The sequence below is a fragment of the Streptomyces sp. NPDC047130 genome, assembly GCF_040643475.1.
Classification (GTDB): Bacteria; Actinomycetota; Actinomycetes; order Streptomycetales; family Streptomycetaceae; genus Streptomyces.
Genome location: NZ_JBEYUK010000021.1, coordinates 57,672 through 110,993, shown reverse-complemented (window position 1 = coordinate 110,993; position 53,322 = coordinate 57,672). Strand labels below are relative to the sequence as shown.

The 53,322-nt window shown below is 73.8% G+C and carries 54 protein-coding genes and 1 tRNA gene (1 of these 55 cut by a window edge); 28 read left to right on the top strand and 27 right to left on the bottom strand.

The window, feature by feature from the left end; genetic code table 11:
* Nucleotides 1-368 precede the first annotated feature (368 nt).
* From ABZ836_RS23225 to ABZ836_RS23215, 3 genes are all read left to right on the top strand, one after another.
* The gene (locus ABZ836_RS23225) at nucleotides 369-1,175 is read left to right on the top strand and encodes an MIP/aquaporin family protein (RefSeq protein WP_356138654.1); all 807 of its coding nucleotides are present in this window, start codon (nucleotides 369-371) and stop codon (nucleotides 1,173-1,175) included.
* Nucleotides 1,176-1,246: 71 nt separating this feature from the next.
* The gene (gene glpK, locus ABZ836_RS23220) at nucleotides 1,247-2,797 is read left to right on the top strand and encodes a glycerol kinase GlpK (protein ID WP_361144988.1); all 1,551 of its coding nucleotides are present in this window, start codon (nucleotides 1,247-1,249) and stop codon (nucleotides 2,795-2,797) included.
* 155 nt (nucleotides 2,798-2,952) lie between these two features.
* Complete coding sequence (locus ABZ836_RS23215; RefSeq protein WP_356138658.1) at nucleotides 2,953-3,858, top strand: PAC2 family protein; 906 nt, start codon at nucleotides 2,953-2,955, stop codon at nucleotides 3,856-3,858.
* A gap of 24 nt (nucleotides 3,859-3,882) precedes the next feature.
* On the opposite strand, the gene ABZ836_RS23210 is transcribed toward ABZ836_RS23215, so the two are convergent.
* From ABZ836_RS23210 to ABZ836_RS23190, 5 genes are all read right to left on the bottom strand, one after another.
* Nucleotides 3,883-4,857, bottom strand: coding sequence for a superoxide dismutase (locus tag ABZ836_RS23210; protein ID WP_361144983.1), 975 nt, complete (start codon nucleotides 4,855-4,857; stop codon nucleotides 3,883-3,885).
* Nucleotides 4,858-4,987: 130 nt separating this feature from the next.
* Nucleotides 4,988-6,217 (bottom strand): cysteine--1-D-myo-inosityl 2-amino-2-deoxy-alpha-D-glucopyranoside ligase, encoded by a 1,230-nt coding sequence (gene mshC, locus ABZ836_RS23205; protein ID WP_361144980.1) that lies wholly within the window; start codon nucleotides 6,215-6,217, stop codon nucleotides 4,988-4,990.
* 185 nt (nucleotides 6,218-6,402) lie between these two features.
* Nucleotides 6,403-7,248, bottom strand: a complete 846-nt coding sequence (locus ABZ836_RS23200) for an SCO1664 family protein (protein ID WP_361144977.1) — start codon at nucleotides 7,246-7,248, stop codon at nucleotides 6,403-6,405.
* Nucleotides 7,218-7,802 (bottom strand): DUF3090 domain-containing protein, encoded by a 585-nt coding sequence (locus ABZ836_RS23195; protein WP_356138666.1) that lies wholly within the window; start codon nucleotides 7,800-7,802, stop codon nucleotides 7,218-7,220. Before ABZ836_RS23195 ends, ABZ836_RS23200 begins: the two co-directional genes overlap by 31 nt.
* Before the next feature lie 64 nt (nucleotides 7,803-7,866).
* On the bottom strand, nucleotides 7,867-8,565 hold the full coding sequence (locus ABZ836_RS23190) for a histidine phosphatase family protein (protein WP_356138667.1): 699 nt from the start codon (nucleotides 8,563-8,565) through the stop codon (nucleotides 7,867-7,869).
* 110 nt (nucleotides 8,566-8,675) lie between these two features.
* Here ABZ836_RS23190 and corA point away from each other — a divergent pair, with 110 nt between their 5' ends.
* On the top strand, nucleotides 8,676-9,677 hold the full coding sequence (gene corA, locus ABZ836_RS23185) for a magnesium/cobalt transporter CorA (protein WP_356138725.1): 1,002 nt from the start codon (nucleotides 8,676-8,678) through the stop codon (nucleotides 9,675-9,677).
* Nucleotides 9,678-9,823: 146 nt separating this feature from the next.
* On the opposite strand, the gene ABZ836_RS23180 is transcribed toward corA, so the two are convergent.
* Nucleotides 9,824-9,911 (bottom strand) — tRNA-Leu (locus ABZ836_RS23180).
* A 171-nt stretch (nucleotides 9,912-10,082) separates the two neighbouring features.
* Here ABZ836_RS23180 and ABZ836_RS23175 point away from each other — a divergent pair.
* The 3 genes from ABZ836_RS23175 to ABZ836_RS23165 all read left to right on the top strand — a co-directional run bounded on the left by ABZ836_RS23175 (nucleotide 10,083) and on the right by ABZ836_RS23165 (nucleotide 12,647).
* Nucleotides 10,083-11,393, top strand: a complete 1,311-nt coding sequence (locus ABZ836_RS23175; RefSeq protein WP_356138669.1) for a M20/M25/M40 family metallo-hydrolase — start codon at nucleotides 10,083-10,085, stop codon at nucleotides 11,391-11,393.
* Nucleotides 11,394-11,529: 136 nt separating this feature from the next.
* Complete coding sequence (locus tag ABZ836_RS23170; RefSeq protein WP_356138671.1) at nucleotides 11,530-11,763, top strand: chaplin; 234 nt, start codon at nucleotides 11,530-11,532, stop codon at nucleotides 11,761-11,763.
* Nucleotides 11,764-11,876: 113 nt separating this feature from the next.
* Nucleotides 11,877-12,647, top strand: a complete 771-nt coding sequence (locus ABZ836_RS23165) for a chaplin family protein (protein ID WP_356138673.1) — start codon at nucleotides 11,877-11,879, stop codon at nucleotides 12,645-12,647.
* Nucleotides 12,648-12,751: 104 nt separating this feature from the next.
* On the opposite strand, the gene ABZ836_RS23160 is transcribed toward ABZ836_RS23165, so the two are convergent.
* Entirely contained in the window at nucleotides 12,752-12,940 is a 189-nt protein-coding gene (locus tag ABZ836_RS23160) for a DUF5703 family protein (protein ID WP_356138675.1), read from the bottom strand.
* A gap of 47 nt (nucleotides 12,941-12,987) precedes the next feature.
* Here ABZ836_RS23160 and ABZ836_RS23155 point away from each other — a divergent pair, with 47 nt between their 5' ends.
* The gene (locus ABZ836_RS23155; protein WP_356138676.1) at nucleotides 12,988-13,620 is read left to right on the top strand and encodes a hypothetical protein; all 633 of its coding nucleotides are present in this window, start codon (nucleotides 12,988-12,990) and stop codon (nucleotides 13,618-13,620) included.
* A 171-nt stretch (nucleotides 13,621-13,791) separates the two neighbouring features.
* Here ABZ836_RS23155 and ABZ836_RS23150 read toward each other — a convergent pair whose 3' ends face one another.
* Both ABZ836_RS23150 and ABZ836_RS23145 read right to left on the bottom strand, forming a co-directional pair.
* The gene (locus tag ABZ836_RS23150; protein WP_361144970.1) at nucleotides 13,792-16,134 is read right to left on the bottom strand and encodes an ATP-dependent RecD-like DNA helicase; all 2,343 of its coding nucleotides are present in this window, start codon (nucleotides 16,132-16,134) and stop codon (nucleotides 13,792-13,794) included.
* Complete coding sequence (locus ABZ836_RS23145; protein ID WP_356138680.1) at nucleotides 16,131-17,114, bottom strand: aldo/keto reductase; 984 nt, start codon at nucleotides 17,112-17,114, stop codon at nucleotides 16,131-16,133. Before ABZ836_RS23145 ends, ABZ836_RS23150 begins: the two co-directional genes overlap by 4 nt.
* Nucleotides 17,115-17,297: 183 nt before the next feature.
* Here ABZ836_RS23145 and ABZ836_RS23140 point away from each other — a divergent pair, with 183 nt between their 5' ends.
* From ABZ836_RS23140 to ABZ836_RS23130, 3 genes are all read left to right on the top strand, one after another.
* The gene (locus ABZ836_RS23140) at nucleotides 17,298-18,353 is read left to right on the top strand and encodes an LLM class F420-dependent oxidoreductase (protein WP_361144967.1); all 1,056 of its coding nucleotides are present in this window, start codon (nucleotides 17,298-17,300) and stop codon (nucleotides 18,351-18,353) included.
* 320 nt (nucleotides 18,354-18,673) lie between these two features.
* A complete protein-coding gene (locus ABZ836_RS23135; protein ID WP_356138684.1) occupies nucleotides 18,674-19,468 on the top strand; it encodes a ferritin-like domain-containing protein in 795 nt (264 codons plus the stop codon).
* A gap of 129 nt (nucleotides 19,469-19,597) precedes the next feature.
* A complete protein-coding gene (locus ABZ836_RS23130) occupies nucleotides 19,598-19,981 on the top strand; it encodes a YchJ family metal-binding protein (protein ID WP_361144963.1) in 384 nt (127 codons plus the stop codon).
* Nucleotides 19,982-20,038: 57 nt separating this feature from the next.
* On the opposite strand, the gene ABZ836_RS23125 is transcribed toward ABZ836_RS23130, so the two are convergent.
* The 3 genes from ABZ836_RS23125 to ABZ836_RS23115 all read right to left on the bottom strand — a co-directional run bounded on the left by ABZ836_RS23125 (nucleotide 20,039) and on the right by ABZ836_RS23115 (nucleotide 22,771).
* The gene (locus ABZ836_RS23125; RefSeq protein WP_356138687.1) at nucleotides 20,039-20,581 is read right to left on the bottom strand and encodes an NUDIX domain-containing protein; all 543 of its coding nucleotides are present in this window, start codon (nucleotides 20,579-20,581) and stop codon (nucleotides 20,039-20,041) included.
* Nucleotides 20,582-20,747: 166 nt separating this feature from the next.
* Nucleotides 20,748-22,148 carry a gluconate:H+ symporter gene (locus ABZ836_RS23120; RefSeq protein WP_361144960.1) on the bottom strand — a complete coding sequence of 467 codons (1,401 nt, stop codon included), beginning with the start codon at nucleotides 22,146-22,148 and terminating at the stop codon, nucleotides 20,748-20,750.
* A gap of 98 nt (nucleotides 22,149-22,246) precedes the next feature.
* Nucleotides 22,247-22,771 (bottom strand): gluconokinase, encoded by a 525-nt coding sequence (locus tag ABZ836_RS23115; RefSeq protein ID WP_361144957.1) that lies wholly within the window; start codon nucleotides 22,769-22,771, stop codon nucleotides 22,247-22,249.
* Nucleotides 22,772-22,901: 130 nt separating this feature from the next.
* Between ABZ836_RS23115 and ABZ836_RS23110 the strand changes: the two genes are divergently transcribed.
* The 3 genes from ABZ836_RS23110 to ABZ836_RS23100 all read left to right on the top strand — a co-directional run bounded on the left by ABZ836_RS23110 (nucleotide 22,902) and on the right by ABZ836_RS23100 (nucleotide 25,967).
* Nucleotides 22,902-23,603, top strand: coding sequence for an FCD domain-containing protein (locus ABZ836_RS23110; RefSeq protein ID WP_356138691.1), 702 nt, complete (start codon nucleotides 22,902-22,904; stop codon nucleotides 23,601-23,603).
* 121 nt (nucleotides 23,604-23,724) lie between these two features.
* Complete coding sequence (locus ABZ836_RS23105) at nucleotides 23,725-24,750, top strand: phosphotransferase family protein (RefSeq protein WP_356138692.1); 1,026 nt, start codon at nucleotides 23,725-23,727, stop codon at nucleotides 24,748-24,750.
* 2 nt (nucleotides 24,751-24,752) lie between these two features.
* Complete coding sequence (locus ABZ836_RS23100) at nucleotides 24,753-25,967, top strand: acyl-CoA dehydrogenase family protein (RefSeq protein ID WP_356138694.1); 1,215 nt, start codon at nucleotides 24,753-24,755, stop codon at nucleotides 25,965-25,967.
* 63 nt (nucleotides 25,968-26,030) lie between these two features.
* On the opposite strand, the gene ABZ836_RS23095 is transcribed toward ABZ836_RS23100, so the two are convergent.
* From ABZ836_RS23095 to ABZ836_RS23085, 3 genes are read right to left on the bottom strand one after another with little or no spacing between them, the layout of a single operon-like run.
* The gene (locus ABZ836_RS23095; RefSeq protein WP_356138696.1) at nucleotides 26,031-26,624 is read right to left on the bottom strand and encodes a TetR/AcrR family transcriptional regulator; all 594 of its coding nucleotides are present in this window, start codon (nucleotides 26,622-26,624) and stop codon (nucleotides 26,031-26,033) included.
* A 50-nt stretch (nucleotides 26,625-26,674) separates the two neighbouring features.
* Nucleotides 26,675-28,333 carry an AMP-binding protein gene (locus tag ABZ836_RS23090; protein WP_361144952.1) on the bottom strand — a complete coding sequence of 553 codons (1,659 nt, stop codon included), beginning with the start codon at nucleotides 28,331-28,333 and terminating at the stop codon, nucleotides 26,675-26,677.
* Complete coding sequence (locus ABZ836_RS23085; protein ID WP_361144949.1) at nucleotides 28,330-29,097, bottom strand: SDR family oxidoreductase; 768 nt, start codon at nucleotides 29,095-29,097, stop codon at nucleotides 28,330-28,332. Before ABZ836_RS23085 ends, ABZ836_RS23090 begins: the two co-directional genes overlap by 4 nt.
* A gap of 248 nt (nucleotides 29,098-29,345) precedes the next feature.
* On the opposite strand from ABZ836_RS23085, the gene ABZ836_RS23080 reads away from it, so the two are divergent.
* Both ABZ836_RS23080 and ABZ836_RS23075 read left to right on the top strand, forming a co-directional pair.
* A complete protein-coding gene (locus ABZ836_RS23080; protein WP_356138701.1) occupies nucleotides 29,346-30,620 on the top strand; it encodes a DUF1343 domain-containing protein in 1,275 nt (424 codons plus the stop codon).
* 237 nt (nucleotides 30,621-30,857) lie between these two features.
* A complete protein-coding gene (locus ABZ836_RS23075; RefSeq protein WP_356138703.1) occupies nucleotides 30,858-31,463 on the top strand; it encodes a hypothetical protein in 606 nt (201 codons plus the stop codon).
* A gap of 81 nt (nucleotides 31,464-31,544) precedes the next feature.
* Here the strand turns inward: ABZ836_RS23075 and soxR are convergent, their stop codons facing one another.
* The gene (gene soxR, locus ABZ836_RS23070; RefSeq protein ID WP_356138704.1) at nucleotides 31,545-32,006 is read right to left on the bottom strand and encodes a redox-sensitive transcriptional activator SoxR; all 462 of its coding nucleotides are present in this window, start codon (nucleotides 32,004-32,006) and stop codon (nucleotides 31,545-31,547) included.
* A 121-nt stretch (nucleotides 32,007-32,127) separates the two neighbouring features.
* Here soxR and ABZ836_RS23065 point away from each other — a divergent pair, with 121 nt between their 5' ends.
* Complete coding sequence (locus tag ABZ836_RS23065; protein ID WP_356138706.1) at nucleotides 32,128-32,589, top strand: MaoC family dehydratase; 462 nt, start codon at nucleotides 32,128-32,130, stop codon at nucleotides 32,587-32,589.
* An 18-nt stretch (nucleotides 32,590-32,607) separates the two neighbouring features.
* On the opposite strand, the gene ABZ836_RS23060 is transcribed toward ABZ836_RS23065, so the two are convergent.
* The 3 genes from ABZ836_RS23060 to ABZ836_RS23050 all read right to left on the bottom strand — a co-directional run bounded on the left by ABZ836_RS23060 (nucleotide 32,608) and on the right by ABZ836_RS23050 (nucleotide 34,902).
* Nucleotides 32,608-33,237: a TetR/AcrR family transcriptional regulator gene (locus ABZ836_RS23060; protein WP_356138708.1), complete on the bottom strand. Its 630-nt coding sequence runs from the start codon at nucleotides 33,235-33,237 to the stop codon at nucleotides 32,608-32,610.
* 125 nt (nucleotides 33,238-33,362) lie between these two features.
* Nucleotides 33,363-33,650, bottom strand: a complete 288-nt coding sequence (locus ABZ836_RS23055; protein ID WP_356138710.1) for a YiaA/YiaB family inner membrane protein — start codon at nucleotides 33,648-33,650, stop codon at nucleotides 33,363-33,365.
* Between the two features lie 100 nt (nucleotides 33,651-33,750).
* A complete protein-coding gene (locus ABZ836_RS23050; RefSeq protein ID WP_361144943.1) occupies nucleotides 33,751-34,902 on the bottom strand; it encodes an acyl-CoA dehydrogenase family protein in 1,152 nt (383 codons plus the stop codon).
* An 86-nt stretch (nucleotides 34,903-34,988) separates the two neighbouring features.
* On the opposite strand from ABZ836_RS23050, the gene ABZ836_RS23045 reads away from it, so the two are divergent.
* Nucleotides 34,989-35,642: a TetR/AcrR family transcriptional regulator gene (locus ABZ836_RS23045; RefSeq protein WP_356138714.1), complete on the top strand. Its 654-nt coding sequence runs from the start codon at nucleotides 34,989-34,991 to the stop codon at nucleotides 35,640-35,642.
* Nucleotides 35,643-35,856: 214 nt separating this feature from the next.
* Complete coding sequence (locus tag ABZ836_RS23040; protein WP_361144940.1) at nucleotides 35,857-36,765, top strand: DMT family transporter; 909 nt, start codon at nucleotides 35,857-35,859, stop codon at nucleotides 36,763-36,765.
* A 200-nt stretch (nucleotides 36,766-36,965) separates the two neighbouring features.
* Here the strand turns inward: ABZ836_RS23040 and ABZ836_RS23035 are convergent, their stop codons facing one another.
* From ABZ836_RS23035 to ABZ836_RS23025, 3 genes are all read right to left on the bottom strand, one after another.
* Nucleotides 36,966-38,048 carry a zinc-binding dehydrogenase gene (locus ABZ836_RS23035; protein WP_356138718.1) on the bottom strand — a complete coding sequence of 361 codons (1,083 nt, stop codon included), beginning with the start codon at nucleotides 38,046-38,048 and terminating at the stop codon, nucleotides 36,966-36,968.
* 13 nt (nucleotides 38,049-38,061) lie between these two features.
* On the bottom strand, nucleotides 38,062-39,456 hold the full coding sequence (locus tag ABZ836_RS23030; RefSeq protein ID WP_356138720.1) for an aldehyde dehydrogenase family protein: 1,395 nt from the start codon (nucleotides 39,454-39,456) through the stop codon (nucleotides 38,062-38,064).
* A gap of 259 nt (nucleotides 39,457-39,715) precedes the next feature.
* Nucleotides 39,716-39,982, bottom strand: a complete 267-nt coding sequence (locus tag ABZ836_RS23025; protein ID WP_356138722.1) for a hypothetical protein — start codon at nucleotides 39,980-39,982, stop codon at nucleotides 39,716-39,718.
* 361 nt (nucleotides 39,983-40,343) lie between these two features.
* On the opposite strand from ABZ836_RS23025, the gene ABZ836_RS23020 reads away from it, so the two are divergent.
* Nucleotides 40,344-41,966, top strand: coding sequence for a serine/threonine-protein kinase (locus tag ABZ836_RS23020; protein ID WP_361144936.1), 1,623 nt, complete (start codon nucleotides 40,344-40,346; stop codon nucleotides 41,964-41,966).
* 77 nt (nucleotides 41,967-42,043) lie between these two features.
* Here the strand turns inward: ABZ836_RS23020 and ABZ836_RS23015 are convergent, their stop codons facing one another.
* Together ABZ836_RS23015 and ABZ836_RS23010 are read right to left on the bottom strand one after the other, a co-directional pair.
* Nucleotides 42,044-42,847 (bottom strand): SGNH/GDSL hydrolase family protein, encoded by an 804-nt coding sequence (locus ABZ836_RS23015; RefSeq protein ID WP_361144934.1) that lies wholly within the window; start codon nucleotides 42,845-42,847, stop codon nucleotides 42,044-42,046.
* A 254-nt stretch (nucleotides 42,848-43,101) separates the two neighbouring features.
* A complete protein-coding gene (locus tag ABZ836_RS23010) occupies nucleotides 43,102-43,908 on the bottom strand; it encodes an SGNH/GDSL hydrolase family protein (protein ID WP_356137933.1) in 807 nt (268 codons plus the stop codon).
* A gap of 606 nt (nucleotides 43,909-44,514) precedes the next feature.
* On the opposite strand from ABZ836_RS23010, the gene ABZ836_RS23005 reads away from it, so the two are divergent.
* From ABZ836_RS23005 to ABZ836_RS22980, 6 genes are all read left to right on the top strand, one after another.
* Nucleotides 44,515-45,339: a glycosyltransferase family 2 protein gene (locus ABZ836_RS23005; RefSeq protein WP_361144931.1), complete on the top strand. Its 825-nt coding sequence runs from the start codon at nucleotides 44,515-44,517 to the stop codon at nucleotides 45,337-45,339.
* Nucleotides 45,336-46,409, top strand: a complete 1,074-nt coding sequence (locus tag ABZ836_RS23000) for a glycosyltransferase family 2 protein (protein ID WP_361144928.1) — start codon at nucleotides 45,336-45,338, stop codon at nucleotides 46,407-46,409. The genes ABZ836_RS23005 and ABZ836_RS23000 overlap by 4 nt, the downstream gene beginning before the upstream one ends.
* Nucleotides 46,402-47,211 (top strand): polysaccharide deacetylase family protein, encoded by an 810-nt coding sequence (locus ABZ836_RS22995; protein ID WP_361144925.1) that lies wholly within the window; start codon nucleotides 46,402-46,404, stop codon nucleotides 47,209-47,211. Before ABZ836_RS23000 ends, ABZ836_RS22995 begins: the two co-directional genes overlap by 8 nt.
* An 89-nt stretch (nucleotides 47,212-47,300) precedes the next feature.
* On the top strand, nucleotides 47,301-48,410 hold the full coding sequence (locus ABZ836_RS22990; protein ID WP_356137941.1) for a DUF5925 domain-containing protein: 1,110 nt from the start codon (nucleotides 47,301-47,303) through the stop codon (nucleotides 48,408-48,410).
* Between the two features lie 15 nt (nucleotides 48,411-48,425).
* On the top strand, nucleotides 48,426-49,178 hold the full coding sequence (locus ABZ836_RS22985; RefSeq protein WP_361144922.1) for a DUF72 domain-containing protein: 753 nt from the start codon (nucleotides 48,426-48,428) through the stop codon (nucleotides 49,176-49,178).
* Nucleotides 49,179-49,240: 62 nt separating this feature from the next.
* Nucleotides 49,241-49,621: an antibiotic biosynthesis monooxygenase gene (locus ABZ836_RS22980; protein ID WP_361144919.1), complete on the top strand. Its 381-nt coding sequence runs from the start codon at nucleotides 49,241-49,243 to the stop codon at nucleotides 49,619-49,621.
* 681 nt (nucleotides 49,622-50,302) lie between these two features.
* On the opposite strand, the gene ABZ836_RS22975 is transcribed toward ABZ836_RS22980, so the two are convergent.
* Complete coding sequence (locus ABZ836_RS22975) at nucleotides 50,303-50,692, bottom strand: GntR family transcriptional regulator (RefSeq protein WP_356137947.1); 390 nt, start codon at nucleotides 50,690-50,692, stop codon at nucleotides 50,303-50,305.
* Nucleotides 50,693-50,769: 77 nt separating this feature from the next.
* Here ABZ836_RS22975 and ABZ836_RS22970 point away from each other — a divergent pair, with 77 nt between their 5' ends.
* Together ABZ836_RS22970 and ABZ836_RS22965 are read left to right on the top strand one after the other, a co-directional pair.
* On the top strand, nucleotides 50,770-51,705 hold the full coding sequence (locus ABZ836_RS22970; protein ID WP_356137949.1) for a GNAT family N-acetyltransferase: 936 nt from the start codon (nucleotides 50,770-50,772) through the stop codon (nucleotides 51,703-51,705).
* Nucleotides 51,686-52,183 carry a DUF402 domain-containing protein gene (locus ABZ836_RS22965; protein ID WP_361144916.1) on the top strand — a complete coding sequence of 166 codons (498 nt, stop codon included), beginning with the start codon at nucleotides 51,686-51,688 and terminating at the stop codon, nucleotides 52,181-52,183. The genes ABZ836_RS22970 and ABZ836_RS22965 overlap by 20 nt, the downstream gene beginning before the upstream one ends.
* A 37-nt stretch (nucleotides 52,184-52,220) precedes the next feature.
* Here the strand turns inward: ABZ836_RS22965 and ABZ836_RS22960 are convergent, their stop codons facing one another.
* On the bottom strand, nucleotides 52,221-52,853 hold the full coding sequence (locus ABZ836_RS22960) for a Tat pathway signal sequence domain protein (RefSeq protein ID WP_361144913.1): 633 nt from the start codon (nucleotides 52,851-52,853) through the stop codon (nucleotides 52,221-52,223).
* Between the two features lie 179 nt (nucleotides 52,854-53,032).
* Nucleotides 53,033-53,322 carry the 3' portion of a hypothetical protein gene (locus tag ABZ836_RS22955; RefSeq protein WP_356137955.1) on the bottom strand. 625 nt of this gene lie beyond the right edge of the window, so the window shows 290 of its 915 coding nt (coding positions 626-915); the start codon falls outside the window, past its right edge; the stop codon is at nucleotides 53,033-53,035.

The following is a 53,322-nucleotide window of genomic DNA, read 5'->3' as shown; positions in this document are numbered from 1 at the left end:
GTCCTGGAAATCCTCCAACGAAGGGTCCTGGGCCTGGAGCATCGTGCCCATCGCCCCATCGGCGACCACCACACGGGAAGCCAGAGCCTCCCGGAGGGCGGACACGCGGGCGCGGGCGTCGGCTGCGGACGGGGACGGCGACGAGGCCATGGAGAGACTCCCTGGGATGCGACGGCTGTCGGCTTTGCGCGGATCGCGGACCGTTTCCGCGGGGTGCGCACCGGATCAGCCTAACCGGGCTGTCCATACCGTGGCGGCCAGGTCCACTGTGCGGACGCCGAACGGCGCACAGGACGGCGCGATCTTGGCGTAATCACGCCATCACGCTCCGGTATCGCCTCGAAGATCCGCTCGTTACCATCCGGAGGATGACGAGCTCCCAGATCCTCATCGGCGAGACAGTAGGGACGGCTCTTCTCATCCTCCTCGGCGGCGGCGTGTGCGCCGCCGTCACGCTCAAGGCGTCCAAGGCCCGCAACGCCGGATGGCTCTCCATCGCCTTCGGCTGGGGCCTGGCCGTGATGGTCGCGGTCTACGCCACCGGCCCCGTGTCCGGGGCCCACCTCAACCCGGCGGTCACCCTGGCCCTCGCCCTGGACGGCGGGACGTCCTGGGCGGACCTGCCCCTGTACTGGGCCGGGCAGATGGTCGGCGCGATGATCGGCGCGGCCCTGGTCTGGGTCGCCTACCACGGCCAGTTCCACGCCCACCTGACCGACCACGAGATCGTCGGCGGCCCCGGCGCGCAGAAGACGCCGACCGCGGAGGGCAAGGCGGTGGAGGCCCGGGAACCGGCCGCGGGGCCGGTGCTGGGCGTCTTCTCCACGGGCCCCGAGATCCGCAGACCGCTGCTGAACCTGCTCACGGAGATCATCGGCACCGTGGTCCTGCTGCTGGGTGTGCTCACCCAGGGCCTCAACGCCGACGGCGACGGCCTCGGCCCGCTCGGCGGCCTGATCACCGGCCTGCTGGTGGTCTCGATCGGCCTGTCGCTGGGCGGTCCCACCGGCTACGCCATCAACCCGGCCCGCGACCTGGGCCCGCGCGTGGTGCACGCCCTGCTGCCGCTGCCCAACAAGGGCGGCTCCGACTGGGGGTACGCCTGGGTGCCGGTGGCCGGTCCGCTGATCGGGGCCGTGATCGCGGCGGGTCTCTACCGGGCGCTCTTCGCCTGAGGGACCATGCGCCCGGCGCCATGCGCTCCGCCACCCGCACGTACCGTCCGCAGAACCTCGGGGAGTGACCAGTGACCGACCAGCAGCCGACGACCGGCCGGCAGGGCTCCGGCCCGTACATCGCCGCCATCGACCAGGGCACCACGTCCAGCCGCTGCATCGTCTTCGATCGCGACGGCCGGATCGTCGCGGTCGACCAGAAGGAACACGAACAGATCCTCCCGAAACCGGGCTGGGTCGAGCACGACGCCCTGGAGATCTGGGCGAACGTCCAGGAGGTGGTCGCCGGGGCGATCCGCGCCGCCGGCGTCACCCGGGACGACATCGTGGCCATCGGCATCACCAACCAGCGCGAGACCACCGTGCTGTGGGACCGGCACACCGGGCAGCCGGTGCACAACGCGATCGTCTGGCAGGACACCCGCACCGACGCGCTCTGCCGCGAGCTGGGGCGCAACGTCGGCCAGGACCGGTTCCGCCGGGAGACCGGGCTGCCGCTGGCCTCCTACTTCGCCGGCCCCAAGACGCGCTGGCTGCTGGACCGGGTGGACGGCCTGCGGGAGCGGGCCGAGGCCGGGGACGTCCTCTTCGGCACGATGGACAGCTGGGTGATCTGGAACCTCACCGGCGGGGTGGACGGCGGCCGGCACGTCACCGACGTCACCAACGCCTCCCGGACCCTGCTGATGAACCTGCGCACGCTGGACTGGGACGAGCGGATCTGCGAGTCGATCGGCGTGCCGACGGCGATGCTCCCGGAGATCCGCTCCTCCGCCGAGGTCTACGGGGAGATCAGGGGCGGGGACCTCGACGACCTGCTGGGCGGCATCCCGGTGGCGTCGGCGCTCGGCGACCAGCAGGCGGCGCTGTTCGGGCAGACCTGCTTCGCCGAGGGCGAGGGCAAGTCGACCTACGGCACCGGAACGTTCCTGCTCATGAACACCGGTGAGAAGATCATCAACTCCTACAGCGGCCTGATCACCACGGTGGGCTACCGGATCGGCGAGCAGAAGCCGGTCTACGCGCTGGAGGGGTCCATCGCGGTCACCGGTTCGCTGGTGCAGTGGATGCGCGACCAGATGGGGCTGATCTCCAGCGCCGCCGAGATCGAGCCGCTGGCGGCCTCGGTGGAGGACAACGGCGGCGCGTACTTCGTGCCCGCGTTCTCCGGGCTGTTCGCGCCGTACTGGCGTTCCGACGCCCGCGGGGTGATCGCCGGGCTGACCCGCTACGTCACCAAGGGGCACCTGGCGCGGGCGGTGCTGGAGGCGACCGCCTGGCAGACCCGGGAGATCACCGACGCCATGGCCAAGGACTCCGGCGTCCAGCTCGCCACCCTGCGGGTGGACGGCGGCATGACCGGCAACGACCTGCTGATGCGCATCCTCTCCGACTGCCTGGACGTGCCGGTGGTGCGCCCGGAGGTGTCCGAGACGACCTGCCTCGGCGCGGCCTACGCGGCCGGTCTGGCGGTCGGCTTCTGGAAGAGCGTCGACGAACTGCGCGCCAACTGGCGGCAGGACGCCGAGTGGACGCCGCGGATGGACGCGGAGGAGCGCGACCGCGAGTACCGGAACTGGCTCAAGGCGGTGCAGCGGACCATGGACTGGGTCGAGGACTGACGAATCCCCCGCCCCGGCGGGTGTGTGCGGCGGGTGTGCGCCCGCCGCACGCGGGGCAGTGATCGCTCACCGGCCGTGCGAGGGGGCTGCGGTCGGCCCCCTCGCACGCCGTAAGGTTGGGGCGTACGTGAGTGCTCGTCGGAAGGAGGCGCTGGGTGATCGAGCTCGAGGGGGTTCCCGAGCTGATCGACCCGGTCATGGTGGCCGCGTTCGAGGGCTGGAACGATGCCGGCGACGCCGCCTCCGCCGCGGTCGCGCATCTCGAGAAGGAGTGGAAGGGCGAGGTGTTCGCGGCGCTGGACGCCGAGGACTACTACGACTTCCAGGTCAACCGGCCCACCGTGTGGCTGGACAACGGGGTGCGGAAGATCACCTGGCCGACGACGCGGCTCTCCGTGGTGCGGGTCGGCGGCGACAAGCCGCGCGACCTGGTGCTGGTCCGGGGCATCGAGCCGTCCATGCGCTGGCGCACCTTCTGCAACGAACTGCTCGGCTTCGCGCACGAGCTGGGCGTGGAGCTGGTGGTGATCCTGGGCGCGCTGCTCGGCGACACCCCGCACACCCGGCCGGTGCCCATCAGCGGGACCACCTCCGACGCCGACCTGGCGCGGCGGATGGACCTCGAGGAGACCAAGTACGAGGGTCCCACCGGCATCGTGGGCGTCCTCCAGGAGGCGTGCACGCACGCCGGGGTGCCGGCGGTGAGCCTGTGGGCCGCGGTGCCGCACTACGTGTCGCAGCCGCCGAACCCGAAGGCCACACTGGCGCTGCTGAACCGGCTGGAGGACCTGATCGACATCCGCGTCCCGCTGGGCGAGCTCCCGGAGGACGCGCGGGCCTGGCAGGTGGGGGTCGACCAGCTGGCCGCCGAGGACAGCGAGGTCGCCGAGTACGTGCAGACCCTGGAGGAGGCCCGGGACACCGCGGACCTGCCCGAGGCCTCCGGCGAGGCGATCGCCCGCGAGTTCGAGCGGTACCTGCGCCGCCGTGACAACCCGGGCGGCGGGCGCACCCGGCCCCCTAGGCCGCCGCGGGAGGACGAACCCCCTTCCGACGACTGAGGGGTCACGGGCGGACCGCGGGCGTCAGGCCGGCACGGCCACCAGCGTGTAGGGCGTGGTGGGCGTCGGCGTCGTGGTGAAGCGCGCGTTGGGCAGGTAGAGCCGGCCCCGGTACGCCGCCACCGTGGTCGGCACGTCGAACGCCGGGTCGGTGATCCGCCGGCGCCGGACGCCCGAGGAGCCGTCGGCCGACAGTTCGAGCACGTCCACCGCGTTCTGCCGGTTCTGCACCACGTACAGCGTGCGGCCCCTGAGGAGCAGGCCGTCGCCGTTGGTGAGCAGCGGCGCGTCGCCGAGGTCGACCCGCCGGGTGACACCGGTCCGCGGGTCCACCCGGTGCAGGACGCCGGCCCCCGACTGGACCACCAGCAGGGCCTTGCCGTCCGGTGTGCGGGTGATGCCGTTGGCGTTGACCACCTCGCCGGGCGCCTGGTTCCAGTCGCCGCCGAGCGGGAGCCGCACCATCTCGTCGGCGGCGGGCAGCGCGCCGCCGCGCCCGAGCGGGAGGGCGTACAGGACCGGCTGGTAGGAGTCGGTGAACCAGGCGGCCCTCGGCGTCAGGTGCACGTCGTTGACGAAGGTGGGGGTGGCGGTGGCCGGGCGGTACGCGGCGAGGACGCGTCCGCTCCCCGCGTCCACCACGCGGATGCCCTCACCGCGTCCGGCGACGAACAGCCGCCCGCGGCCGTCCAGCTTCAGGCCGACCGACGGCGTGCCGGGGCCCTCGGACACGATGCGCCCCCGGCCCGTGCGGAGGTCGACGCGGTAGACGGAGCCGTCTCCGAGGGAGCCCAGGTAGGCGTAGGGGCCGCCGCCGACGGTGATGCCCTCCGGCCGGAAGCCGTCGGGCAGCCGGATCACGGTGGGCCAGGGGGCGCCGGACGCGGCGTGGGCCGGGCCGCCGGCGCCGAGGAGGGCGGCGCCCGCGGCCGCGGCCCCTCCGGCGAGGAGGGCGCGGCGGCCGACGGCGGGGGCGGGAGAGCCGTGCGTGGGAGTCACGGGGTGGTCGTCCTTCCGCTCGGGGGACCGGCCGGGACCGGCCCCGTCTCGGGGCAACGCGCCCACCCCACCACATGCCGCCCGTCCCGCGCAGCCCCCTGGGGGCACCGGCGGGCCGGGCGGGAGGGCGCTAGAGCGCGACGCCGAGCAGGGCGTCGACGGCGCGGGTGACCACGCCGGGAGCGCCGATGTCCTGGCCGCCGGTGCTCTCCTGGACGGCGGCCCAGCGGTCCACCGCGGCCAGCGCGGCGGGGGCGTCGAGGTCGTCGGCGAGGGCGTCGCGGATCTCCTCGACCAGCGCCTCGGCGGGCGGGCCGTCGGGGCGGGAGACGGCGGCGCGCCAGCGTCCGAGGCGGTCGACGGCGTCCTGGAGGACCTGGTCGGTCCACTCCCAGTCGCTGCGGTAGTGGTGGGAGTGGAGCGCCAGCCGGATGGCGGCCGGGTCGACGCCGTCCTGGCGCAGCTTCGAGACGAAGACCAGGTTGCCCTTGGACTTCGACATCTTCTCGCCGTCCAGGCCGACCATGCCGGCGTGCACGTAGGCCTGGGCCATCGGGAACTCGCCGGTCAGCACCTGGGCGTGCGAGGCGCCCATCTCGTGGTGCGGGAAGGCGAGGTCCGAGCCGCCGCCCTGGACGTCGAAGCCCATGCCCAGGTGGTCCAGGGCGATGGCCACGCACTCGATGTGCCAGCCCGGACGGCCGCGGCCGAGGCTGCCGCCGTCCCAGCTCGGCTCGCCCTCGCGGGCGGCCATCCACAGCATCGGGTCGAGCGGGTTCTTCTTGCCCGGACGGTCCGGGTCGCCGCCGCGCTCGGCGGACAGGACGCGCATCGCGGTGGCGTCGAGACGGGAGACCTTGCCGAAGTTCGGGTCGGCCTCGACGGAGAAGTAGATGTCGCCCTCGAGCTCGTAGGCCGCGCCGACCGCGAGCAGGCGCTCCACCAGCGGGACGATGCCGGGGATGGCCTCCACGGCGCCGACGTAGTGCTTCGGGGGCAGCATCCGCAGGGCGGTCATGTCCTCGCGGAAGAGGGCGGTCTCGCGCTCGGCGAGGGCCACCCAGTCGACGTCGTCGCGCTGCGCGCGCTCGAGCAGCGGGTCGTCGACGTCGGTGACGTTCTGGACGTAGTGGACCTGGCGCTTGGTGTCCAGCCAGACGCGCTGGACGAGGTCGAACGCGTTGTAGGTCGCCGCATGACCCATATGGGTGGCGTCGTACGGCGTGATGCCGCAGACGTAGATGCGGGCGACGGGGCCGGGAGTGAGGGTGACGAGGCCGTCGGTGGCGGTGTCGTGGATCCTCAGGTCGCGGCCCTGACCGGGCAGGGCGGGAACGTCGGAAGCGGGCCAGGCATGCATGTCATGAGCGTAACCGGACAGGTGTTCCGGCCACGAACCGGTCCGCGCCACCGGCCCCACACTGGCCGAACACGCGCCCTTGCGCCGACCTGCGGTCCTGTGCCCTGCCGCCGCCGACCGCCCGGGGCCCCGTCCGGCGCTCCGGCCGGGGCGGGCGCGGGGGCGGCGGCGGGGGGCGGGGGCGGTCAGACAGGTGGCCAGGGCAGGGCGGGCCAGGTGTCGCCCGGACGGGGGTGGGTGCCGGTGGCGAGGAGGGCGGCGACCCGGGCGCGGGTGGCGTCCAGTTCGGCGGCGGTGATCAGGGGGCGGAGACGGGCGGCCAGGGGGCCGTCCTCGGCCAGGGCCCCGGCGAGGCGGCCGAGCACCTCGACCGCCTCCTCGGGGAGCGGTTCGCCCGCCCAGCCCCACAGCAGGGTCCGCAGCTTGTCCTCGGTGTGGAAGGTGACCCCGTGGTCGATGGCGTACAGCCGCCCCTCGGCCCCGGGCAGCAGGTGGCCGCCCTTGCGGTCGGCGTTGTTGATCACCGCGTCCAGCACGGCGAGCCTCCGCAGCCGCGGGTCGTCGGCGTGGACCAGCAGGGCCGTCCGGCCCTCCCCCACCTCGGCGAGCCCGATCTCCTTCCATCCCGGGCCGGGGTCCTCCGGGTCGACCAGGGCGAGCAGTTCGCCGCCCTCCGCGTCCTCACCGGTGACCGGCTCGATCCACAGCTGGCACATGCCCTCGCCGTGGGGCCCGTCCCGCAGCACGGTGGGCGGCACCAGCCCCCACCCGGTGGCCCGGGACACCTCGTAGGCGGCGACCTCGCGCCGCGCCAGGTTGCCGTCCGGGAAGTCCCACAGCGGGCGCTCCCCCGCCACCGGCTTGTAGACGCACGCCGCCTCCCGCCCGTCCAGCTCGACCGTGCAGTACAGCACGGCGTTGGACGCCTGCGGGATCCTCCCGCGCACGGTGAGCCCGCCGCGGGCGAGGAGTGCCTCGTCGGGCCCGTCGGCGGGCAGGCTCAGCGCCGGTATCCGTTCTGGCGCGGACATACGTGTCCCTCCGGGTCGAGCGGCAGGCTGCACAGCGGGCACGGCGGGCGCCCGGCGTCGACGACCTCCATGGCGCGCTTGGCGAAGGATCTCGCCTGCGCGCCGGAGAGCCGGACCCGCAGTACGGGCGGGCCGTTCTCCTCGTCCTGGAGCAGTTCTTCCTCCGCCGCGGCCAGGTCCTCCTCGGTCTCCGCCTCCAGCTCGACCAGGGCCTGCGCCTCGACGATCATCCGCTGGTCGGAGCCGTCCCAGGCCAGGGCCATGGTGCCGACCCGGAACTCCTCCTCGACCGGCGTCTGCAGCGGCGCCGTGTCCACGACGTCGGCGGGGGCGACCGCGGGGACGGAGGCGCTGCCGCCGCTGCGGCGCACCACCTCGTCCAGCAGTTCGTCCATCCGCTCGGCGAGGGCGGCGACCTGGGTCTTCTCCAGCGCGACGCTGGTCACCCGGGTTCCGGCGCTGGCCTGGAGGTAGAACGTCCGTCGCCCGGGCAGTCCGACCGTGCCGGCCACGAAGCGGTCCGGCGGGTCGTAGAGGAACACCTGACGTGACACGTCCTGTCTCCTGGGTGTCGACTTCGGGTACGGGCTGACGCGGTTCACCCTACTGCGGCGACGATCACGGTGCCCCGGCGCCGCCCCCGACCGTGGCATCGCCCCCGGACCCCTCGGGTTCCCGGTCAGGGCGGGGGATCAGCGACGCGAAGTCGCCGGTGTCGCCGAGGCGCACGAGGAAGGGCCGGGTCCGCGTGTAGCGGACCACCGTGACCGAGCAGGGCTCCACGGAGATCCGCTGGAACTGGTCGAGGTGCAGCCCCAGGGCGTCGGCCGCCAGCGACTTGATGATGTCGCCGTGCGAGCACATCAGGTAGACCGCGTCGGCCCCGTGCTCCCGCTCGATCCGCGCGTTCCACGCGCGGACCGCCTCGGCCGCGCGGTGCTGCATGGTCCGCATCGACTCGCCGCCGGGGAAGGCCGCGGCGGTGGGGTGGGCCTGCACGATGTCCATCAGCGGCTCGCCGGCCAGCTCGTCCAGCTTGCGGCCGGTCCAGTCGCCGTAGTCGCACTCGTTGATGCCGTCCTCCGTGTGGGCGCGCAGCCCGGGCCGGGCCGCGAGGAGCGGCTGGACGGTCTCCCGGCACCGCTGGAGCGGGCTGGTGACGACCGCGGCCAGCGGCACCCCCTCCAGCCGGGCCGGGAGGGCGGCGGCCTGCGCGGCGCCGCGTTCGTCGAGCGTGACGCCGGGCATGCGTCCGGCGAGCAGTCCCGCGGTGTTGGCGGTGGAGCGTCCGTGCCGGACCAGGATGAGCGTGGGCATGCCGCCCAGGGTAGGGGTATGAGGGGTGGCGGGACCCGGCACCGGGCCCGCTCGACCGGCCGCCGCCCAGGCGGTGGGGACGACCGACCGTGAGGAGAGTGCGCACCACCGTGATCGTCGACTGCGCCGTGTACCGGGACGGCCACAGGACCGCGGGTCCGGACGACTACTCCGACGCCCTGGCGGAGGCACGCGCCGCCGGGGACCGGGCGTTCGTCTGGATAGGGCTGCACCGCCCGACCGAGGAGGAGTTCGAGCTGGTCACGGAGGAGTTCGGGCTCCATCCGCTGGCGGTGGAGGACGCGCTCAAGGCCCACCAGCGGCCGAAGCTGGAGGTGTACGACGACTCGCTGTTCATGGTCCTCAAGCCCGTCCACTACGAGCCGCACAGCGACACCGTGTCCACCGGCGAGATCATGGTCTTCCTGGGCGACTCCTTCATCGTGACCGTGCGGCACGGCACCGCCTCGCCGCTGGCCTCCGTGCGGGACAGGCTGGAGAGCACGCCGGAGACCCTGGCCACCGGCCCGACCGCCGTCCTCTACGCGGTGGCGGACGCGACGGTCGACCACTACCTGGACGTGGCCGGCGAACTGCAGACGGACCTGGAGGAGCTGGAGGCGGAGGTCTTCTCCCCCACCTCCGAGGGCTCCCAGAACACCGCCTCCCGCATCTACAACTTCAAGCGGCAGATCCTGGAGTTCCGGCGGGCCACGGGCCCGCTGGTCGGCCCCGTGACCCGGCTGGCGGAGACCGGCTCCGGTCTCACCCGGGTGCCGTTCGTCGACGACGAGGCGCGCCCCTTCTTCCGCGACGTCGGCGACCACCTGGCCCGGGTCAACGAGTCCGTGGAGGCCCTGGACCGGCTGGTGTCGGACATCCTCTCGGCGCACCTCGCCCAGATGAGCGTGCGGCAGAACGACGACATGCGGAAGATCTCGGCGTGGGCCGCGATGGCGGCCGTGCCGACCATGATCGCGGGCGTCTACGGCATGAACTTCGCGCACATGCCGGAGCTGACCTGGACCTGGTCGTACCCGGCGGTGATCGCGGTGATGGCGGTGCTGGAGGTCCTGCTGTACCGGATGTTCAAGCGGCGCGACTGGTTGTGAGGCCGGGGGCCGGGGGCCGGGCCGCGTGCTGTGCGCGGCCGGTGGTCGGGCTGTACGCGGCCCGGTGCTCGGCCTGTGCGCGGCCGATGCTCGGCCGGTGTGCGGCAACGCCGAAGGGCCGCGGTCATCGACCGCGGCCCTTCGTGTGGTGTCCGAGGGGGGACTTGAACCCCCACGCCCGATAAAGGGCACTAGCACCTCAAGCTAGCGCGTCTGCCATTCCGCCACCCGGACAAGGTGTCTGTCACTGCTGAGGGGTTTCTCTGTTCCCCTCGCGGCGACAGGAGAAACATTACCAGGCTTTCCGGGGTGCCCGATCACGCCCCCTCTCGTCCGGCTGCTCCGGGAGGGGGAGGATGGGGGCCGAGAGTACGACGCCAACCGGACGACAGCGGGAGGAAGCGCGTGAGCGAGAAGGTCACCGGGGAGGACGAGGTCGTCGACCTCTGCCGGGAGCTGATCCGTTTCGACACCAGCAACTACGGCGACCACTCCGGCCCCGGGGAGCGGAAGGCCGCCGAGTACGTGGCGGAGAAGCTCGCCGAGGTGGGGCTCGAGCCGAAGATCATCGAGTCGCACCCGGGCCGCGCCTCCACCGTGGCGCGCATCGAGGGCGAGGATCCGTCCCGGCCCGCGCTGCTCATCCACGGCCACACCGACGTCGTCCCGGCCGACGCGGACGACTGGACCCACCACCCCTTCGCGGGCGAGATCGCCGACGGCTGCGTCTGGGGCCGTGGCGCGGTCGACATGCAGGACATGAACGCGATGACGCTGGCCGTGGTCCGCGACCGCCTGCGCAGCGGCCGCAAGCCCCCGCGGGACGTCGTGCTGGCGTTCCTGGCCGACGAGGAGGCCGGCGGGACCTACGGCGCGCGGCACCTGGTCGACCACCACCGGGACCTCTTCGAGGGCGTCACCGAGGCGATCGGCGAGGTCGGCGGCTTCTCCTTCACGGTCAACGAGAAGCTCCGGCTCTACCTGGTCGAGACGGCCCAGAAGGGCATGCACTGGATGCGGCTCACCGTGGAGGGCACGGCCGGCCACGGCTCGATGACCAACCACGACAACGCGGTCACCGAGCTCTGCGAGGCGGTCGGACGCCTGGGCCGGCACACCTGGCCGGTGCGGGTGACCAAGACGGTCCGCTCCTTCCTGGACGAGCTCTCCGACGCCCTCGGCACCGAACTGGACCCGGAGAACATGGAGGAGACGCTGGCCAAGCTGGGCGGCATCGCCAAGATGGTCGGCGCCACCCTGCGCAACTCGGCCGCGCCCACCATGCTCGGCGCCGGCTACAAGGTGAACGTCATCCCCGGCCAGGCCACCGCGCACGTCGACGGCCGCTTCCTGCCCGGGTACGAGGAGGAGTTCCTCGCCGACCTGGACCGGATCCTGGGCCCGCGGGTGCGCCGTGAGGACGTGCACGCGGACAAGGCGCTGGAGACGGACTTCGACGGCCGGCTGGTCGACGCCATGCAGAGCTCGCTGGTGGCCGAGGACCCGATCGCGCGGGCCGTGCCGTACATGCTCTCCGGCGGCACCGACGCCAAGTCCTTCGACGACCTCGGGATCCGCTGCTTCGGCTTCGCCCCGCTGAAGCTGCCGCCGGAGCTGGACTTCGCCGGCATGTTCCACGGCGTGGACGAGCGGGTGCCGGTGGACGGACTCAAGTTCGGGGTGCGGGTGCTGGACCGCTTCCTCGACGCCTGCTGAGCCGGATATTCGCTCAGGCGTCCAGCGCCCTCCCAGGACGGGTGAATGCGCTCATAGGCTCGTAGCCCTATTAGCCCTTCCTCGTTACAGGTGATGCGACCGCACATGGGTCGCATTGCCATTCCAGGGAGGAATCATGATCAAGAAGATCGTCGCCGCCACCGCCGCCACCGGTGGTCTGCTGCTGGCCGGTGCGGGCATGGCCGCGGCCGACTCGGAGGCCACGGGTGCCGCGGTGGGCTCCCCCGGCGTCGTTTCCGGCAACGTCATCCAGGTGCCCGTGCACGTGCCGGTGAACGTCTGCGGCAACAGCATCAACGTCATCGGTCTGCTGAACCCGGCCTTCGGCAACGTCTGCGTCAACGGCTGACACGCGCCCCGTTCCACGCGGCGCTGAGACGGCCGGTCCCGGGAACCGCCCGGGACCGGCCGGTCCGCCGTCCCTCAGGTTCCACAGACAAGGTCGAAGGCAGGAATTCCAGAATGCGACACGTCACCCGCAAGGGCCTGATGACCGTGGCGGCGGCGACCGGTGTCATCGCCGCGGCCGGCGGTCAGGCACACGCCGACGCGAACGCGGGCGGCTCCGCGGCCAACTCCCCCGGCGTGCTGTCCGGGAACACCGTCCAGGTCCCGGTCAACATCGCCGTCAACGTCTGCGGCAACACCGTGGACGTGATCGGGCTGCTCAACCCGGCGGCCGGCAACCGCTGCGTGATCGACGGCGGCAAGGACGACCGCGGCCGGGGCGGACACGGCTCCGGCAAGCAGACGTCCGGGAAACAGGGCGGGGGAAAGCACCGCGCCGGTGACGGCGGCGGAGCGCAGGCCGACGGCCGGACCTCCGGATCGCCCGGCGTCATCTCCGGCAACACCGTCCAGGTGCCGGTGGACGTCCCGGTCAACCTGTGCGGCAACAGCGTGAACGTGGTCGGCCTCGGCAACGCCGCCGTGGGCAACGACTGCGTCAACGAGGGCACCGGACGCCACCGCAAGCCCCCGGCCCAGCCGGAGCGGCCCGAGCAGCCGGGGAAGCCCGGCAAGCCGGAGCGGCCGGACGTCCCCGACACCCCGGACACCCCCGGCACGCCCGGGACCCCGAGCACGCCCGAGGGCCCGGCTCCGCACGGCGGGACCCCGCCGCAGCTCGCCGAGACCGGCGCGGGCGTCCCCGTGGGAGCCGCCCTGCCGATCGGCGCGGGCGCCCTGCTGGCGGGCGCGCTGCTCTACCGCCGCGCGCGGGCGGCGGCGTGAGATAGATCTCCTCGCGACGCCTCGCGACGCCTCACGACGCCTCACGACGCCTCGCGACGAACGACGACTGCGGGCCCCGCCTCGGCGGAGCCCGCAGTCGTCGTTCACCATGTGGCGCGTACCTGGCGGATGATCCGTCTGCGCAACCGCACTCTGCGGCTGCCGTCGCGCATGAGCGTGAGGCGGCACAACTCCCAGTGTCCGTACTCGGCGTGGTCCGTCAGCAGGCGTGTCGCGTCCTTGCGGGACACCCCGCGGGGTACGTACACGTCGACAAATTCGTATTCGGCCATCGCATCCATTGTGCGGGCACCGGCCCGGTACGGATAGCGTCTGCACCATGTCTGATGCTGCGCAGCCCACCGCTGCCGAGGTCCGCACCGCCGTCGAGGCGGTCAAGGTCGCGCTCGACCGTCACCTTGCGGCGGTCGAACGGCGGTCGGGGGAGGACGACCCCGCCGTCCACGAGGCGTTCAACCAGTTGGCCGCGGCGGCCGAGGTGTACGACGAGCTGCTGTACACGGTCCACGACGAGGTCACGCCCTTCGAGATCCCCGGGATCGAGGAGTCGCTCCCGCCGTACGAGGGGCCGGCCGATCCGCACGCGGTGAGCGTGCTGATCCGGCGGGACTACACGGTGACGGAGCCGCAGCGGCTGCTGGCCGTGGCGCGGCGGATCGAGGAGGCCGACGAGGACGAGGCGGACGACCTCGGCGACGACGCGTTCTCCCGTACGGCGCACGGGGCGCTGGGGCTGCTGTTCGGCGAGTACGAGCCGGACGAGATCGCCTCGCGGCACCGGGAGTTCGGGCTGGAGGAGGGGGACTCCACGGTGTGGGTGACGGCGGTGGAGGAGGCGGCGGAGCCGGGTGAGTGGCTCGCGTCCCCCTTCGAGGGGGCGGACCCCGGGCGGGTCGTCTGCCGCTTCGACGTCTCCGCGGTGTTCGACGACCCCGACGACGACCTCACCTGACCCCCACCGCACGCCTGACCCACCCCTACCCCCCGCGGCCCCCGTCCTTCCACGGGGGCCGCGGGCCGCGAGGGCACAGCCCTTCCCCACGCGGGCCTCGTCGCCCTCCCGCCGCCCTGCGGGCGGCCGGGCGGGAGCGGTGCGGCGCGTGGGGCGCGTGGGGCGGCCTCGTCACGCCTGGGGGGCCCTGAGGAGGGCGGGGAGGCGGGTGGTGCGGGTGGGCCGGTGGGTGGAGGCGACGGCCTGGGTGAGGGCGGGGCCGACGCCCTGGACCACGGAGAGGTGGCGGTCCGCCCGGCTGAACGCCGTGTAGACCCACGCCCGGTCGAGCGCCGCCCCGGCGTCCCCGGGGAGCACCACCACGACCGCCGGCCACCGCTGCCCCACCGCCTGGTGGGCCGTCACCGCCCAGCCGTGCCGCAGCGTCCGCTCGACGCCCTCCGGCGGGACGACCACCCTCGCGCCGCCGAGGTCGAGGTGGAGGCCCTCCGCGTCCCCCTGGAGGACGCGCCCCAGCACCGTGCGGCCGGGCTCCGGCGAGTAGGCCACCCGGTCCCCGGGGTCGAAGCCGGCGAACCGTCCCGGCCCGGGGTTGAACCGCTCCTTGAGCGCCGCGTTCAGCACGCGGGTGCCGACCGCCCCGCCGTGCCCCGGCGTGACCACCTGGGTCTGCTCCGGCGGCACGCCGAAGGCCCGCGGCACCGAGTCCGCGACCAGCTGCACCGTGCGGTGCACCGCCTCCCGCGGGTCCCCGACGGGGACGATCGCGACCTCGTGGCCGGGGGCGTCGACGGCGATCAGTTCCCCGACGCCGACGCCGGAGACCAGTTCCCCGACCGGTCCGGGGTCGGGCGTCCGGGAGACGACCCGCGGGCAGACCTCGGCGGCGAGCACGTCGGCGAAGACCCGCCCCGGACTGGCGGACCACAGCAGGGAGGGGTCGCCCGCGAGGACGAGCCGCGCCCCGTCGGGCAGCGACTCGACGACCATCGCGGCCTGCTCGACGCCCAGCTGGGGCGCGTCCAGCACCACCAGCAGGTCGACGGCGAGCGCCCCGTCGGCGTCCCGGCCGGGGCCCTGCGCGCCGGACAGCAGGCCGGCCGCGGTGACCACGGCGCGGTCGTCGACCGGGCCTCCTGCGAGCGCGGCCCGCAGGCGCCGCCGTCCGTCCGCGGTGTGGGTGACGGCGCAGACCCGCAGCCCCAGCGAGGCCGCCGCGGCGAGCAGGGCCGCGGGTTCGGCGCGGGCGGCCTCACCGCCGGTGTGCAGCACCAGGGCGTGGCCCGCGACGGCGCGGACCAGCTCCGCGGCGGAGCCGCCGAGCCGGGCGGCCGCTGCCTCCCAGTCGGCCTCGGTGCCGCCGGGGGTGGTGCCGCCGGGCGTGGTGTTGGCCAGGCGGGCCAGGCCGTCGGCCAGGCTCTCCTCGGCCAGCGCCAGGCGCTCCAGCCCGACCAGCACCCGCACCGGGCGCTCGGCCTCGCCGCCCTCGGGGTCCTCGGCGTCCTTGGCGTGGGCGGGCGCGGGGGCGTCGTCCAGGGCGTCCTGGAAGACCAGGACGTCGCCCTCGGCGACGGCGCTCTGCAGGGCGGCGTCGGGGTCGGGCACGCCCTGGGCGGCGAGGGCGGCGGCGAGGGCCGGCGCCTCGAGCGCGGTGTGGCCGGAGAGGGCGGCGCGCTCCAGTACGCGGACCGTCAGCGCACGGCCGCGTCGTTCGTCGTCGGGGCGCACCTCGGGGCCCAGCAGGGCGCGGGCGAAGGCGTCGGCGTGCTCCGGCCGGACGCCCTCCACGCGCAGCAGCTGCCAGGGGTCCTCGCGCAGCAGCGCGTCGGCGCCCTCGCCGAGGACGGTCGCGGCGGCGGGGGCGAGGGCCTCCGGGGCGCCGCCGGCCGCCAGCACCGCGCGGACGGCCTCGACGGACGCCGGGTCCGGGGCCGCGGGGACCGCGGCGGCGGGCGGCGGGGTCGCCACCGGACGCCGCGCGGGCTCCGGCACGGCGGCGCGGCGCGGGGCCGGCGGTTCGCTGAAGACGCCGGAGACGGGCTTCTCGCCCTTCTCCACGGCGCGCACGGCGGCGAGCAGGTCGGCGGCGGTGCCGGACAGCTTGGCGCCGGCCTCCACGGGCCCCTGCTTGGCCGCCTTGCGGCGCTCGATCCGCTCCCGCTCCAGCTTCTGGGCGAGCAGTTCGGCCTCCGCCTCGGACAGCTCCCGCGTCTCCGCGGTCCCGGTGGCCTCGCCCTCGCCCTCGCCCTCGGCACCGTCCCGGTCGCCATCGGGACCGTCGCCGTCGCCGTCGCCATCGGGACCGTCGCCGTCGGGACCGTCCGAGCTCTCGCCGTCGCTTTGGTCGCCGGCGCCGTCGGCTCCGCCCCCGTCCGAGCCGGCCTCCGCGCCCGCGCCGTCGAGGCCCGCGGCGTCGGTGCCCGCGGCGTCCCCGCCCGGGTCCTCCGCACCGGCGGTGGTCTCCTCCCGCGGCCCCGGCTCGGGTTGCTCCGTGGTCTCGGGGTCCGTCGTCACAGCGTGCTCCAGTCGTGATCGGGATAGCGGTGCACGGGCGCCGACACGTCGTCGAGGGCCCGGCAGATCTCGTCCGGTAGCGTAAGCGTCTCCACCGACAGAGCCGCCTCCAGCTGCTGCGACGTGCGCGCCCCGACGATCGGCGCGGTCACTCCGGGCCGGTCCCGGATCCAGGCCAGGGAGACCTGGAGCGGCGTGACGGCGAGCCCGTCGGCGGCGGTGGCCACCGCGTCCACGATGCGCGCGGCGTCGTCGTCCAGGTAGGGCGCGACGAAGGGCGCGAGGTGTTCCGAGGCGCCGCGCGAGTCGGCGGGGGTGCCGGTGCGGTACTTGCCGGTGAGCACGCCGCGGCCCAGCGGCGAGGAGGGCAGCAGGCCGATGCCCAGCTCCCGGGCGGCGGGCAGCACCTCGCGCTCGATGCCGCGCTGGAGCAGCGAGTACTCCATCTGGGTGCCGGCCAGTGCCGTCCGCGCGCCGGGCGCGGCGAGCTGCCAGGTGGCGGCCCGGGCGAGCTGCCAGCCGCAGAAGTTGGACACGCCGACGTAGCGGGCCCGCCCGCTGGTGACCGCGATGTCCAGGGCCTGGAGGGTCTCCTCGAGCGGCGTGCAGTCGTCGTACGCGTGGACCTGCCAGAGGTCGACGTGGTCGGTGCCGAGGCGGGCCAGGGAGGCGTCCAGGGCGGCGAGCAGGTGACCGCGGGAGCCGTCGACGCGGCGGTCCGGGTCGGGCACGCTGCCCGCCTTGGTGGAGACGACCAGGTCCTCCCGCGGCACCAGGTCGGCCATCAGCCGGCCCAGCAGGTATTCGGCCTCCCCGCCGCCGTATATGTCGGCGGTGTCGACGAGGGTGCCGCCGGCCTCCCAGAACGTCTTCAACAGCTCGGCCGCGTCGTGCTCGTCGGTGCCCCGGCCCCAGGTGAGGGTGCCGAGTCCGATGCGGGACACGCGCAGGCCGGTGCGGCCGAGATGCCTCTGCTTCATGAACGCGCACATTACTGGCCGGATTCGTGTGCCGGGGAACCCTGTGGACAACTGATCCACGGGCAGCCGCGCCGGTCACCCGTGGACGTGACCCGTGTCGCTCCCTCCCCCGCTCCTCACCGGGCGTTCCGCGCGCTAGGGTCCCACTGGACAGCGACGTTACTGATCAGTAAGGGGAGCGGCATGCGGCTCGGGATCAACCTCGGCTACTGGGGCGCCGGAATGGACTCGGACAACCTGGAGGTGGCCAAGGAGGCCGACCGCCTGGGTTACTCCGTCTGCTGGGCCGCGGAGGCCTACGGCTCCGACGCCGCGACGGTGCTCAGCTGGGTGGCGGCCCAGACCGAGCGGATCGACGTGGGTTCGGCGATCTTCCAGATCCCGGCGCGTCAGCCGGCGATGACGGCGATGACCGCCGCGACCCTGGACTCGCTCTCCGGCGGCCGGTTCCGGCTGGGTCTGGGCGTCTCCGGCCCGCAGGTCTCCGAGGGCTGGTACGGCGTCAAGTTCGACAAGCCGCTCGCCCGCACCCGGGAGTACGTGGAGATCGTCCGCAAGGCGATGACCCGCGAGCGGCTGTCGTACGAGGGCCAGCACTGGACGCTGCCGCTGCCGGGCGGCCCGGGCAAGCCGCTCAAGCTGACCGTGCACCCGGAGCGTGAGCACATCCCGGTCTACATCGCGGCGATCGGCCCGAAGAACCTGGAGCAGACCGGCGAGATCGCCGACGGCGCCCTGCTGATCTTCCCCTCGGCCGAACACCTCGAGGAGACGGCGGTCCGGCACATCCGCGCCGGCCGCGAGAAGGCGGGCAGGACGCTCGACGGCTTCGACATCGTCCCGACCGTGCCGCTGGCCGTCGGCGAGGACAAGGACGTCTCCACGCTGGCCGACGCCTTCCGCCCCTACACGGCGCTGTACGTGGGCGGCATGGGCAGCCGGAAGCAGAACTTCTACAACCAGCTGGCCCAGCGCATGGGCTACGAGCAGGCCGCCGCCGAGATCCAGGACAAGTACCTGGCCGGGGACAAGGACGGGGCCGCCGCGGCGGTTCCGCAGGACCTGATCGACAGCACGACGCTGCTGGGTTCGGTGGACCGGATCGCGGACCGGATGCAGGCCTACGCGGCGGCGGGTGTCACCACGCTGACGCTGGCCCCGGCCGGGTTCACCCTGGAGGAGCGGATCACCGCGCTGCGGGCCGGCATGGAGGCGCTGGAGCGCGCCGACCTGGCCTGACCGGGAGCGCGGGGCGGCCGGCACCGCCCCGCACCCGCCCGGAGGCCCGGCCGCGGAGGCCGACGTGCGGCGCGCGGACGCACCGCGGGGCGGGCCCACCGGAAGCTCTGCGGCCGTGGTGGGGGCTCGGGGGTCCTCCCCGCCACGGCCGTCATGGGGAACAACGCGCCCGCCGGCCGCGGGTTACGTGCGGCGCCGGACCGGTCCGGTCGTCCGTCGATCGGCCCAGCGGCCGGGCGGAGCTGTTGCGGGGCCCTGCGTGCGGCCGTTGACTCGGTCTCCGGGGGGCCGCGTCCGTGTCCCCGAAGGGGTGGTGCCCGATGCTGACGGCCAGCAGTCTGTTCCAGGAGATCTTCGACAACGACGAGGCGTTCCGGCTGTTCTGCTCCGTCGCCGCGGGCGGCGAGGCGCAGGGCGGCTGGGAGAACGCCAGGATCGCGGCGCTGGTGCCGGACGAGGAGCGGGCCATGGCGCCGCGGATCGCCCGGCACGGCGCGGACGAGGACAAGCACGGGCGGATCTTCGGCGCCCTGATGCGCAAGCGCGGCCTGGAGCCGGTGGAGGTCCCGCCGGAGGTCGACTACACGATGCTCCTGGAGCGCAACGGCATCGGCCTCCCGCACGACAGGCTGCGCCGCGAGGAGCGGCTGACGGTGCGGGACATCGTGACGTACCTCGCCCACAGCCGGGTCACCGAGCAGCGGGCCTCGGAGCAGATGCGGATGCTCCGCCTGTACTTCGGGGACCACCCGGACATCGGGCGGGCGGTGCGGATGATCTCGGCGGACGAGGACAACCACCTGGCCTACTGCCACGAGGAACTGCTGCGGCTGGCGGCGGCCGGGTACGGGCCGCTGATCCGGCGGACGCTGCGCGAGTGCGCCCTCGCCGAGATCGCCGTCCACCGGGACGTGAGCGTGGCGGTGATGGCGCGCATGGGCCGGATCCTCGGCTGGTCCCGCGCCCGGTCGGCGGCGCTGACCGCCGGGATCCGGGCGATGTACGCGGTCGAGCGGGCCGGGGGCTGGCGGCGCATGGTCAGTCTGCGGATGCCTGCCCCGGAGATGCGCGACGCCCTGGGCGGCCCGGCGGCGCCCGCGCCCGAGTTCGCCTGACGACGGCCGGGGCGGGGTCGGGACGAGGGACGGGGCGGGGCCGGGGCGGAGGAGGGGACGAGGGGGCGGGGCCGGAACGGTGACGGGGCGGGCGACGGCGGTCGCCCGGCGGCGGGGCACAATGGCCGCATGGTCACCGCGCGTTCCTGCCCCTGCGGGCTGCCCCAGCCGTACGACGCCTGCTGCGGGCGGTTCCACTCGGGTTCCTCCCGGGCCGCCACGGCGGAGCAGCTGATGCGCTCCCGGTACAGCGCCTTCGTGCGGCTGGACGCCGCGTACCTGCTGCGGACCTGGCATCCGCGGACCCGCCCCGCGGAGCTCGACCTGGACCCCCGGACCCGCTGGACCGGGCTGGAGGTGCTGACCGCGGAGGGCGGCTCGGCCTTCCACACCACCGGCACGGTGACCTTCCGCGCCTCCTACCGGGGCGGCGCCCTGACGGAGCACAGCCGCTTCGAGCGCGAGCCCGGCTCGGGGGCGTGGCTGTACGTCGACGGCGACGTCCAGGACTGAGCGCCTCCGCGGCCACCCGGCCGCGTCCGTGCGACCGCGCCGCCGACCGCCCACCGCTCAGGCGCGGCGGCGCAGCTCCCTCAGGCGGTGCAGGGCGGCCAGACCGTCGGGCACCCACTCCCAGCTGTCCAGGCGGGCCTCGATCTCCTCGTCCGTGAGGAACCCGTGCCAGGCGACCTCCTCCGGCTGGGGCCGCACCGGCGACTCGCACCGCACCTGGTAGACGGCCGACCACCAGCTGCGGCCCGCGCCGTCGTCGTAGAGGAACTTGAAGAGGAACTCGGGACGCGGCAGCCCGGCCACTCCCAGCTCCTCCTCCGCCTCGCGGAGGGCCGCCGCGTCGTAGGACTCCCCCGCGCCGACCACGCCGCCGACGAAGGTGTCGTACAGGGAGGGGAAGACCAGCTTGGTCGCGGTCCTGCGGTGGACGAAGACCCGGCCGGAGGCGTCCCGCGCCTCCACGAAGACGCACCGGTGCCGCAGCCCCTGCCCGTAGACCTCCCCGCGCGGGAGCTGCCCGACGACGCGGTCGTGCTCGTCGACGATGTCCAGGATCTCCTCCGCGGAGCGCGCCGCGTGCGAGGACTCGGATGCAGTCATGCGCCCATCCAACCGCAGCGCGGCCGGGCACGCGGAAGCCCGCGGCCCCGGGAGGTCGATCACCCGGGGCCGCGGGCGGCCAGGAGGAGCGCCGCGGCGCCGCGTTACTGCGGCGCTGCGTCGCTGCGGGCACGTCGCAGGGACGTCGCCGCGGGAACGTCGCTCGCTACACGAACAACGAGAGCAGCAGGACGGTGGCGCCGCCGACCACGGAGATCACCGTCTCCATCACCGACCAGGTCTTGATCGTCTGGCCGACGGAGAGGCCGAAGTACTCCTTGACCAGCCAGAACCCGGCGTCGTTGACGTGGCTGAAGAAGACCGAGCCCGCGCCGATCGCCAGCACCAGCAGCGCCGTCTCCGCCGGGGACATGCCGGCCGCCAGCGGGGCGACCAGGCCGGCCGCGGAGATGGTGGCGACCGTCGCCGAGCCGGTGGCCAGACGGATCACCACGGCGATGAGCCAGGCCAGCAGCAGCGCCGGGATCGACCAGTTCTCGGAGATGTCCAGGATCATCTGCCCGACGCCGGAGTCGATCAGCGTCTGCTTGAAGCCGCCGCCGGCGCCGACGATCAGCAGGATGCCGGCGATCGGGGCGAGGGACTTCTCCACCGTGGCGGACAGGCGCTCCTTGGTGAACCCGGCCGCGCGGCCCAGCGTGAAGAGGCCGACGATCACGGCGGCCAGGAGGGCGATCATCGGCGAGCCGACGACGTCGAAGACCCGCTGGACGGAGTTCTCCGGGTCGTCGATCACGATGTCGACCAGCGCCTTGGCGAGCATCAGCACGACCGGCAGCAGCATGGTGGCCAGGGTCGGGACGAAGCCCGGGCGCTTCGCCGGGTCCTGGTCCTCGTCCACGGCGGGGATCATCCGCTCGGGGGCGGGAACGTCCACCCAGCGGGCGGCGTAGCGGGCGAAGAGCGGGCCGGCGACGATCACCGTGGGGATGGCGACGACGAGGCCGAGGGCCAGGGTGAGGCCGAGGTCGGCGTCGACGGCGTCGATGGCGGCCAGCGGACCGGGGTGCGGCGGGATCAGACCGTGCATCACGGAGAGACCGGCGAGGGCGGGGATGCCGATCCGCATCAGCGAGTAGTTGCCGCGGCGGGCGACCATCAGCACCACCGGGATCAGCAGCACCACGCCGACCTCGAAGAACAGCGGCAGACCGATCACCGAGGCGATCAGCACCATCGCCCAGGGCATGGCCCGGCCCTTGGCCCTGGCCAGGATGGTGTCGACGATCCGGTCGGCGCCGCCGGAGTCCGCGAGCAGCTTGCCGAGGATGGCGCCCAGCGCGATCAGCACGCCGACGCCGGAGACGGTGGAGCCCAGACCCGTCGTGAAGCTGGCGATGGTCTTGTCCAGCGGCGCGCCCGCGAAGACGCCGAGGGCCAGCGAGCCGACGGTCAGCGCCAGGAAGGCGTGCAGCTTGAACTTGGTGATGAGCACGACGATGACGGCGATGCCCGCGAGCACGGCGAGGCCCAGGTGGGCGTGGCCGGCCGAGGTGATCGGCGCGACGGTGTCCGCCGCCAGGGTCTCGACGCTGAGTCTGGTCACGGTGGTTCCTTGCGGGGGTGCGTGGGGGTTGGGGGGAGAGGTGGGGGTGCGGAGTGGGGGCGGGGGGGAGGTGGGGGAAATCCAGGGGCAGGGGTGGGTCAGAGGCGTTCGCGCAGCGCGGTCCCGGCCGTCGCCGCGATCTCGTCCGGGGTCCCGGAGAGGTCGACGACGACACCGGTCTCGTCCGCCGCGAGCGGCTCGAGGGCGGCGAACTGCGAGTCCAGCAGCGAGCGGGGCATGAAGTGGCCCTTGCGGGCGGTCATGCGTCGCTCGATCAGGTCACGCTCGCCGCTGAGGTGGACGAAGAACAGCCCGGGCGCGGCCGCCCGCAGGCGGTCGCGGTAGACGCGCTTGAGCGCCGAGCAGCTGACCACGCCGCCGGTCAACCGGCGCTCGTGGGCCCAGGCGCCGATCAGGTCGAGCCAGGGGGCGCGGTCCTCGTCGTCGAGGGGGGTGCCGGCCGACATCTTGGCGATGTTGGCGGGCGGGTGGAACTCGTCGCCCTCGGCGTAGGGGACCCCGAGACGCTCGGCGAGGAGGCGGCCGACCGTGGTCTTGCCGGTCCCCGCGACCCCCATGACCACCACGACCGGTGGGGCGGACTGGGTGGGTGTGGGGGCCATGGCGTTCTCGCAGTCTTCGTCGACTTCTGGTTGTCGGGGGACACTGAAACCCAAGTGATGTGACAAATTCAAGCCCTGGACCATAAAAAGTCTGACTTTTGACATGTGTGGCATCCCATACCCTGATCTCATGACCGACCAGGCCCGAGGGCTGCACGCACAGGTCCTCCTCCGTCTGGGGCCTGCCATCACCGCCGGCGAATACCCGCCCGGGAGCGTGCTGCGCACCGACGAGCTCGCCCAGCGCTTCGGTGTCTCCCGCTCGGTGATGCGCGAGGCGGTGCGGGTGCTGGAGTCCATGCGGCTGGTCGCCTCCCGCCGCCGGGTCGGCGTCACGGTGCTGCCGATCGAGGAGTGGAACGTCTACGACCCGCAGGTCATCCGCTGGCGGCTGGCCGGCGCCGGCCGCGCGCGCCAGCTCCGCTCCCTCACGGTGCTGCGGTCGGCGGTGGAGCCGGTCGCGGCCGGGCTGGCCGCGACCCACGCCTCGCCGGAGGCGTGCGCGGAGCTGACCCGGTGCGCGCTGGGCATGGTGGCCACCTCGCGCGGCCGCCGGCTGGAGGAGTACCTGGTGCACGACGTGGCCTTCCACCGGGTGATCCTGTCCGCCTCGGGCAACGAGATGTTCGCCCGGCTCGGGGACGTGGTGGCCGAGGTCCTGGCCGGCCGGACCCGCCACGAGGTGATGTTCGAGGACCCCGACCCGGCCGCCGTGACCCTCCACGTGAAGGTGGCGGAGGCGGTCCGCGAGGGCGACGCCGCGGAGGCGGAGCGGCTCACCCGCGAGATCACCGTCGGCGCCCTCCGCGAGCTGGACGTGCTCGCGCCCTAGCCGTGGGCTGCGCGGAGGGCCAAGGTTGTTCCCGTCACGTTCGGTTCTGGCTCTGGACTGCATACCGACCGGTCGGCATCATGATCTGGTGTCTTCGTCGTCACCCGAAGGAGCTGGATCAATGAGCCGCCCCGACCACCCACCAGGCCTCGACCTGGACCGGCTGCGTGAACTGCTGGACCGTGAGCGGCCCGGCCTGCTGCGGGGCGAGCTGTCCGCGCGCCTGATCGAGGGCGGCCGGTCCAACCTCACGTACCACGTCACCGACGGCACCGGCCGCTGGGTGGTCCGCCGCCCGCCGCTGGGCCACGTGCTGGCCACCGCGCACGACATGCGGCGCGAGCACCGGGTGATCAGCGCCCTGCACCCGACGCCGGTGCCGGTGCCCACGCCGGTGCTGCTCTGCGAGGACGAGGAGGTGCTGGGCGCGCCGTTCTACGTGATGGAGTTCGTGGCCGGCACGCCCTACCGGACCGCCGAGCAGCTCGCGCCGCTCGGCCAGGAGCGGACCCGTGAGGCGGTGCTGGGGCTGGTCGACACCCTGGTCGAACTGCACTCGCTGGAGCCCGCAGCGATCGGGCTGGACGACTTCGGCCGCCCCGAGGGCTTCCTGGAACGTCAGCTGCGCCGCTGGTCCAAGCAGCTGGCGGCCTCCCGCAGCCGCGACCTCGCCGGCATCGACGAGCTGCACGCCGGCCTCGGCCGCGAGCTGCCCGACTCCCCCGCGCCCACGGTCGTGCACGGCGACTACCGCCTGGACAACGTGCTGATCGGCGACGACGACCGGATCAAGGCCGTCCTGGACTGGGAGATGTCCACCCTCGGCGACCCGCTCACCGACCTGGGGCTGCTGGTCATGTACAGCACCCCGCACGGCCTGCCGGGCTCCCCCGTCTCCACCACCGCCGAGGCCGCGGGCCACCCCGCGCCGGCCGAGCTGATCGAGCGGTACGCCGCCCGCTCCGGCCGTGACGTCTCGGGCGTCTCCTGGTACACCGCCTTCGCCTGGTTCAAGCTCGCGGTGATCCTCGAGGGCATCCACTACCGGTACACGCTCGGCCAGACCGTCGGCGGGGGTTTCGACCGCATCGGCGACCTGGTTCCCGTCTTCATCGAGCACGGCCTCACCACTCTGCAGGAAGGCTGATCATGGATTTCGCGTTCGACGCGCGCACCGAGGAACTGCGTGCCAACCTCCTCGAGTTCATGGAGGAGTTCGTGTACCCGGCGGAGCCGGTGGTCCGCGAGCAGCGCGCCGCGCTGGCCGACCCGTGGGAGCACGTGCCGGTGCTCCACGACCTGCAGGCCGAGGCACGGCGCCGCGGCCTGTGGAACGTGTTCCTGCCGGACGCCGAGTACGGCGCCGGTCTGACCAACCTCCAGTACGCGCCGCTGGCCGAGATCACCGGCCGCTCCCCGCAGATCGCCCCGGACGCGCTGAACTGCGCCGCGCCCGACACCGGCAACATGGAGCTGCTGACCCAGTTCGCCACCGAGGAGCAGAAGAAGCAGTGGCTGGAGCCGCTGCTGGCCGGTGAGATCCGGTCCGCCTTCGCGATGACCGAGCCGGAGGTGGCCTCCTCCGACGCCACCAACATCACCACCCGGATCGAGCGGGTGGGCGACGAGTACGTGATCAACGGCCGCAAGTGGTACATCTCCGGGGCGATGAACCCGGCGTGCCAGATCTTCATCGTGATGGGCAAGACGGACCCCGAGGGGTCCGACATCCGGCGGCAGCAGTCGATGGTGCTGGTCCCGCGGGACACCCCGGGGCTGCGGGTCGAGCGGGCCATGACGGTGTTCGGCTACGGCGACGAGTACCACGGCGGCCACGCCGAGGTCGTCTTCGAGGACGTCCGGGTGCCGGTGTCGAACCTGGTCGGCGAGGAGGGCGGCGGTTTCGCCATCGCCCAGGCGCGGCTGGGTCCGGGGCGGATCCACCACTGCATGCGGCTGATCGGGATGGCCGAGCGGGCCATCGAGCTGATGTGCCGCCGCGCGGTGTCGCGGACCGCCTTCGGCAAGCCGCTGGCGCAGCAGGGCGTGGTGCAGAACTGGATCGCCGACGCCCGGGTGGCGGTGGAGCAGTTGCGGCTGCTGGTGCTGAAGACGGCCTGGATGATGGACACGGTGGGCAACAAGGGCGCCCACACCGAGATCCAGGCGATCAAGATCGCCACCCCGCGGACGGTGTGCGGCATCCTCGACCAGGCCATCCAGCTGTACGGCGCGGGCGGCGTGTCGCAGGACTTCCCGCTGGCCGAGCTGTACGCCGGGGCGCGCACGCTCCGGCTGGCCGACGGCCCGGACGAGGTCCACCAGCGGTCGCTGGCGCGGCGCGAGCTGAAGAAGTACCTGTAGCGGCACGACGGCGGGGGCGGGACGGGCCGGCAGACCCGTCCCGCCCCCGCCGTCGCGTGTCCGTCAGGGCCGCAGGGCCCGCAGCAGCAGGTCGGCCAGGTGGTCGGCGACCTGGCGGGGGCTCAGCGGGCCGTTGGGGCGGTACCAGGTCGACAGGTGGTGGATCGACCCGAAGTGGTAGTCGACCACCAGGCTGGCCGGCGTGGCGCTCGAGAAGACGCCCGACTCCTGGCCCTCCTCGATGAGCCCCTTGAACTGCTCGTGGTAGCGGCGCCGCTCGGCCCGCACCTGCTTGTTCTTCTCGGGGCTGAGGTGGTGGATCGACTGGAAGAAGATCGACGCGTCGTCGAGGTTCTCGATGGTGGTGACCACCACGTCCGCGGCCGCGCCCCGCAGCCGTTCGTCCACCGGCGCGTCGAGCCGGGCGAAGTGGTCGAGCCGGTCCTGCTGGAGCCGCAGCACGCGGGCGTAGACCTCGTGGAGGAGGTCCTCCTTGGAGCCGAAGTAGTGGTACAGCGCGCCCTTGGTGACCCCCGCGGCCTCCACGATCTCCTGCACGGAGGTGCGGTCGTACCCGCGCTCCGCGAAGAGACGGGTGGCGGCGGCCAGCAGCCGCTGGGGAACGGGCGTGCCCTCTCCGTCCGTCGTCCTGGCCATCGTGCCGCCACCTGTCCTTCCGGTTCTTCCTGTCGTGCCGATGCGGGGGACTACCTGGTCGCGCGCAGTTCCCTGCGGAGGATCTTGCCAGTCGCCGTCTTGGGCAGGTCGGGCAGGATCTCCACCAGCCGCGGATACTTGTACGCGGCCAGCCGCTCCTTGCAGTATGCGGCGAGTTCCTCGCCGGTGGCCTCCGCGCCCGGGCGCAGCGCGATGTAGGCCTTGACGGTCTCGCCCCGGTAGCCGTCGGGTACGCCGACCACGGCCGCCTCGCGGACCGCGGGGTGGGTGTAGAGCACGTCCTCGACCTCGCGCGGCCACACCTTGAAGCCGGAGGCGTTGATCATGTCCTTCTTGCGGTCGACGACGTAGAGCCAGCCCTGCTCGTCCATGAAGCCGATGTCGCCGGTGCGCAGTTCTCCGCCGGGGAAGGTCTCGGCGGTGGCCTCGGGGCGGCGCCAGTAGCCGGGGACCACCTGCGGGCCCTTGACCACGATCTCGCCGGGCTCGCCGAAGGGCACCTCGTCGCCCTTGTCGTCGAGGATCCGGACGACGGTGTCGGGGCCGGGGATGCCGACCGCGAGGGTGCCGGAGGCCTCGTCGACGGGGGCGCGCAGGTCGCCGATGACCGAGGCGCAGGGGGCGCTGCACTCGGTGAGGCCGTAGCCGTTCTGGATGTAGATGCCGAGGGTGGCCTCGATCTTGTCCACCAGCGCGGGCGGCAGCGGGGCGCCGCCGGAGGATATCTGCGCGAAGGAGGAGAAGTGGTCGCGGCCGACGGCCGGGTGGGCGGCCAGCGCCATGTAGGCGGTGGACGGGCCGACGGTGTAGGCCGGGCGGTGCTCGGCGAAGGCGTCCAGGACCACGCCGGCGTCGAAGCGGTAGGCGAGGATCAGGCTGCCGGCGCTGTTCAGCGAGGCGAGGAACTGGCAGACCATGCCGGTGATGTGGAACAGCGGGGCGAGCGCGAAGTAGGCCGCGTTGTCCGGCAGGCCCAGGCCGGTGGCCTGGCGCTCGGCGTTGAACATGAGGTTGCCGTGCGTGTTGGTGGCGCCCTTGGGCGTGCCGCTGGTGCCCGAGGTGTAGCTGATGAGGGCGATGTCGTCGGGGGCGAGCTCGCGGTCCTCCGGGGCGGCGTGGCCGGCCCGGGCGGCCTCGGTGAGGTCCTCGGCGTCCCCGGCGACGGGGAGGCGCTCGAAGTTCAGCACGCGCTCGTCGCCGCGGCTCTGGAAGTCCAGCTCGCAGGCGGTCAGGGCGAACGCGACGGGCGTGCCGTCGGCGGCGTCCCGCAGGTAGGCCTCCCAGGCGCGGTCGGAGCAGATCAGGGCCTTGACCTCACCGTCGGTGAGGACGTGCTTGACCTCGCCGGTCTTGTACATCGGGTTCACCGGCAGCACGATCGCGCCGGCCTTCCAGGCGCCGAGCACGGCGAGCACGAAGGCCGGGGAGTTCTGCAGCATCACGGCGATCCGGTCGCCCTTGGCGACGCCGCGGGCGGCCAGGCGGCCGGCCACCGAGTCGCTGAGGGCGTCGACCTCGCGGTAGGTCAGCCGTCCGTCGAAGTAGGCCAGGTACGTCTCGTCCGCGCGGGAGGCCAGGGCCCGGTCCAGGGCGTGCACGGCGCTGGCCGGAGGCGTGATGGGCGCCTTCTGCGCGTCGGTCAGCAGGGCCAGCCAGGGCTTGGCGGCGTACCGGGATTCGGTGCTCATCGGGTGCTCTCCCACTTCTGGTGCAGACGGTTCATGTGCGTCAGCCAGCGCTCCGGGTCGGCCGCCCTGGCCGCGTAGTACCCGGCGACCTCCGGGTGCGGGAGGATGAGGAAGCGGTCCTCCGCGATGCCCTTGAAGAGGGCGTCGGCGACGTCCTCGGGCTCGATCGCGGTGGGGGCGAGGACCAGGTCGCCCGCGCTGCCGGAGCCGGCCAGCATGTCGGTGCGCACGCCCTGGGGGCAGATGGCGTGCACCTTGATCCCGTGGTGGCGGTAGGTGAGCGAGAGCCATTCCGCGTGGGCGTAGGCGGCGTGCTTGGTGGCGCTGTAGGGCGCGGCGCCGATCATGGTGAGCAGCCCGGCCGCGGAGACGGTGGCCACGAAGCGGCCCTCGCCGCGTTCCAGCCACTCCGGGACGAGGGCGCGGGCGGCGCGTACGTGCGCCATCACGTTGACGTCCCAGGCGCGTTCCCAGGCCCGGTCGTCGGGGGTGAAGCTGCCGTCGCTGCCCGCGATGCCGGCGTTGGCGCAGAAGACGTCGATCCGCCCGCCGAGGGCCTCCCGCGCCGGGTCGACGATCTCCGAGGCGTCGCCGGGAACGGCGGTGGCGCCGATCTCCCGGGCCACGGCCTCGGCCTTCCCGGCATCAAGGTCGTTGACCACGACCCGGGCCCCCTCGGCGACGAAACGCCTGGCCATCGCGGCTCCGATGCCGCCTCCCGCCCCGGTCACGACGACACGGGCATCCTGCACGGCTTCCACCATCGGTCTCCTTCGACACGACGTGACACGGATCTGTCACCGCTGACTGCGGCGTCAGACTAACCGGTCGGTATGTCGCACGGAAGGGGTCTGCACGGGGCCGTTCGGGGATCGCCCGCGGGCCCCGGGGGTGGATCACCCCTCGCGTGGGCATGACACACGGCACCGGCCGCCCCGCAGGACGCCGGAGCACCACCCGAAGCGAGGAAACCCGCCAGGCACCACCCGTGCTCCCCCGGAGGTCACGCACCATGAGACTGTCCAGACGAGGCCTGCTCACCGCCGCCACCGGCGCCCTGTCCGTCACCGCGGCCGGTGTCGCGCAGGCGGCCGAGCCGTCGGGCCCGCCGGTCGCCGCCACCCCGCCGTCGGGCGGGCGTCCGCTGCGGACGGGTTTCGAGCGCCTCGCCGCGGACGGCTACGCGCTGCTGGACGGCGAGAAGGTCGGCGTGGTCACCAACCCGACCGGTGTCACCCGCGACGCCCGGCACATCGTCGACGTGATGCACGCCGACGACCGGGTCGACCTGACGGCGGTCTTCGGCCCCGAGCACGGCTTCCGGGGCACCGCGCAGGCGGGCGGCTCGGAGGGCTTCTACGAGGACCCCGCCACCGGACTGCCCGTCTACGACACCTACCTGAAGAGCGGGCAGCCGCTGGCGGACGTCTTCACCGCCTCGGGCGTGGACACCGTCGTCTTCGACATCCAGGACGCGGGCGCCCGCTTCTACACGTACATCTGGACGCTGTACGACTGCATGGAGGCCGCCCGGCTGGCCGGCAAGCGGTTCGTGGTGCTGGACCGCCCGAACCCCGTCTCCGGCCGCTCGGCCGAAGGCCCGGTCATGCACCCGCAGTTCGCCACCTTCGTGGGCCGCGAGCCGATCTCCCAGCAGCACGGCATGACCGTGGCGGAGCTGGCGCTGCTCTTCAACGGGGAGTTCCTCGCCTCCCCGGTGGAGCTGGAGACCGTGCGGATGACCGGCTGGCGGCGCAGCGAGTTCTACGACGCCTCCGGCCTGCCCTGGGTGCCGCCGAGCCCCAACATGCCGACGCCCGAGACCGCGCTGGTCTACCCCGGCACCTGCCTCTTCGAGGGCACCAACCTCTCCGAGGGCCGGGGCACCACCCGCCCCTTCGAACTCCTGGGCGCGCCCGGCATCGACGGGGCCTGGGCCGAGGCCGCCAACGGACTCGGCCTGCCCGGCGTGCGGTTCAGGGAGGCGTACTTCACCCCCACCTTCAGCAAGTTCTCCGGCCGGACGGCGGGCGGCGTCCAGGTGCACGTCCACGACCGCGAGTCCTTCGACCCGGTGCGCACCGGCGTCGGCCTGCTGATCACGGCCAGGGCGACCTGGAGCGAGTTCGCGTGGCGGCCGGACAACTGGATCGACAAGCTCACCGGGTCCACCGGCGTGCGTACCCGCATCGACGCGGGCGCCGCGCTGGAGGAGGTGGTCGGCGGCTGGCGGGAGGAACTCGCCGCCTTCCGGGCCACGCGCGCGCGGTACCTGCTGTACCGCTGACCGGAGTTGGGACGCCCGGGCGGGCCGCACGGACGTGCGGCCCGCCCGTTCTGTTCCTCTTGTCGCGCATAGTCCCGCCGTCAACAGGAACCCGCATAGGTGTGTCGTCCGGCTTATGGCACACCTCGGCCGATCCGATGGAGCCGGTTGGGCGGACGGCACGTCTATTCGGTGACGTCCTTGCGACGACGCCGAGTTGGTCAGGGTTCAGGTGCACGTGCGACGGAGGTACGGTCGATGGCGGGATTCCGGAGTCTGGCGAGACAAGTGCGGGACCAGCGGTGCGACCTGGCGCTGCGGCGGTACTCGCTGCGGAAGTGCCTGGAGCGGTTCGCGCCCTACGGGCACCGGGCGACCTGGGACCACCTCTGCGTCACCTGGGGGTTCGGACCCGAGGACCGCTCCCCCGACCCGCGCCGACTGGTGGGCGCGGTGGCCGAGTTGGAGCGGGCCCGGGAGGTGTGGCTGGCCTACGAGGCGGCGTTCGCGGAGCGCCGGCGGCGGGAGAAGCACGACGGACTGCGCCGGCCGGGGTCGGTGGACGACTGGCACCGGATGACCTGGGGCGGGTTCGGCGTCGCCTGGTGCGACGACCCGCGGGTGCACCCCTCGGACCCGCTGCCGGAGGTGCTGCGCCGGCTGATCGGCGCCCTGGAACGGGAGCCGGGGAGGAGCTGCCCGGTCTGCGGCGACGAGGAGCTGGCCTGGCGGCACGGGATGAACCACGAACCGTCGTCCGGCCCGGTCTGCGAGGGGTGCGGGATCCTCGTCCCGCTGCCCGTGCTCACCCAGGAGGCGGTGGAGACGGCACGGCGCGGCAGGCGGCAGCTGGTCCCGGCGTGACGTGCGGGCCGCCCACCCCGGCCGACGGCCGCGGGAGGGCGCCCCGGCGCGCGGCTCCGCCGCCCCGGCGGCGGAGCACCGTCACGCCCCCGGCTCCGGGGCCAGCCGGGAGCCGGTGAGGCTCGCTCCGACGGTGTCGTCGGGGTTGGACAGCCCGCACGTCGTCAGGGACAGGCAGCCGCACCCGATGCAGTCGGTGAGGTGGTCGCGCAGCCGCTCCAGGCGGCGGATGCGCTCGTCGAGTTCGGCGCGCCACCTCTCGGACAGCCGCGCCCAGTCCTCCCGCGTCGGCGTCCGCCCGTCCGGCAGTTCCGCCAGCGCGTCCCGGATCGCGGCCAGCGGCATGCCCACCCGCTGCGAGGCGCGGACGAACGCCACCCTGCGCAGGGTGTCCCGGCTGTAGCGCCGCTGGTTGCCCGGGGTGCGCCGGCTGCTGATGAGCCCCTTGGACTCGTAGAAGTGCAGGGCGGAGACGGCGACCCCGCTGCGCGCCGAGAGCTGGCCGACGGTGAGTTCCTGGACCTTCACGGGGATCTGGGGCACGTCCGGACCCTAACCGGACGCCCCCCGCTCCGGCACGCGCATTGACACCTTCCCCGGCCGCGACCATGCTAAGCAGTTGCTTAGACACAGCGACCGACAGCGAGAGGCCAGGGACAGCGACATGGCAGAGCCGAGGATCTTCACCTCCCCCGACGACCTGAAGGCCGCCGTGGGCGAGCAGCTCGGGTACACCGACTGGGTCGAGGTCGACCAGAAGCGCATCGACCTGTTCGCCGAGGCCACCGGCGACCACCAGTGGATCCACGTCGACCCGGAGAAGGCCGCGCGGGGCCCGTTCGGGACCACCATCGCGCACGGCTACCTGACCCTGTCGCTGCTGCCCCTGTTCGGCCCGCAGCTCGTCTCGGTCGAGGGCGTGACGATGGGCGTGAACTACGGCACCAACAAGGTGCGCTTCCCCTCCCCCGTCCCGGTGGGCTCGCGGCTGCGCGCCACCGGGAGGATCACCGGCGTCGAGGACGTGCAGGGCGGTGTGCAGGTGACGCTGGCGTTCACCGTGGAGCGCGAGGGCGGGGACAAGCCGGTCTGCGTCGCCGAGTCGGTCTCCCGGTACTACCTCTGAGCCCCGCGGGCGCCCGCCCTACCGCTTGGCGCCCACCATGTTGAGCACGAGGTCGGCGTAGAGCGCGCCGACCTCGTCGGGCGTCCAGCGGCCGTCCACCCGGAACCACCGGGCCACGTCGATGCACAGCGACATGATCGCCAGCGTGGCGCCCTGGGCGTCCGGCACCTCGAACTCGCCCGAGGCCACGCCCTCCTGGACGATCCGGCGGACCTGGCCGTCGACCTGCTTGCGCAGGGCCACGATCTCGGCGCGCGAGTCCTCGCCGAGCGCCTCGAGCTCGTACTGCACCACCCGCGCGGTGGTGTGCTGGGCGGCGTGCCAGCGCACGAAGGAGCCGACCGCCTCGGCGAGCCGCTCGGCCGCGGTCCCCTCGCCGTCCGCGGCGTCGCGCAGGATGGCGAGGGCCTTCTCGTGGCCGATCCGGCTGATCCGGGCGAGCAGTTCCTCCTTGGTCTTGTAGTGGATGTAGAGCGCGGCCGGGCTCATGCCCGCGCGGCCCGCGATGTCGCGGGTCGTGGTGGCGTGGTAGCCCCGCTCGGCGAACGCGTCCACCGCGGCCACCAGCAGGCGCCGGGCGGCCTCGGGTGTGACCTCGGCCCAGGGCTGCTCGCCGCTCCCGGACGTCGTCTCCTCCGCCGTACTCATCGCTCGCCTCGCCTCTCTCGCTCTCCGCCCCTACCCACCCTGGACGGAGACCCTCCGGACCGCACGCCGTACGTGCGGGGCACCACCATACCGCCGGAGTCTGAGCGACCGCTTAGAGCGGCGGATCACAGTTTCTGGAAGGGGTCGTGCTCGGCGAGGATCTTCTCCAGCCGGGCCTGGTCGACCCGGCTGACGATGGTGCCGGCCTCCTGGCGGTCCCGGATCACCTTGGCCAGCGTGAAGCTGGAGGTCACGAGGTAGAGGACGGAGACGGCGAAGAAGCCGCGCACCCAGGCGCTCGCCTCCATCCGCAGGATGCCGGTACAGGTCGCCCCCAGGGCGACGACGAAGGACGCCACCGCCTGGCCGTAGAAGGCCGCGGTGCTCTGCTGCTTGACAGGCGTTTCGGTCATGGCAGCAGCATCGGGCGGACGCGGCGCGCGCCGCATCCGCCCGGATACTCAGACCCCGCGGGTGCGGCGTACTCATCGCCGCGCCCGCGGGTCCGAGGGCTCAGAAGGCCGAGACCCCCGTCAGGGCGCGGCCGATGAGCAGCTTCTGGATCTGGCTGGTGCCCTCGTAGAGGGTCATCACGCGGGCGTCGCGGAGCAGCTTGCCGGCCGGGTACTCGTCGATGAACCCGTAGCCGCCGAAGACCTGGAGCGCGTTGTTGGCGCAGCGCACGGCCGCCTCGGAGGCGAACAGCTTGGCCTTGGACGCCTCCACGGCGAACGGCAGCCCGCGGTCGATCAGGTCGGCCACCCGCCAGACCAGCAGCCGGGCGGCGTCCACGTCCAGCGCGATGTCGGCGAGGAGTTCCTGCACGAGCTGGTGGTGGGCGATGGTCCTCCCGAACTGCTCGCGCTGGCCCGCGTACTCGACCGCGCAGTCCAGCGCGGCCTGGGCGATGCCGACGCAGCCGGCGGCGACCGACATGCGGCCCTTCGCCAGGGTCGACATGGCGATGGTGAAGCCCTTGCCCTCGGGGCCCAGCAGGGCGGAGGCGGGCACCCGCACGTCCTCCAGCACCAGTTCGGCGGTGGCCTGGCCGCGCAGGCCCAGCTTGCCGTGGATGGTGTTGCGGGTCAGCCCGGGGGTGTCGGTGGGCACCAGGAAGGCGGAGACGCCCTTGTGGCCGGGGGCATCGCTGGAGCGGGCGAAGACGATCGCCACGTCGGCCCAGGTCCCGTTGGTGATGAACATCTTGGTGCCGTTGATGACGTAGTCGTCGCCGTCGCGCACCGCGCGGGTGGCGAGGTTGCCGGCGTCCGAGCCGGTGCCGGGCTCGGTGAGGCCGAAGCAGCCGAGCGCCTCGCCGGAGGTCAGCCGGGGCAGCCACGCCCGCTTCTGCTCCTCGGTGCCCCAGCTCTGCAGGGTCTTGGTGACCAGGCCCAGCGAGACCGAGACGATGCCGCGCACCGAGGAGTCGCCGCGTCCCAGTTCCTCGGTGACCAGGCAGTACGACAGGTGGTCGCCGCCGGAGCCGCCGTACTCCTCGTCGATGGTCAGCCCCAGGAAGCCGACCTCGCCCAGCTTCTTCACGATGGAGCGGTCCACCTGCTCGGCGCGGTCCCAGGCGACCACGTTCGGCGTGATCTCGCGTGCCACGAAGTCCCGGGCGAGCTCCTGTACGGCCGTCTGCTCCTCGCTGAGCCCCAGATTCACGGTGCGCCACCCCACGGTCGGTCGATGTCCTGTGTCGTCGTCGGGGTTAAATTAGCACTGCTAGTTTAATCGGTCGAGGCTCTACCATGTGGGCCATGCCACGCCCGCGCACGCCCCTGCTCTCCACCGGACGGATCGTCGAGGCGGCCCTGTCCCTGATCGACGCCGAGGGCCTGGCCGCGCTCTCCACGCGGCGGCTCGCCGCGGAGCTGGGCGTCAGCGGGCCGTCGCTGTACAACCACTTCCGCAGCCGGGACCAGCTCCTGGAGGCGGTGGCCGACTCGGTGAGCGCGCAGGTCGACCTGTCGATGTTCGAGGACGGCACCTTCTGGCGGACCGCGCTGCACGACTGGGCGCTCTCCTACCGCGCCGCGCTGCGACGGCACCCGAACATCGTCCCGGTGCTGGCCCACGGCCCCGGCCGCCGTCCGGCTGCGCTGCGGCTGGCCGACGCGGTGTACGGGGCGATGGTCGCGGCGGGCTGGCCGCCGGCCCAGGCGACCTCGATCGGCGCGCTGATGCGGTACTTCATCATGGGCTCGGCGCTGGGGTCCTTCGCCGGCGGCTTCGTGGGCGACGAGACCGCCTACGACCCGGCGGACTACCCGCACCTCGGCCAGGCGCACCTGCTGGCCGGGCGGCAGGAACGCATCGACGACCGCGCCTTCGAGACGGGGCTGCGGGCCCTGCTGGACGGGCTGGAGCGGCAGTTCGCGGAGCTGCCCGCCGCCGAGTCCTGACGCCGTGCGCCGCGTCCCGGTGCCGTGTGCGCCGCGTCCCGGTGCCGTGTGCGCCGCGTCCCGGTGCCGTGTGCGCCGCGTCCCGGTGCCGTGTGCGCCGCGTCCTGGCGCCGTGTGCGCGGCGTCCTGACGCCATGCCGAGCCCGTGATGCCGCCCCCTGCCGGGCCCTTAATGCCGCGCGGCGCCCGCCGGCCGCCGCCTAGGCTCGCGCGCATGACAACTGTTTCCGTGCCCGCCCGGCGCACCGAGCTCCTGGCCGCCGGAGCGGCCGCGGTGACCGTGGTGCTGTGGGCCTCCGCCTTCGTCTCCATCCGCGCCGCGGGCGAGGAGTACTCCCCCGGCGCGCTGGCGCTGGGGCGCCTCCTGTCCGGGGCCCTGACGCTGGGCGTGATCCTGCTGATACGCCGGGAGGGCCTGCCGCCGCGGGAGGCGTGGCGCGGCATCCTCGTCTCGGGGCTGCTCTGGTTCGGCTTCTACATGGTCGTCCTCAACTGGGGCGAACAGCTGGTGGACGCGGGCACGGCGGCGCTCGTCGTCAACACCGGGCCGCTGCTGATCGCGCTGCTGGGCGTGCGGCTGCTGGGCGACGCGATGCCGCCGCGGCTGCTGGCCGGCATGGCGGTGTCGTTCGCGGGCGCGGTGACGGTGGGGCTGTCCATGTCCGACGGCGGTGGGGCGTCGGTGCTGGGGGTGGTGCTGTGCCTGCTCGCCGCGGTGGCGTACGCGGGCGGGGTGATCGCGCAGAAGCCGGCGCTGGCGCACGGGAGCGCGCTGCAGGTGACGACGTTCGGGTGTGCGATCGGGGCGGTGGCGTGCCTGCCGTTCGCGGGGCAGCTGGTGTCCCAGGCGGCGTCCGCGCCGGTGTCGGCGACGCTGAACATGGTGTACCTGGGCGTCTTCCCGACCGCGCTCGCCTTCACGACGTGGGCGTACGCGCTGGCGCGGACGACGGCGAGCCGGATGGGGGCGACGACGTACGCGGTTCCCGCGCTGGTCGTGGCGATGTCGTGGGTGTTCCTCGGCGAGGTGCCGGGGGCCCTCACCCTGGTGGGCGGCGCGCTCTGCCTGGCGGGCGTGGCCGTCTCCCGCCGCGGGGCGCGCCGCCGCGCCCGACCCCTGTGACACGGGGGGCTCGCCCCTCCGCCCGCGTCCCCGGAGAGGGGGCTCGGCCCCTGCGGAGCGAACCGCGACGTGTGCACGGCACCGCCTGCGGCCGCCCGTGCCGCCCCCTGGGCGGCCCAGCCGCCCGCAGGGACGCTCCTACCGGCTCGTGGCAGGGTCGCCCCGCGGGCCATCATGCCGCTGGGGCGGCCGGGGTGGGGTCAGAAGACGACCAGCGCGCGGCCGCCCTTGCCGGCGGTCATGTTGTCGAACGCGGCGGGGATGTCCGCGAGATCGATGCGGTCGGTGACCAGCATGCCGAGGTCGAGGCGGCCCTCCCGGACGTGCGACGCCAGCACCGGCAGGTCCCGCGCCGGGTCGGAGTTCCCGTACACGCACCCGGACAGCGTCCGCCCCCAGTGGAAGATCTCCAGCGCGTTGAAGGAGACCTGCTGGTCCTTCCCCCCGATGCCGACCACCGTCGTGCGGCCGCCCCGCCGCGTGGACTCCCAGGCCGTGCGGATGGTGACCGCCCGCCCCACGCACTCGACGGCGACGTCGACGCCCTGCTTGCCGGTGAGCCCGCGGATCTCGCGCGCGGTCTGCTCCGAGGCGACCACGTAGTCCGTCGCGCCCGCCGCCCGCGCCAGTTCCTCCTTGGCCGGGGAGACGTCCACCGCGACGATCTTCGACGCCCCGGCGATCCGCGCCGCCTGGACCGTGGCGAGGCCGACCCCGCCCACGCCGTAGACCGCGACCGTCTCGCCCTCCCGGACCCGCGCCGCGTGGTGCACGGCGCCGTACCCGGTGAGCACCGCGCAGCCCAGCAGCGCCGCGTCGGTGAGCGGGATGCCCTCGGGCAGCGGCAGCACCGTGTTGGCGGCCACGACCGCCTCCTCGGCGAACGCCGCCACGTTCAGCCCGGGATACAGCTCCAGCCCGTCGGACGCCCGCCGTGCGTACGGGGCGGACGCGCCGTCCAGCGAGCGCGCGCACAGCCAGACCTCGCCCAGGTCGCAGGACGGGCAGCTGCCGCAGGACGGCGACCAGTTGAGCACCACCTGGTCGCCCACCGCGACATGGGTGACGCCCTCCCCCACCTCCGTGACGGTGCCCGCGCCCTCGTGCCCGAGGACGGCCGGCAGCGGCACCCGCATGGTGCCGTTGGCGATGGACAGGTCGGAGTGGCACACCCCGGCGGCGGCGAGCCGGATCCGGACCTGGCCGGGGCCGGTCGCGGGCAGTTCGATCTCGGTGACTTCCAGCGGCGCGCCGATCGCGGGCGCCACGGCTGCGAGAACCATGGGACGAACGCTCCTAGAACTGGAGGGACTTGGTCTGGAGAAACTCGGTCAGCCCGTGCGCGCCGAGCTCGCGGCCCACGCCGGAGTGCTTGTAGCCGCCGAAGGGTGCCAGCGGGTTGAACCGGCCGCCGTTGATGTCGACCTGCCCGGTGTCCAGGCGGCGGGCGAAGGCGACCGCCTCGGCCTCGTCGCCCGCCCAGACCGCTCCGGCCAGGCCGTAGACGGTGCCGTTGGCGATGCGCACGGCCTCGTCCTCGTCCTCGTACTTCAGGACGGACAGGACCGGGCCGAAGATCTCCTCCTGGGCGATGGTCATGCCGGGGGTGACGTCCGCGAAGACGGTGGGGCTGACGTGGAAGCCCTTGTCCTTGCCCTCGGGCGCCTCGGCGCCGCCGGCCACCAGACGCGCGCCCTCGGCGACGCCCTTCTCGATGTAGCCGCGCACCCGCGCCTGCTGCTTGGCGTTGACCAGCGGACCGATCCGGTCGCCGTACTTGGCGGCGGCCTCCGCGGCCAGCTCGACGGCCTCCTCGTACCGCTCGGCGGGGACCAGCATCCGGGTCCAGGCGCTGCAGGTCTGGCCGGAGTTGGCCATCACGTTGGCGACGCCCACCGCGACCGCCTTGGCCAGGTCGGCGCTGGGCAGGATCACGTTGGCTGACTTGCCGCCCAGCTCCAGGGCGACCTTCTTCAGCCCGGCCCCGGCGGTGGCGGCGATGGAGCGGCCGACGGCGGTGGACCCGGTGAACGAGACCATGTCGACGCCGTCGTGCTCGGCCAGCGCCTGTCCGGTCACCGGCCCCAGTCCGGTGACCAGGTTGAACACACCGGCCGGCACCCCGGCCTCGTCGACCGCCTCGGCGAACAGCTGGGCGGTCAGCGGGGTGTCCTCGGCGGGCTTCAGGACGACCGTGCAGCCCGCGGCCAGCGCGGGGGCGACCTTGGCGACGATCTGGTGCAGCGGATAGTTCCAGGGCGTGATCGCGGCGACCACGCCGATCGGCTCCTGGTACACGGTGGAGTTGCCGACCTTCTCCTCGAAGGGGAAGGTCGCCGCCAGCTCCGCGTAGGTGCCGCAGACCGCGATCGGGGAGGCGGCGTGCACCTTCTGGGAGAACGGCAGCGGGGCGCCCAGCTCGGCGGTGACGGTCTCGGCGATCTCGTCCTTGCGGGCGACCAGCACGTCCCGCAGGGCGGCCAGGCGGGCGGCGCGCTCGGCGGGCGGCGTGGCGGCCCAGCCCGGCAGGGCCGCGCGGGCCGCGCGGACCGCCGCGTCCACGTCCTCGGCGGAACCGGCCGGCACCTGGGCGATGACCTGTTCGTCCGCGGGGTTGAGGACGGCGATGGTGTCCGGTCCGACGGCCGCCCTCCAGGCCCCGTCGATGTACATGCCGTCGTGTGCCTTCATCAGTGCGTCCTCCCGGGCGGGATGGGGCCCACGAGCCAAGCCGGGAGCTCGGGGGCGTCGTCCGCCGCTCAAGCTAGCGAGCGCTTGCTTGGGCGCGCCAGAGCGAGCGGGGCCGCTCTGGGAGGAGAGACAAGGTTCACACCGGGATCGGCGGCGTCGGCACAGCGTCACGGGAACGACGACGCCGGCCCTCCGCTGCGCGTCGTGGGGAGTGCCGTAAGGCGCAGCGGGAGGACCGGCGGGTTGAACCTGTCGCGGCTCAGCGCCCGCCGAAGAGCGAGCGGGTCAGCCGGCGCAGCGGCGCGAACAGCGACACGCGCTGCACGCGGTGCCGCTTGCTCCGCTCGCGCGGTACGTCGCGCGCCGTGAGCTCGCGCATCAGCGACGTGGCCTCCACCGTCTCGCGCTGCGGTATGGCGGGGCCGGACAGCACCGAGAGATGGCGGTCGAGACGCGAACTGCTCGCGCTGCTGCCGCAGGTGATCGCAGGGACGCGCGCCCTGCTACGCATTGTTATCTGATCCATGACACTCCCCACCCGTACGAGTCCACCCGGCCCGGGCAGGGCAACCCTATCGTCCTTGGTGGGGGATGGCGCATCTCGATCACAGAATTCACCTTTTCCGCAAGACGGTTGACAACTCCTCACCCGAGGCATGAAGTTTCAGGGCGAGTTGGACAACCGGCACAACGGCCGTCCGGTCCTCGGCACCAGGATCGCAGGTCACCGCGGGTGACGCCCGTCGCGCATCGCCCGCCCCGTCGGCGGGCAGAACACCGGGGAGGCCGCGCCCCGGCAGTCCCCGTACCCCCGTGGAGCGTTCCGAAAAGCGTCCCCCTCATGAACGGGTGAACCGGTGACGGGTTCCCGGAGGAAGAGGTGAGCCATGACCGATGCACCGGATCCGGACCGCGTCGTCGCCGGCCGTTACCGCCTGCTGTCGCCGCTGGGCAGCGGGGGCATGGGAACGGTGTGGCGGGGCCGGGACGAGGTGCTGCGCCGCGAGGTGGCCGTCAAGGAGGTGCGCGCCCCGGCCGGTCTGCCGGACGACGAGGTGGCGCGGATGTACGCCCGGCTGGAGCGCGAGGCCTGGGCCGCCGCCCGGATCGCGCACCGCTCCGTGGTCACCGTGTACGACGTGGTCACCGACGGCGGACGCCCCTGGATCGTGATGGAACTGGTCCGCGGCCTGTCGCTGTCGGACGTGCTGGAGGCGGAGGGCGCGCTGACCCCGGCCCGGGCGGCGGCGATCGGCGCGGACGTGCTGGCGGCGCTGCGGGCGGCCGACGAGGCCGGGGTGCTGCACCGGGACGTCAAGCCGGCCAATGTGCTGATCGCCAACGACGGCCGGGTGGTCCTCACCGACTTCGGCATCGCCACGCTGGCCGGGGACACGGCGCTGACCCGGACCGGCGAGGTGATCGGCTCCCCCGAGTACCTGGCGCCGGAGCGCGCGCTGGGACGGCCGTCGGGGCTCGCCTCCGACCTGTGGTCCCTGGGCGTGCTGCTCTACGCGGCCGTGGAGGGCGCCTCCCCGTTCCGCCAGGACACCCCGCTGAGCACGCTGCGCGCGGTGGTCGACGAGCCGCAGGCGCCGCCCCGGTGGGCGGGGCCGCTGGCCGGGGTGATCGAGGGGCTGCTGCGCAAGGACCCGGCCGGGCGGATGACGGCGGAGGAGGCCGAGCGCGGCCTGCGCCTGGTCGCGGCCGGCGGCACACCCGGGCCGGGAGCGCCGGTCGGCGCCACGGCTCCCACGGTGCCCCTCCCTCCGGGCGGCGGCTCCGCGCGCCACGGGTCCGGGTACGGCGCCCCGCCCCCGCCTCCCCCGCGGCACCACGACGAGGCCCGGCGCGCGGACGGTGACCGCGGGGACGGCGGGGACGGCGGGGACCGGGCGGGCACGGCGCTGGTGATCGGGGTGCTGGTGCTGGCGCTGCTGGTCGCGGGGCTGGCCTGGAAACTGGCGGACCCGGGCGGCGACGACTCCGGGGGCTCCGGCTCCTCGGCGTCCCCCACCACCGCCGGTCCGGGCGCGGAACCGTCCGGCGAGGAGAGCGGGTCGCCGAGCCCGTCCGCCTCCGGGACGTCCGCGAGTCCGAGCCCCTCCCCGTCCGCCGAGCCGGAGCAGTCGGTCCGGGTCACCGTGACCGGCGCGCACACCCGGTACAGCGGGGTCTGCCCTCCGCCCGAGGACCGGCACCCCGCCGTGCGCGCCTCGTTCACCGTCGGTCGTCTGCCGGCCGAGATCCGCTACCGGTGGGTGTCGGACCAGCTCGACGGCGTGGTGGACGAGGGCTGGCGGACGCTGACCCTCCCCGAGGGCGGGGGCGCCACCCGCGACGAGCAGGTGCGGCTCTCGCTGGAGGACGCGGAGGGGGCTCTCGAGGGCTCGGTCCACGTCGAGGTCGACAGGCCGGTGGAGGCTGCCTCCGACCCGGTGCCGTTCACGGTGATGTGCGAGGCGCCGTCCGGGTCCGGGGAGCCGTCCCCGGACCCGGAGGACGACTGAGCCCGGCGCCGCGCGGCCGGGCCGCGCGGGCGCCGGGCCGGCCGGGCTGCGGGCCGCGCGGGCCGCGCGACCCCCGGTCAGTCGTGCGCGTTCAGCACGGGCAGGTAGCCGCGCGACTGGCCGGCCGCCCTCGGGTGGTAGGACGCGCCGACGTCGGCGATGTTCACGCTGTGCAGCCAGGAGGCGCCGGAGCAGATCTCGTGCCCGGTGAACGGGGGCCGGACGTCGCCGAACCGGAAGCCGTGGGCCGCCGCCCGCCGGGAGATCACCGAGTTCAGCAGGTCGGCGGCCTCGTTGACGGCCGACCGCTTGGCGTCGGAGAGCCCGGCGCAGGCCGCGTCCACGTCGTAGAACCGCGGGTACCCCAGGACGACGACCCGGGCCTCGGGGGCACGTTCGCGGATGGCCTTGTAGAGGGAGTCGAGGTTTCCGGGCAGGGTGGAGCGGATGTGGCCGCGCGCCGTGGCGATCCGGTCGAGGCACCTCGCGTCCGAGCCGACGACGCACGTCGACATGACGTCCGCGAACCCGGCGTCGTTGCCCCCGGCGGTGACCGAGACGAGCCGGGTGGAGGAGGTGAGCGGCCCGAGCTGGCCGCTGCGCACCGAACGCGTGGTCGCCCCCGAGCAGGCCATGAAGGCGAAGGAGGACGGCCGGTGGGCGTCGGCCCACAGCCGCGGGTACGCCAGGCCGCTGCGCCGGCATGCGCCGCTATCGGCGGTGTACCGGCCGGCGCCGACGCCGGAGGAGTACGAGTCGCCCAGGGCGACGTAGGAACCGTCCGCCCGGGCGGACGCCTGCGCGGCGGACGTGCCGGTACCGGCGAGGGCCAGGGCGAGGAAGAGGGAACTCACGACGGCGGGCGTGCGGGCACGTCTCATGGCGGGGCCTCCGTGGTCGGCGGATCCGCCGGAGGAAGGAGGAACGGCGGCGGGTCCGGCGTACTGCGCGGCGGGAGGCCGACGACGGGCACCCGCCGGGGAGATGATCCCGCGTCACCGCCCCGCCGAAGCGCGAGGAGCGTGGGATGCACCCGAATCGGCGTCCCCGGGGCGAACGGACGGGCGAGTGTCGAACGAGAACGGCGCCCCTCGCCCCCGCCAGGGGCACCGGGACGCCGCTTTCGACGCGGGCGTCAGTCGTTGGCGTTCAGCACGGGGAGGTATCCGCCCGACTGGCCGGCCGCCTTCGGGTGGTACGACTCGCCGATGTTCGCCCAGTTGACGCTGTGCAGCCAGGAACTGCCCGAGCAGATCTCGTGCCCGGTGAAGGTGGGCCGCACGTCGCCGAAGCGGAACCCGTAGGCCGCGGCGCGCTGGGAGATCACCGAGTTGAGGTGGTCGGCGGCGGCGTTGATCGCCGTCCGCTTGGTGTCGGAGAGGCCGACGCAGACCGCGGCCACGTCGTAGAACTTCGGGTAGCCCAGGACGACGACCCGGGCGTTGGGGGCGCGGTTCTTGATGTCGGCGTACAGGGAGTTGAGGTTTCCGGGCAGCGTGTTGGTGATGTAGGAGCGCGCCGTGTTGATCCGGTCGGTGCAGACCGAGTTGGAGCTGATGACGCAGGTCGTCATGACGTCGGCGAAGCCGGCGTCGTTGCCGCCCGCGGTCACCGAGACCAGGGTGGTCGAGGAGTCGAGGGAACCCAGCTGGCTGCTGCGGACCGAGCTGGTGGTGGCTCCGCCGCAGGCCACGAAGGCGAAGCTGGAGGGCGAGTTGGCGTTGGCCCACAACTGCGGGTAGGCGTTGGTGCTGCGTTTGCAGCTGCCGCTCTCGCTGGTGTAGCTGCCGGCCCCGACCCCGGAGGAGTACGAGTCCCCCAGGGCGACGTAGGCGCCGGCGGCCTGGGCCGACGACGCCTGCGCCGCGGCCGCCCCCGTGAAGGCGAGGCCGACGGAGAGGAGGAACGAACTCACGACGGCGGACGTGCGGAAACGTCTCATGGTGGAGCCTCCCTGTTCTGCAGTTGTCTCTGCATCAACTGTGGTACCAGCTACACGCGTTGACAGGAAGTGCTCATGTCAATAAATCCCCGGGACGGCTCGCCGTACGGCCGGTGTCCCGGCGCCAGGCCGCCTGCGAACCGTGGGGAAACCGGCCCCGTCAGGCGAAATCGGCATCTTGACCGGCGACCCCCATTGCGCCAGATTGGGCCGGTCATCCGGCGCATGGCGCGAGAAGCGGACGGAACGCCTCTACCCGGCAAAGCATCTCATTACCTTTCAGCTCTTGCGATAGCCGACCAATAGCCAATATCGTCATACATCTCATACGCATCGGTCCGTCGTTGTGCGGTTCAGGGGGAGGGACTCGGAACCGGGACGGAGCGGGGCGGACGCGCGGTAGGGGGGTGCTCGATGACACGACCGGTCGTCGGGTCGTGCCGCGCGCCCGGGCTCCGGACAGCGGGGCCCGGACAGTTCTGCCGGCTCACCCGGTACGCGTGGAGACCTCTTTCCGCGTGCCCCGGGTGAGGACCCCCCTTTCGAACCGGACTCACAGCGGCCGCCCGGGGGTGGGCGGTCCGCCGGACGAGAGGGACCAGACCCATGAGCGCAGTGCTGCCCCCGGTCACGCCGGGGCCCGACACGTTCGCGGCCGCCGACCGTTACCGGCCGATCACCTCGCACCTGGCCATCGCTCCACCGGTCAGCGTGGTGATCCCCGCGATGAACGAGGCGGAGAACCTTCCGTACGTCTTCAAGACCCTGCCGGACTGGATCCACGAGGTGGTCCTGGTCGACGGCGACTCCACCGACGACACGGTGGCCGTGGCCCGCGAACTGTGGCCCGGGGTCAAGGTGGTCCGGCAGACCGGCAAGGGCAAGGGGGACGCCCTGATCGCCGGCTTCGCCGCCTGCACCGGCGAGATCATCGTCATGATCGACGCGGACGGATCCGCCGACGGCAACGAGATCGTCAGCTACGTCTCCGCCCTGGTCTCCGGGGCCGACTTCGCCAAGGGCTCGCGCTTCGCCAACGGCGGGGGCACCGACGACATGACCTTCGTCCGCAAGCTGGGCAACCGCGCGCTGTGCGCCGCCGTCAACCGGAAGTTCGGCGCCCGCTACACCGACCTCTGCTACGGCTACAACGCGTTCTGGCGCCACTGCCTGGACCGCATCGAGCTGGACTGCACCGGGTTCGAGGTCGAGACGCTGATGAACATCCGCGTCGTCAAGGCCGGGCTCAAGGTGCAGGAGATCCCCAGCCACGAGTACCTGCGCATCCACGGCGTCAGCAACCTACGGGCGGTCCGGGACGGACTGCGCGTGCTGCGGGTGATCCTCGCCGAGCGCTCCAACCGGCGTTCCCTGCGCGGCCGTTCGCGCACCTCGCCGATGCTGGGCGCGACTCCCGGCGAGGTGTCGTGACGGGGCCCGCCGCGCACGACAGGAGCGGGCTGCCGGCCGGACCGGCGCTGCCGGACGTCTCGGTGGTGATCTGCGTCTACACCGAGGAGCGCTGGGAGGACATCCTCGCCGCGGTGGCCTCGGTGCGGGCGCAGTCCCGGCCCGCCCTGGAGACCCTCCTCGTGGTGGACCACAACCCGGTCCTGCGGGAGCGCCTGGAGCGGGAGTACGAGGACGAGCCCTCGGTGCGGGTGCTGGCCAACGCCGGCCCCCGCGGGCTGTCCGCCGGGCGCAACACCGGCATCGCCGAGGCCCGGGCGGAGGTCGTCGCCTTCCTGGACGACGACGCGGTGGCCGACCGCGACTGGCTGCGGTGGTTCACCGAGGCGTACGACGACCCGCGGGTGATGGCGGTGGGGGGCCGCACGGAACCCGCGTGGGCTTCGGGCCGCCGCCCGGCCTGGTTCCCGGAGGAGTTCGACTGGGTGGTGGGCTGCACCTACCGCGGCCTGCCGCCCGGCCGGGTCCGGGTCCGCAACGTGCTGGGCGGCAACGCCTCGTTCCGGCGCACCGCCTTCGAGGCGGCCGGCGGCTTCGCCACGGGCATCGGGCGCGACGGCGACAAGCGGCCGCTGGGCTGCGAGGAGACCGAGCTGTGCATCCGCCTCTCGCGGGCGCTGCCGGCGGCCGTGCTGCTGATCGACGACCGGGCGGTCATCCACCACCGGGTGCCCGCCGTCCGCGAGCGGTTCGGGTACTTCCGCACCCGGACCTATGCGGAAGGGCTCTCCAAGGCGCTGGTGGCCCGCAGCGTCGGCGCGGACAAGGGGCTGGAGTCGGAGCGCCGGTACGCCACCCGGGTGCTGCCCGCCGGGGTGGCCCGCGGCCTGGCGGACGCGGTGCGCGGGCGGCCGGGCGGGGCGGGACGGGCCGGGGCGATCGTGGCCGGCGCGCTGGTCACCGCGGCCGGTTACGCCGTCGGCACCGCGCGGACCCGGCGGAGCGGCGGGGGCTTCGTGATCCCGCCCTCCCCCGCGGCACGGACGACGCGCCGGGACCGGGCCGGAGAGGGGACGGCCGGACATGTCTGAGCGCGACGGGCGGGAGGCCGACCGGGCCGTCCCGGTGCTGATGTACCACGCCGTCGCGCAGCGGCCCGCGGCGGCCACGCTGGGCCTGTCGGTGACCCCGGCGGCCTTCGCGGGCCACCTGGCGGTGATCGCCGCGGAGGGCTTCACCCCCGTGGACACCGCCACCCTGGCCGCCGCCTGGCGCAGCGGCAAGCCGCTGCCCGAGCGGCCGGTGCTGATCACCTTCGACGACGGCTACGAGGGCGTCCACCGCCACGCCCTGCCGGAACTGGTCCGGCACGGCTTCCCGGCCACCGTGTTCGTCACCACCGGCTGGCTGCGCGGCGAGCACGACGCCGGGGGCGCCCCGGACACCATGCTGGACTGGGACCAGGTGCGCGAACTCGCCGCCGGCGGCGTGGAGATCGGGGGGCACAGCCACACGCATCCCGCGCTCGACCTGATCGGCGAGGACGCGCTGCGCCGGGAGCTGGGGCTGTGCCGGGAGATCGTCGCCGGCGAACTGGGCTCGGTCCCGGCCTCGTTCGCCCACCCGTACGGCCACTCCACCCGGCGGGTCCGCCGGGCGGTCCGCGAGGCGGGCTTCGCCCAGGCGCTCGCCGTCGGCAACGACCTGGCCCGGCGCCGGCAGGGCCCGTACGCCCTGCGCCGGGTCACGGTCCGCCGGGGCACCGGGGCGGAGGAGTTCCTGCGCCTCCTCCACGGGCGCGCGCTGGGCAGGAACTTCGCGGTGGACCGGTGCCTCACCAAGGGGTACGCGACGGTGCGCGCGGCCCGGCGGCTCCTGCCCCGCACCGGCTGACGGCCCGGCGGCATCTGCCCCGCACCGGCTGACGGCCCAATACGAGAATTGCCGTGCGCCGAAGGGCCCGCGCACGGATCATGGAACCCATGGCCGAGAACCCTCACGCCCCCGTCCCCATCCGGCTCACCCTGGACGACGGCGACTCGCCGATCGACGTCATCGACGCCCTCTTCCTCCAGCGCTTCACCACCGGCGAGCAGCCGTACTCCCGGACGGTGAGCATCGACCGCGTCCGGCCCGGTGCCCAGCTGGTCCCCTCCGAGGCCCGCGTCGTGCGTCGGGCGAGCAGCGACAAGCAGCGCTCCACCCTGGCCGAGGGCGACGGCTGGACGCTGCGCGTCTCCACCGCCCAGTGGGGCAGCGGCACCCATGTCTCGGTCACCGCGATCACCGAGGAGCTGGCGCAGTCCGTGCTGCACCGCGCCACCGACGGCGTGGAGATGGAGCCGGAGCCGGTCCCCGAGGAGGTGACCATGGGCTTCTGGCACCTGTCCCCGCGCCGGGGGCCGCTGCGCATCACCCGGCAGATCTCCGCCGCCACCTGGGACGAGGTCCGCGCCAACTACACCGCCCCGGTGGCCGAGGCGATGGACTCCCTGATGAAGACCACCCCGGAGGACATCGCCGGCCGTCTCCTCCTGCTGCACGGCCCGCCCGGCACCGGCAAGACCACCGCGCTGCGTACCCTGGCCCGTTCCTGGCGGGACTGGTGCCAGGTGGACTGCGTGCTCGACCCGGAGCTGCTGTTCTCGGACGCCGGCTACCTGATGAACATCGCCATCGGTGACGACGACGATGACGAGGACGGCGAGGGCCGCTGGCGCCTGCTCCTCCTGGAGGACTGCGACGAACTGGTCCGCGGCGAGGCCAAGCACGTGGCCGGGCAGGCGCTGTCCCGGCTGCTCAACCTGACCGACGGCCTGCTCGGCCAGGGCCGCAAGGTCCTGGTCGGCATCACCACCAACGAGGACCTGGAGCGGCTCCACCCGGCCGTGGTGCGCCCCGGCCGCTGCCTGGCCCGGATCGAGGTCGGCCCGCTCACCCGCCGCGAGTCGGTGGAGTGGCTCGGCACGGAGGAGGGTGTCGGCCGCGAGGGCGCCACGCTGGCCGAACTGTTCGCGCTGCGGCGCGGCACCTCGCCGACCTCGCTGCCGGAACCGCGGGCCGGCGAGCAGGACGCGGGGCTGTACCTGTAGTGCTTTGATGGCGGTATGACCGTCTTCGTCGGCACCTCGGGGTGGCAGTACAAGGACTGGCGCGGTGTGCTCTACCCCGAGGGCACGCCGATGCGCCGGTGGCTGGAGGAGTACGCCGCCGGCTTCGCCACGGTCGAGAGCAACAACGCCTTCTACCGGCTGCCCTCGCGGGAGACCTTCGCCGGCTGGCGGGAGCGGACCCCGGACGACTTCACGGTCGCGGTGAAGGCGAGCCGGTTCCTGACCCACGTGAAGCGGCTGAAGGACCCCGAGGAGCCGGTCGGACGGCTGCTGGCGCACGCGGGCGGCCTCGGCGACCGGCTCGGCCCGGTGCTCCTCCAGCTCCCCCCGACGCTGCGGGCCGACGCCGGTCTCCTCGACGCGTGCCTCGCCTGCTTCCCCGCCGGCGTGCGGGTGGCGGTGGAGCCGCGGCACGAGTCCTGGTGGACGGAGGCGGTGTGCGCGGTCCTGGAGGCCCGCGGCGCCGCCCTGTGCTGGGCCGACCGGGGCTCGCGTCCGGTGACCCCGCTGTGGCGCACCGCGGGCTGGGGCTACCTCCGCCTCCACGAGGGCCGCGCCCGCCCCTGGCCGCGGTACGGGGCCCGCGCCCTGCGCACCTGGGCGGAACGCGCCGCCGCGACCTGGCCCTCGGGCGACCTCCACGTCTACTTCAACAACGACCCCGGCGGCGCCGCCGTCCACGACGCCGTCCGCTTCGCCCGGGCGGCCAGGGCGGTGGGCCTGGAGACGACCAGGACACCGCGCTGAGCCCGGTGCGCGCGGCGCGGAAACCACTGGAACGGGGCCCCCGGCCGCCCTACCGTGCCCTCATGAGCGATCACCGCGATGTGTCCGCCGCGCCCGTCCCGGCCCACGAACCCCCGTACTACGCGGTGGTGTTCACCTCCGTGCGCACCGCGGACGAGGACGGCTACCGGGAGACGGCGGCCCGGATGGAGGAACTGGTGCGGGACGTCCCCGGGTTCCTCGGCATGGACCACGCGCGGACGCCCGGCGGGACGGCCATCACCGTCGGGTACTTCCGCGACGCCGACGCCCTCGCCCGGTGGCGGTCCGACACCGAGCACCGCGCGGCCCAGCGGCGCGGGCGGGACCAGTGGTACGCCGGCTACACGCTGCACGTGGCGAAGGTGGAACGCAGCCACACCTTCACCCGCGCGGACCCCCCACCCGGCCCACCCGCGAACTGACCTCCACGGCACACCACCCCACGCACTCCACCCCACGGCCGGGCCACGGCCATCACCGGGCCGCGGCCGCGTCGCCGAGTCCGGCCAGGCGGGCGTCGGGAACCATGCGTCGGCCGGAGGCGAGGTGTGCGTGGCGAGAGCGCCGCGAGTACCACGACCGGCACCGCGCCGGTCACGGGCGCCACCGAGGGCCGGCCGGGCACCCGGGCCGGCACCGGCAGACCGGCCGGCTCCAGCGCGTAGCCCCGCACACACCGGACCGCCGGTCACCGCCGGGCACCACCGGACCGCCGGTCACCACCGGGCTCCACTGGGCTCCACCGGTCACCACCGGACCGCCGGTCACCGCCGAGGCCACCTGTCACCGCCAGGCGACGCGGTCACCGCCGGGCCACCGGTCACCACCGGACCGCCGGGCCACCGGGCCACCGGGCACCACCGGACCGCCGGTCACCACCGGGCTCCACTGGGCTCCACCGGGCTCCACCGGACCGCCGGTCACCGCCGAGGCCACCTGTCACCGCCAGGCGGCGCGGTCACCGCCGGGCCACCGGGCACCACCGGGCACAGCCGAGGCCACCCGCTCACCGCCGGTCGCCGGTCACCGCCAGGCGACGGTCACCGTCAGGCGACGCGGTCACCGCCGGGCCACCGCGCACCGCAGGGCCCCCGTCCGCGCCGTCACCGCGGTGTCTCCGCGTACACCGCGCGCACCGCCTCGTCCGCCGCCCGCAGCGCGGCCCCCGCGTCCAGCCCGAGCCGCCGCGCCCGTTGCGCGAACTCCCGCGCCGCCGCGGCCGCCGCCCGCTCCGCCGCCGCCCCCGCCGCGGCCACGAAGGTCCCGTTGCGCCCCCGCGTCTCGATCACCCCGTCCGCCTCCAGCGCCCGGTACGCCTTGGCGACCGTGTTCGCCGCCAGGCCCAGCGTCTCGGCCAGACCCCGCACGGTCGGCAACCGGTGCCCCACCGGCAGCGCGCCGGAGCGCGCCTGTTCGGAGATCTGCGCCCGCACCTGCTCGTAGGGCGGAAGACTGCCGGCGCGTTCGTCGATGCGGATCCTCAGGCTGCTCACACCCGGATTCTGCCCCACCCGCCCGGGCGCGGAAAATGAGGAGCGACCCCAGGCCGGCCTCGCGTAGCGTCCGCGTCATGACCGTCTCCGTACGCGCCGTCGGGCCGGACGACCGCAGGGGCGCCGAGGCCTTCGCCCGGATCCGCATGCGGGTGCTCCCCCAGGTCTTCTTCACCGCCGACTCGGTCCGGCACCTGCTGACCCGCCTGCCCGCGGACGTCCGCTGGACGGCCCTGCTGGCCGAGGAGGACGGCGAGCCGGTCGGCACCGCGCAGCTCCTCCTCGTCGCCGACTCCGAGGAACCCGGTCAGGCGCTGCTCAACGTCCACGTGCGTCCCGACCGCACCGGCCGCGGCGCGGGCACCGCCCTGGTGAACGCCGGTGAGGGGAGGCTGGCCGAGCTCGGCGCGCGCAAGGTGTTCTCCTGGGTCGTGGACGAGCCCGCGAACCGGGTCTTCGCCGAGCGCCGCGGATACCGTCCGGGCAGCACCGCCCAGTTCCTGCGCCTGGACCTGCTGACCGCCGAACTGCCGCCGGTGCCCGCCCCGCCGCCGGGCGTGGAGCTCCGCACCGGCGCCGACTTCGCGGACGATCCGCGGCCCCTGTACCTGCTCGACGCGGAGTGCTGCGAGGACGAGCCCGGCGACGTGGACGCCGGTTTCCCCTCCTACGAGGCGTGGCTCGAGGAGACCTGGCACCACCCGCTGCAGCGCCACGACCTGGCCACGGTGGCCGTCGACCTGGCCGAGGACCGGCCGGTGGCGTTCACCGCGGTCCGCTGGGACGGAGGAACCCGCTACGGCACCGGCATGACGGGCACCGCCCGCTCCCACCGCGGCCGCGGTCTGGCCAAGCTGGTGAAGACGGACTCCCTGCGCCGCGCCCGCGCGGCCGGTCTCACCGAGGCGCACACCGGCAACGACGCGACCAACACCCCCATGCGGGCCGTCAACCGATGGCTCGGCTACGAGATCGGCGCCCAGGAGGTCCACCATGTCCGCGAACTCGGGTGACGGCACGGTCGTGGAGGTGGTCCTGCTGAAGGCGGGCCGCACCAAGATCCGCTACCCGGCCGAACTGCTCGCCGACGACGGCTCCCGCGTCACCGTCCGCGCCGAATGGGCCGGCGAGGGCGCCCGCGACTTCGGCTTCGTCCGGTTCGAGCCGGGCGACGTGTTCACCGAGTGGTACTGGCGCGACCGCTGGTACGCGGTGAAGGCGGTCCGCGGCCCGTCCGGGGTCCTCAAGGGCTGGTACTGCGACGTGACCCGCCCGGCCGGGTTCTCCGGCGGTGAACTGGTCGTCGAGGACCTCGACCTGGACCTGTGGGTGTCGGCCGACGGGCGGGAGGTCCTCCGCCTGGACGAGGACGAGTTCGCGGCGAGCGGCCTGCGGGAGCGCGATCCGGAGGCGGCGCGGAACGCCGAGGCCGCCCTCGACAAGCTGGAACGGCTCGCTCGCGAGGACGGCCTCGGTTCCCTCCTGGCCTGATGCACGGTCAGGCGGACGCGCCGGTGGGGCGGTCGGGTCAGTTGACGAAGACCTTCCCGCCGGAGCCGGACACCGGCTTGTACTGGGCGCTGAAGTTGGTGACCGACGGACAGGTGATCTCGCCGTTGGTCAGGTTCAGCGGCTGGTTGGTGAACTTGATGGAGTTGTCGGTGTTGCTGGCCGTGCCGGTGATCGACGCCGCCTCGTAGATGCAGGTCACCGGACCGAACCAGCTGTCCAGCACGCCGACCGCCCGGATCGGGGTGACCTTCACCGTGCCGTTGGAGGCGACGGTGGCGTTGGTCAGGTCGACGTCGATGCTGTTGACGCCGGTGGCGCCGACCAGGCTGATGGTGCAGGAGCTGGCGTTGACGGCCACGTCGACGTTGCTCTCGCTGGCGGTGCCCGGGGCGATGGGGTTGCTCGCCACGGTCGCGCCGAAGGTGGAGGACGAGCAGTTGACCGAGCCGGCCGGCGAGGTGCTGGTCAGCGAGATCGATCCGGCGGCGGACAGCTGCGCGCCGACCGGGACGGCGGTGCCGCCCGCGCTGCCGTAGGTGAGGACGTTGCCCGCGGCGGCCGGGGCGGCGGTCGCCGAGGTCATCCCGCCGAGGGAGGCCGCACCGGCCAGGACGGCGGCTGCCAGCAGCGATGAGTGCCTGTTGCGCATGAGGGGGCCCTTTCGTCTGAGGGTGTGTGGGGGAAGGGCGTGGTGCAAGAGGTGACGCTGTGCGGTCGTGCCGTGATGCGGTCGTGCCGTGGTGCGGTCGTGCCGTGGTGCGGTCGTGCCGTGCGATGGTGCCGTGGTGCGGTGGTGCCTGGGCGGGCGCCCGCGGGCGCCCGCCCCACTCAGCCGCGGGCGTCGTTCAGGGCCGCGGTGAGAGACCCGATCGTGGGATCGATCGCGATGGCGACGTCCACGTCCTGGAAGGAGATCGAGTTCCCGGAGGCCGACGGGAGGTCGAACAGCGAGTTGACGATCCAGTTGGACTCGCCCAGGGTCAGCAGGCCGCACCGGCTGGCGCCGGGGATCGCGAAGTCCTCGTCGACCAGCGTGCCGTCGAGCATCTTGAGCGTCACGGTGGAGTTCCCGTTGGGGTCGAGCACCTGGCTCAGCTGCGGCCGGTTGGGTGCGACGG

Excerpts from the sequence above, each read along its gene's own strand:
- ABZ836_RS23225 (WP_356138654.1), top strand. The coding sequence starts at position 369 with ATGACGAGCTCCCAGATCCTCATCGGCGAGACAGTAGGGACGGCTCTT.
- mshC (WP_361144980.1), bottom strand. The coding sequence starts at position 6,217 with ATGCATGCCTGGCCCGCTTCCGACGTTCCCGCCCTGCCCGGTCAGGGC.
- ABZ836_RS23200 (WP_361144977.1), bottom strand. The coding sequence starts at position 7,248 with ATGTCCGCGCCAGAACGGATACCGGCGCTGAGCCTGCCCGCCGACGGG.
- ABZ836_RS23190 (WP_356138667.1), bottom strand. The coding sequence starts at position 8,565 with ATGCCCACGCTCATCCTGGTCCGGCACGGACGCTCCACCGCCAACACC.
- ABZ836_RS23170 (WP_356138671.1), top strand. The coding sequence starts at position 11,530 with ATGATCAAGAAGATCGTCGCCGCCACCGCCGCCACCGGTGGTCTGCTG.
- ABZ836_RS23165 (WP_356138673.1), top strand. The coding sequence starts at position 11,877 with ATGCGACACGTCACCCGCAAGGGCCTGATGACCGTGGCGGCGGCGACC.
- ABZ836_RS23160 (WP_356138675.1), bottom strand. The coding sequence starts at position 12,940 with ATGGCCGAATACGAATTTGTCGACGTGTACGTACCCCGCGGGGTGTCC.
- ABZ836_RS23155 (WP_356138676.1), top strand. The coding sequence starts at position 12,988 with ATGTCTGATGCTGCGCAGCCCACCGCTGCCGAGGTCCGCACCGCCGTC.
- ABZ836_RS23145 (WP_356138680.1), bottom strand. The coding sequence starts at position 17,114 with ATGAAGCAGAGGCATCTCGGCCGCACCGGCCTGCGCGTGTCCCGCATC.
- ABZ836_RS23140 (WP_361144967.1), top strand. The coding sequence starts at position 17,298 with ATGCGGCTCGGGATCAACCTCGGCTACTGGGGCGCCGGAATGGACTCG.
- ABZ836_RS23135 (WP_356138684.1), top strand. The coding sequence starts at position 18,674 with ATGCTGACGGCCAGCAGTCTGTTCCAGGAGATCTTCGACAACGACGAG.
- ABZ836_RS23130 (WP_361144963.1), top strand. The coding sequence starts at position 19,598 with ATGGTCACCGCGCGTTCCTGCCCCTGCGGGCTGCCCCAGCCGTACGAC.
- ABZ836_RS23125 (WP_356138687.1), bottom strand. The coding sequence starts at position 20,581 with ATGACTGCATCCGAGTCCTCGCACGCGGCGCGCTCCGCGGAGGAGATC.
- ABZ836_RS23115 (WP_361144957.1), bottom strand. The coding sequence starts at position 22,771 with ATGGCCCCCACACCCACCCAGTCCGCCCCACCGGTCGTGGTGGTCATG.
- ABZ836_RS23110 (WP_356138691.1), top strand. The coding sequence starts at position 22,902 with ATGACCGACCAGGCCCGAGGGCTGCACGCACAGGTCCTCCTCCGTCTG.
- ABZ836_RS23105 (WP_356138692.1), top strand. The coding sequence starts at position 23,725 with ATGAGCCGCCCCGACCACCCACCAGGCCTCGACCTGGACCGGCTGCGT.
- ABZ836_RS23100 (WP_356138694.1), top strand. The coding sequence starts at position 24,753 with ATGGATTTCGCGTTCGACGCGCGCACCGAGGAACTGCGTGCCAACCTC.
- ABZ836_RS23095 (WP_356138696.1), bottom strand. The coding sequence starts at position 26,624 with ATGGCCAGGACGACGGACGGAGAGGGCACGCCCGTTCCCCAGCGGCTG.
- ABZ836_RS23090 (WP_361144952.1), bottom strand. The coding sequence starts at position 28,333 with ATGAGCACCGAATCCCGGTACGCCGCCAAGCCCTGGCTGGCCCTGCTG.
- ABZ836_RS23085 (WP_361144949.1), bottom strand. The coding sequence starts at position 29,097 with ATGGTGGAAGCCGTGCAGGATGCCCGTGTCGTCGTGACCGGGGCGGGA.
- ABZ836_RS23080 (WP_356138701.1), top strand. The coding sequence starts at position 29,346 with ATGAGACTGTCCAGACGAGGCCTGCTCACCGCCGCCACCGGCGCCCTG.
- ABZ836_RS23075 (WP_356138703.1), top strand. The coding sequence starts at position 30,858 with ATGGCGGGATTCCGGAGTCTGGCGAGACAAGTGCGGGACCAGCGGTGC.
- ABZ836_RS23065 (WP_356138706.1), top strand. The coding sequence starts at position 32,128 with ATGGCAGAGCCGAGGATCTTCACCTCCCCCGACGACCTGAAGGCCGCC.
- ABZ836_RS23060 (WP_356138708.1), bottom strand. The coding sequence starts at position 33,237 with ATGAGTACGGCGGAGGAGACGACGTCCGGGAGCGGCGAGCAGCCCTGG.
- ABZ836_RS23055 (WP_356138710.1), bottom strand. The coding sequence starts at position 33,650 with ATGACCGAAACGCCTGTCAAGCAGCAGAGCACCGCGGCCTTCTACGGC.
- ABZ836_RS23045 (WP_356138714.1), top strand. The coding sequence starts at position 34,989 with ATGTGGGCCATGCCACGCCCGCGCACGCCCCTGCTCTCCACCGGACGG.
- ABZ836_RS23040 (WP_361144940.1), top strand. The coding sequence starts at position 35,857 with ATGACAACTGTTTCCGTGCCCGCCCGGCGCACCGAGCTCCTGGCCGCC.
- ABZ836_RS23035 (WP_356138718.1), bottom strand. The coding sequence starts at position 38,048 with ATGGTTCTCGCAGCCGTGGCGCCCGCGATCGGCGCGCCGCTGGAAGTC.
- ABZ836_RS23030 (WP_356138720.1), bottom strand. The coding sequence starts at position 39,456 with ATGAAGGCACACGACGGCATGTACATCGACGGGGCCTGGAGGGCGGCC.
- ABZ836_RS23025 (WP_356138722.1), bottom strand. The coding sequence starts at position 39,982 with ATGGATCAGATAACAATGCGTAGCAGGGCGCGCGTCCCTGCGATCACC.
- ABZ836_RS23020 (WP_361144936.1), top strand. The coding sequence starts at position 40,344 with ATGACCGATGCACCGGATCCGGACCGCGTCGTCGCCGGCCGTTACCGC.
- ABZ836_RS23015 (WP_361144934.1), bottom strand. The coding sequence starts at position 42,847 with ATGAGACGTGCCCGCACGCCCGCCGTCGTGAGTTCCCTCTTCCTCGCC.
- ABZ836_RS23010 (WP_356137933.1), bottom strand. The coding sequence starts at position 43,908 with ATGAGACGTTTCCGCACGTCCGCCGTCGTGAGTTCGTTCCTCCTCTCC.
- ABZ836_RS23005 (WP_361144931.1), top strand. The coding sequence starts at position 44,515 with ATGAGCGCAGTGCTGCCCCCGGTCACGCCGGGGCCCGACACGTTCGCG.
- ABZ836_RS22995 (WP_361144925.1), top strand. The coding sequence starts at position 46,402 with ATGTCTGAGCGCGACGGGCGGGAGGCCGACCGGGCCGTCCCGGTGCTG.
- ABZ836_RS22990 (WP_356137941.1), top strand. The coding sequence starts at position 47,301 with ATGGCCGAGAACCCTCACGCCCCCGTCCCCATCCGGCTCACCCTGGAC.
- ABZ836_RS22985 (WP_361144922.1), top strand. The coding sequence starts at position 48,426 with ATGACCGTCTTCGTCGGCACCTCGGGGTGGCAGTACAAGGACTGGCGC.
- ABZ836_RS22980 (WP_361144919.1), top strand. The coding sequence starts at position 49,241 with ATGAGCGATCACCGCGATGTGTCCGCCGCGCCCGTCCCGGCCCACGAA.
- ABZ836_RS22970 (WP_356137949.1), top strand. The coding sequence starts at position 50,770 with ATGACCGTCTCCGTACGCGCCGTCGGGCCGGACGACCGCAGGGGCGCC.
- ABZ836_RS22965 (WP_361144916.1), top strand. The coding sequence starts at position 51,686 with ATGTCCGCGAACTCGGGTGACGGCACGGTCGTGGAGGTGGTCCTGCTG.
- ABZ836_RS22960 (WP_361144913.1), bottom strand. The coding sequence starts at position 52,853 with ATGCGCAACAGGCACTCATCGCTGCTGGCAGCCGCCGTCCTGGCCGGT.